This is a genomic window from uncultured Shewanella sp., from assembly GCF_947497935.1.
In the GTDB taxonomy this organism is placed as follows: Bacteria; Pseudomonadota; Gammaproteobacteria; order Enterobacterales; family Shewanellaceae; genus Shewanella.
Window position 1 is genome coordinate 1 of sequence record NZ_CANMIO010000023.1, and the last position, 57,577, is coordinate 57,577.

Consider the following 57,577-nt stretch of genomic DNA (forward strand, 5'->3'; position numbering starts at 1 on the left):
AGGTTCAAGCTGTTGAAACTCCAATCGCAGAGGCTCAGGTTGTGGAAGCTCAGGCGAGCGTTAACGCAGATCCTGAGTCTTGTGAGACTCTTTCTGCTGAGGATGCTAAGAAGGCGCGCATTGCCAAAGCCGTTGCTAAAGCTAAGGCCAAAAAAGCCTCTTTACCTGTAGAGACTCAAGCTACAGAGGTTCAAGCTGTTGAAACTCCAATCGCAGAGGCTCAGGTTGTGGAAGCTCAGGCGAGCGTTAACGCAGATCCTGAGACTTGTGAGACTCTTTCTGCTGAAGATGCTAAGAAGGCGCGCATTGCCAAAGCCGTTGCTAAAGCTAAGGCCAAAAAAGCCTCTTTATCTGTAGAGACTCAAGCTACAGAGGTTCAAGCTGTTAAAACTCCAATTGCAGAGACTCTGGTTTTGGAGGCTCAGGCGAGCGTTGACGCAGATCCTGAGTCTTGTGAGACTCTTTCTGCTGAGGATGCTAAGAAGGCACGTATTGCTGCGGCAGTTGCCAAAGCTAAAGCGAAAAAGATGCAACAAAAATTGCAGGAGAAGGAATAAACCATGGCGTTTAAGTTAGCCTCGTCACCTCATTTAAAGGTGCATCTACAAACCCAAAGTGTGATGCGCCGGGTTATTTTATGTGCTCTGCCAGGCATTGCAGCTCAGTGTTATTTCTTCGGTTTTGGCGTACTGATACAAGTTATGTTGGCTATTGTCGTCGCATTAGCCGCAGAAGCTGCTGTTCTCGCCCTAAGAAAACGCGCGGTACTTCCTACTATAAGCGATAACAGCGCGCTATTAACGGCAATATTAATAGGCGTTGCCATACCACCTATCGCTCCTTGGTGGTTAGTGGTGATTGGTACCTTGTTTGCCATTGTGCTTGTTAAGCAGTTATACGGTGGCCTAGGGCAGAATATCTTCAATCCCGCAATGGCCGCTTACGTCATGTTGCTTATCTCGTTCCCTGTGCAGATGACTAGCTGGTCAATTCCAACGGCGATTGCTCAAAACCCGATGGATCTTGGCTTAACCCTACAGGCAATATTTGGATCAATGAGCGCCGAGCAATTGCATCTTTATAAACTCGGATTTGATGGCGTGGCGATGGCGACTCCGCTCGATACCGTTAAGACAGATCTATCTTTAGGCTTAACCACCTCTGAGAGCTTAAGTAAAGCCATTTTCAGTGATGGTTATGGCGTTGGTTGGTTCTGGGTCAACATGGCTTACCTTGCAGGCGGCCTTATTATGCTGAAGCTAAAAGTGATCCGCTGGCACATTAGTTTTGCCATTCTTGGTTCACTCTTTGTCTGTAGTAGTTTCGGTTATTTGTTAAGTCCTGATACTCATGTCGGTCCCCTGTTACAGCTGTTTTCAGGCGCCACCATGATTGCGGCATTTTTTATCGCTACCGATCCAGTCACAGCAGCAACCAGTGTTAAAGGACGCCTGTTGTTTGGTACGCTAATTGGTGTGCTGGTCTATGTTATTCGTACCTATGGCGGCTATCCAGACGCTTTCGCTTTTGCCGTTTTACTGGCCAATCTTTGTGCGCCATTTATTGATTATTACGTCAAGCCGCGTACTTATGGACACCGCACGGGCAACTGAGCATAAAGAGAATTTATTTTGAAAAAATCAATGTTAAAAAATGGTTTGCTTCTAGGTTTATTTGCACTCTTGTGTACAGGCCTAGTTGCTGCGGTAAACCTATTTACTTACGATAAAATCAAGCAACAAGAAAAAGTCGAACTTGCACGCGTGCTTCATCAGATCATTCCCGATGAAATCCACGATAATGAACTAACGGCCCACTGTATTTTACTTAGCTCTGCAGAGTTTCTGGGCACAGATAATGCGCTGCCAGCCTATATCGCGACCCAAAACGATAAGGGTGTCGCAATTGCCATTGAAGCGATTGCGCCTGATGGCTATAACGGCAATATTCGTATTATTGTCGGCATAAGCGATAAAGGGGAAGTGTTAGGCGTACGTACACTGTCGCATCAAGAAACACCTGGACTCGGTGATAAGATAGAACTTAGAAAATCAGATTGGGTGCGCTCATTTGATGGACTGTTTTTATTATCAGATAAAGATAAACGCTGGAATGTAAAGAAGGATGGCGGTGAAATCGACCAGTTTACAGGCGCAACCATCACGCCACGTGCATACGTAAAAGCCGTAAAAAAGGCCGTCAGCTATTTTAAGGCTAACAAGGCACAGCTGTTATCGACACCTGCCAATTGCGAGGTTGGAAAATGAGTGATTATAAAGAGCTAACCAAACAAGGGCTTTGGAAGAACAATCCAGGCCTAGTGCAGCTTTTGGGGCTGTGCCCTCTTCTAGCGGTTACCGCAACCTTAACCAATGCCTTAGGCTTAGGCCTTGCAACCATGTTGGTATTGATCGGCTCAAACATCTTGGTCTCTCTGGTACGAGATTTTGTGCCAAAGGAGATCCGTATCCCTGTGTTTGTGATGATCATTGCAGCACTAGTAACAACCGTACAATTATTAATTAATGCCTACGCTTACGGCTTGTACTTATCGCTTGGGATCTTCTTGCCGCTTATCGTCACTAACTGCGTCATTATTGGCCGCGCCGAGGCTTTTGCATCGCGTAATAATGTTGCCAAATCAGCTTATGACGGACTAATGATGGGATTAGGTTTTACCTTAGTCCTGTGTATTTTAGGTGCAGCGCGTGAAATATTAGGCCAAGGCACACTGTTTTACGGTGCAGACCAATTGTTAGGTGAATGGGCTAAGTCATTAACGATTCATATTTGGCAGGTCGAAACGAGCTTCCTGCTAGCCATGTTACCGCCAGGGGCATTTATCGGCATGGGCTTACTTATCGCATTAAAAAACGTCATCGATCAATATCTTGCAACTAAACAGCCTAAAGTCGAGCAAGAAGCGCCTACTCGAGCGCGTATTACTAAGGTCAATTAGGCCGCAGTCAATAATAAAAATACACGATACGGATATAGATAATGAATACAGAAAAACGCCGCCAGATCCTTGAAAGACTTAGAGAGAATAATCCTCACCCTGAAACTGAGCTTAATTTCTCAAGCCCTTTTGAGCTGCTGGTTGCCGTTACATTATCAGCTCAGGCTACGGACGTTAGTGTCAATAAAGCTACCGATAAGCTATTTCCGGTAGCCAATACAGCGCAGGCTATTGCAGCACTTGGCGTTGAAGGCCTTAAGCAATATATTAAAACTATCGGCCTTTACAACAATAAAGCCATTAATGTGGTAAAAGCTTGTGAAATCTTAGTCGAAAAGTACAACGGTGAGGTACCAGAAGATCGTGAGGCACTCGAAGCCCTTCCTGGTGTAGGTAGAAAGACCGCAAATGTGGTACTGAATACCGCTTTTGGTTGGCCAACCATCGCCGTTGATACCCATATAGACAGGGTCTCTAACCGCACTAAGTTCGCTATGGGTAAGAATGTCGTTGAAGTGGAAAATAAGCTGCTAAAAGTCGTTCCTGCCGAGTTTAAGGTCGATGTACACCACTGGCTTATACTACACGGTCGTTATACTTGTATCGCTCGTAAACCGCGCTGTGGAAGCTGTATTATAGAAGACCTATGTGAATTTAAAGATAAGGTCTACCCAGAAGATTAACTAGATATAAAGCTCCCTTCACAATACAAAAAAGCCGCTATTCGCGGCTTTTTTGATATCTCTATGTTCTATTAAGTTAAAGCAATCTATCGCATCGCCAAAACTAAATAGTAATTAGTACATACAGATAAAGAAAACAGTTAAAAACGCAGCAATAATCGCTGTAAGAGCTAGTGACATCTTTAGTTCAGTTTGCATGGTGTTCTCCTTAAGTTACTGAGTCAATAATATAAGAAATATGGGACTTTCTCAGACTAATTTAGGCATTTTGTGATCTAAGTACTGACTAAAGAAATTGATCTGGCTCAATTTTTACAAAGAGTATCTATCATCATTATTTTAGATATACTTCTGCACATCTATTACCCTATCACTTGGATATATATCATGGCACAACTACTACACACCATGCTCCGCGTTGGCAACCTTGAACGCAGTATCGAGTTTTACACAAACGTTTTAGGTATGAAACTGCTAAGACAGAGTGAAAACAACGAATATAAATACACCTTGGCTTTTGTCGGCTATGACGAAGAGTCTACGGGTAGTGCAGTTATAGAACTGACCTACAACTGGGGCACCGAGTCTTATGATCACGGTAATGCCTTTGGTCATATCGCTATCGGCGAAGAAGATATCTATGCCCGCTGTGAAGCAATTAAAGCGGCCGGTGGTAAGGTTATCCGTCCAGCTGGACCCGTTGCCGGCGGCACAACTGAAATCGCATTTGTTGAAGATCCTGACGGCTACAAAATTGAATTTATTCAGATGAGTTCAGCAGAGAGTGGATTGGGTTAATCACTTAATTAAAGCAATAAAAAAGCGCCCTAGGGCGCTTTTTTTAAATCAAAATCGATTAGATTTTGAAACTAGCTTGAAGGTAGAAATAACGTCCAAGCGTGTCATAAGTGTACGGATCGGTGTTAGCGTCGTTATTACCTGAGTAATATGGAGGCTCTTTATCAAATAGGTTGTTAACACCTAATGACAATTGAAGCCCATTATTGAAGTAATATGAGCCAGAAATATCGTGGTAAACAACACTTCCAACTGTTGGAGCTAAACAGCTTGAATCCGCCGCTTGACAGTCATAGCTATCCATACCTGAGATATAACGAGCCTGATAGTTAGCAGACCAATCTGCACCTTGTACGCCTAAGTCAAAGTTACTCTTAACCTTGGCAAAGCTACCCATACCCGATGTGATATAGCCTGCATAATCAATAGATTGACCAGAGATTTCAGACACATTCTCAAGCAGAATAGTCGTATCTAGACCGGTTCTCCAATCTAAGCCCAACACTTCAAATGTATAAGCTAGGTTCACGTCAATACCTGAAGTATCTTCTGCACCGATGTTTTGTAGCTGATTGTTAAATTTAATTTTACCGCTCAATGGATCATACGTAATATTCGCCGATTGACAAAGAGCTGTGTCTGTATTGATTTGCTCACCAGAACTATTCATACACTGCTCTGCGATATAGTTTGAATCAACTAACGCGATTGAGTTAGTGATTGAAATATCGTAGTAATCAGCAGTAACAGAGAATCCATCTAAGTAACTAGGAGAATATACAAAACCTACAGTGAAGGTTTCAGCTTCTTCTGGAGTAAGGTTTTCGTTACCACCACGAGTCACTTCTGCTTGGTAGCTCTTCTCACCAGTTACAGGGTGAGTGATCTTATCAAATGAAGTAGCGCTTCCTGAATACAATTCATCAACAGATGGTGCTCTAAAGGCTGTAGACGCAACACTTCGTAGCATCAAGTCATCTGTCATTTTCCAAGTTAAACCAAGCTTCCATGTACTGTCACTACCAAATGTACTGTAATCGAAGTAACGTACTGCCGCACTTAAGTCAACTTGCTGAGCAAGAGGAAGATCTGCTAGCAATGGAATCGCTAATTCTAAGTAAGCTTCATTTACATCGTACTCACCTTCAGTTGGGTCAACTTTAGGATCGTTCGCTAGGCCTTGTGCTGTTAGTGAATCAGGAATAAACCAAGCTTTTTCTTTGCGGTGTTCGATACCTGAAGCGAAACCTAAGTAACCAGCAGGTAACTCCATCACTTCACCAGAAAGGTTACCCGATAGAATTAGCATTTCACTACCACCAGTGTTCTGCTCGGTGTAAGTGTAGCCATCCATATTGTCACTTGCCCAAGATGCTTGATCTAATGGGTTGAAGTTACCTTCTGAGATATCTTCATTTAGTGATCCCATGTTAACCAAGTTTGCAAGACGGTCTACTGAATCATTACGGCCGTAGTTCACAGATGTGTCCCATGTCCAACCGTTATCAAGCATACCTTCTAGACCAACAACTACACGCGCTGTATCGACAACTTGGCTGAATTCACGTGGGCCAACTTCCGTCAAACGACGCTTATAAGCCAACGTTTCTCCATCTTCGATACCATACTGCTTATTTAACGCACCATTATCCCACTCAGAGTCATAGGCAAATTCAGTGTAAATAGGTTGAGGAGCCATCTGCTGTTCTGACCAACGCTTTGAATACATTGTTTCAGTAAACAAAGTTGTATCATCGGTTAAATCAAAGTTGGCTAATGCAGTGAAGTTTAAACGCTCCATAGGCGTGTATAAGAAGCTATCCGCCGAATAGTTATATGCATCTGCTACTGGGTCATATTTATCCCAACTGCCATCTGGGCTACCTTGGTAATCACCATCTGGTCCGTAAAGGTGACCGTTCTCAGAGTAAGAGCTACCCGCACAAACCAACTCGCCGCCACTTTCTGTTAAAGGACATTCAGAAAAACCACGGTCGGCTTGACTTGCTGAGCCACGCTTCATGTATTGAATACCCATGACAACGTTACCGCCATCAAAGTTGCCACCAGTGGTTAAATCAAAGCTAGTCTCTTCTGCATCACCGTGACCTGAAATACCGCTTTGAACATTTAGCTCCAAGCCTTCAAAATCGTCTTTAAGAATGATGTTAACTACACCAGCAACAGCATCTGAACCGTACACAGATGATGCACCATCTTTTAGTACTTCAACACGCTTAATCATTGATACTGGGATGGTATTTAAATCTACTGTAGAAGCAGCGCCAGTCCCCGAGTTAACCATACGACGGTTGTTAACTAGTACAAGTGTTCTTTGTGAGCCTAAACCACGTAAGTTAATTGACGCTCCACCTTGTGAGCCGTTGTTAACGCCTGGGTTGGTCATTGCACCGCCTGTAGCGGTCATTTTCTGTAGCACTTCATCAATAGAAGTTGCGCCAGAAGCTTTAATTGCGCTAGCGTCGATTACAGTCACTGGTGAAGCAGTTTCCATATCTGTACGCTGAATGCGGGAGCCAGTAACAGCAATGCGCTCTACATCAGCACCAGCTTCTTCTGCGAAAGCTGTATTTGACACGGTGAAGGCTGTCGTAGAAACCGAAGCGATTAAACCGAACTTAATCGCTGAGGCCAATTTAGATGGTCTGTTCATTATGTAGTACTCCCTAACCTTTTATTTTTATATACACGCCATTTGTTATTTTTGGCGTTGGTATGGATACTGCAATTTCACGTTTATGCCGTCAATCGAGCAATTAATTAACCATTGACGTTTTTTTGTTAAAAAAAATAACGAAAAAAGTAACGTTATTTTTTCAAGCACCCGTCTTGCAATGTGATACACATCACAATGAAGTTGAATTCACTACAAAAAGGTCGGTATACAGTTAAATACCCCGAAAACAACGCAACCTTTCATTAACCTAGCAAAAACAAGTAAATGTGACACGAGTCACACTTTTCTATGGGTTACTTTAGTAAGTGCTGGTGTTTTAGTGTGATTTCTTAGATGTTGCTCATGTTTTTTAATACTAATCTAAGCTAGTGATCAGCTGTTGTTCAGCATTGAAATATTGTTCCCGACCTGACATGTGAACAAATGTAACAATCAAATCCAACTACCATCACAAGGCGGCACAATCCGATCACACTTTAAACACTCACATTTCTAGCCTCTAATTAACAAAAAAAGTAGACAAGAGAATTGAAAACCTTGGTTTATAGCTATTCAATTGAGTACGTAAATCGCCTTCACTGTTACAGTCACTATCTCTGCACAATATGTTTAAAGCATAATTTGAGCGGTATATTGGTTAGGTTGGGCGTTATGTATTGATACCACTGTATGTAGCTAGAGACAGTAAACCACGACGTAGGTAAAGATTAGGGATATGCCATCGGAATACACAATAAAAGATTTTTTTCACGTAAATCTCCCTCCTCTTAACGAGCGAGGTGAATAAGTTAAGTAGGCACTAGAAAAAAGTGCTAAACGCAAAGCTTATGAAAGTGAGTGTGAATCTAAGTTAACGTATTGAAGGCTTGAAACTTTGAAGAGGTTGGCGTGTAATTGAAATATTGAGGAGCCATGACACTTGCTCCTCATAGAGGTAATAGATAGAAGCTACTGCTTAGGCTTAATACACGTTAAATAACAGATCAAACCACAGTTTTAAGCATCAGGCATAATGATATTAAAGTGGTTATAGGCTCTAGGAGTTGCAATACGCCCTCTTGGCGTTCTTTGTATAAAGCCTTGCTGAATTAAATAAGGCTCCAATACATCTTCAATCGTTTCTCTTTCTTCACCAATTGCTGCCGCAAGATTATCTAAACCTACAGGTCCACCCATAAACTTATCAATAATCGCAAGTAATAGCTTTCTATCCATATAGTCGAAGCCTTCGGCGTCAACATCTAACATGTCTAACGCTTGTTCAGCGACAACTTTAGTGACATCTCCACTATGTTTCACTTCGGCAAAGTCACGCACGCGTCTGAGTAATCGGTTTGCAATACGTGGTGTACCACGAGAGCGACGGGCGATCTCAACTGCGCCTTCGTCATCAATTTCAAGATCCATTACTTTAGCTGAGCGAGTCACAATGCTTGATAAGTCTTTAACATTGTAGAACTCCAGTCTCAGTGGAATACCGAAACGTGCTCTTAGAGGCGAAGTTAATGCTCCCGCACGGGTTGTTGCACCGACGAGCGTGAATGGTGGTAGATCTAGCTTAATTGAACGAGCCGCAGGACCTTCGCCTATCATAATATCCAGCTGATAATCTTCCATTGCTGGATATAAGATCTCTTCAACCACAGGGCTTAAACGGTGGATTTCATCGATAAAAAGCACATCGTTAGGTTCAAGGTTCGTCAGCAACGCGGCCAAGTCACCAGCCTTTTCCAGAACTGGACCCGATGTTGACTTAATATTCACACCCATTTCATTGGCAACGATCATCGCCAATGTGGTCTTACCTAGACCGGGTGGGCCATAAATCAGCATATGATCCAGTGCTTCACCGCGTTTTTGCGCAGCTTCAATAAAAATCTTTAACTGCGCACGCGTGTCATCTTGGCCAGTGTACTCATCCAGCAATTTAGGCCGCATAGCGCGGTCAACGGCTTCAATTTCATCGCGCTCGATTATGTTAGGCTGTATGAGTCGGTCAGCTTCAATCATCAATTTTCCTTAAAGCATCGATTTCAGTGCTGATTTAATCAGAACTTCAGAGCTCATGCCATCTGTATATACCGCAGAAACCGCTTTGCTTGCCTGTGCAGGCTTGTAGCCAAGAGAGAGCAGCGCGGCAACCGCATCTTCTTCAGCGGTATTAACCGCCTCTGGAACTTTATAGTTAGACTGCAACATAAACTCGCGTTCAGAGCCGACAGAGGCTTCCATCAAACTCTTAAGCTTATCGCGCATTTCAACTAATAAACGTTCAGCAGTTTTCTTACCCACACCAGGTAATTTCACCAAGGTCGCGATATCGTCACGCTCGACACAAGCCACAAATTCACCGGCGGTCATGCCTGATAAAATCGTTAATCCCAGCTTAGGCCCAACACCATTGGCCTTAATAAGCAGCCTAAATAAACTTCTTTCTTGCTTTGAAACGAATCCATATAGCAACTGTGCATCTTCTCTCACGACAAAATGCGTATAAATTACGGCTTCTTGACCAAGATCCGGTAACTCATAAAAGCTGGTGAGTGGCATTTGAATCTCATAGCCGACTCCAGAAACATCGACCAGAACTTCCGGTGCCTGTTTCTCAATAAGTAAACCGCGAATACGACCTATCATTTATATCGTCCATATGTTCTTACATTTGCTCTGCCGCCCAAAGCAACTAAGCTCTGGCAAGTGTGATAATGACACACAGCCACACCTAGCGCATCTGCAGCATCAGCTTGCGGCGCGCTTGGGAGTTTTAGTAGTTGTTGGATCATGTGTTGTACTTGTGCTTTCTGTGCGCGACCGGTGCCAACCACCGCACTTTTTATTTGCGTCGCACTGTACTCTGCAACAGGTAAATTAGCCGCTGTTGCTGCGACAATCGCTGCTCCGCGCGCTTGTCCAAGTTTCAACGCCGAATCGGCATTTTTCGCCATAAACACGCGTTCAATAGCAAACTCGTCGGGTTGATATTGCCTAATAATCTCTGACAATCCATCAAAAATTTGTTTTAATCGAATAGGAAGTTCATCAGAACTTGTTCGAATACAGCCACTTCCAACATAAACCTGTTGTCGGCCAACGCAGTTAATTACGCCGTAACCTGTGATCCGAGAACCAGGATCAACTCCCAAAATGATTGCCATATAAGCTTTATTCCAGACCTTCCATCACTTCGTCAGAAATCTCTGCATTATGGTAGACCTCTTGTACGTCGTCATGATCTTCTAAGTTATCAATTAAACGAAGGAATTTAGGTGCAGTATCGGCATCCAAGTCGGCTTTAGTCGATGGCACCATGGTCACTTCAGCATTGACAGACTCAAGCCCAGCATTATCTAATGCATCCTTCACACTACCGAAATCTTCTGGCGATGTTAGCACATCGATAGAGCCATCTTCGTTGGTCACCACATCTTCAGCCCCTGCTTCTAGCGCGGCATCCATAACAGTATCCTCATCGATACCTTCGTAGGAAATAATGCCTTTTTTATCAAAAAGGTATGCAACCGAACCATCGGTACCTAAGTTACCGCCTGATTTGCTAAATGCATTGCGTACGCCTGATACCGTACGATTTTTATTGTCAGTCATGGTTTCAACAAGCACTGCCGTGCCGCCTGGGCCATAACCTTCATAGATAATGGTCTCTAGCACTTGACCATCAAGCTCGCCAGCACCACGTTTAATTGCACGTTCGACCGTATCTCGGGTCATATTGTTAGACAGAGACTTATCGATGGCAGCACGTAAACGTGGGTTCGAGTCTGGATCTGAACCGCCTTCGCGGGCAGCCACTGTAAGTTCTCGAATAAACTTAGTAAAAAGTTTGCCACGCTTCGCGTCTTGAGCCGCTTTACGATGCTTAATGTTGGCCCATTTACTGTGTCCTGCCATGTTAATCTCCTCAATACCGACTTATACCCAAACGACCTAAAAAGTCCTAAACATTATTAATTTTCAAGTCTCTTGGGTATATTTTTCCGAAAAAAAAGCCGAGTCTTAACTCGGCTCTTTATGGGGTTTATTATTCTGCGTCTTTAGCGTCAGTTTCTTTGCTTTCCGCTTCGACAACACTGACACCCAATTCAGCTAACTGCACTGGATTGGCAAATCCTGGTGCATTCGTCAACGGACAAGCCGCTGTCGTAGTCTTAGGGAATGCCATCACGTCACGAATTGAGCTAGCACCAGTCATCAACATAATGATACGGTCTAAACCGAAAGCCAAACCTGCATGCGGTGGTGTGCCGTAGCGCAATGCTTCAAGTAGGAAGCCAAATTTCTCGCTCGCTTCTTCATCGTTAATACCTAGAATTCTAAATACTGCAGACTGCATCTTGCTATCATGAATACGCACTGAACCGCCGCCTAATTCACAGCCGTTCAACACCATATCGTATGCATCAGAGATAGCGGCAATTGGGTTCGCTTCTAACTCTTCAGGCGTCATGTTGCTTGGCGCTGTGAATGGGTGGTGCATTGCATGCAAACCGCCATCAGAAGTGCGTTCAAACATTGGGAAGTCAACAACCCAAAGTGGCTTCCACTCGCCTTGTAGCAAGTCAAAGTCTTCACCCGCTTTAAGACGAAGCGCACCCATTGCTTCAGCAACGACGTTAGCTTTATCGGCGCCGAATAGGATTAGATCGCCAGTTTGTGCGCCAGTACGCTCAAGTAGCGCCTTAACCACATCTTCGCTTAAGAACTTAAGTACTGGAGACTGAATGCCTTCCATACCTAAGGCTAGGTCATTAACCTTCATCCAAGCTAGGCCTTTAGCACCGTAAATAGTCACATACTTTGCGTATTCATCTAACTGCTTACGAGATAGCTTCGCGCCACCTGGAATGCTTAGTACAGCAACGCGACCTTCAGGATCGTTTGCAGGGCCATTAAATACTGCGAACTCCACGTCTTTGACGATGTCTGCAACATCAATCAATTCGAGCGGGTTACGTAAATCAGGCTTATCAGAACCGAAACGACGCATCGCTTCTTCGAATGTCATCTTAGGGAACTCGCCCAAATCAACATTCAACAGCTCTTTAAATAGACCGCGTACCATCTCTTCAGTCTTATCCATCACCTGCGTAGAGGTCATGAATGAAGTTTCGATATCGATTTGAGTAAATTCAGGCTGACGGTCAGCACGTAAGTCTTCATCACGGAAGCACTTAACGATTTGGTAGTAACGGTCAAAACCAGACATCATCAACAACTGCTTAAACAATTGTGGTGATTGTGGCAATGCGAAGAACTGACCTTTATAAGTACGGCTTGGTACTAGGTAGTCACGTGCGCCTTCTGGTGTTGCTTTAGTCAGGATAGGGGTTTCAATATCTAAGAAACCGTTACCATCGAGGAAACGTCTTACCGCGCTGGTAACCTTTGAACGGAACACGATACGATCAGCCATCTCTGGACGACGTAGGTCTAAGTAACGGTACTTTAAACGCTGCTCTTCAGTGTTATGCTGATTCTTGTCCATGTTGATTGGTAATGGCGCTGAGCTGTTTAAAATCGTTAGCTCTAGACCCAAAATTTCAACCTCACCAGTACGCATATCAGCGTTTACCTGGCTATCGGGTCTTGCTCTTACAAGGCCTTTAATCTGAACACAAAATTCGCTGCGTAGTGTGCTTGCAACATCAAAAACTTCAGGAAGGTCTGGATCATAAACAACCTGAACGATACCTTCTCTATCACGAAGATCGAGAAAAACTACGCCGCCCAAATCTCGGCTGCGATTAACCCAACCCACTAGGGTCACTTCTTGACCTACGTGAGACTTATTGACGTCTCCACAATAATGACTGCGCATTTAACTCTTTCCTTTATTCCGCAAAGCGATGCTTGAGGATCTGGTTCAAAACAAGACAAAAGCGGCATTATAGAGAAATATTGCCGTTTTCCAAATAACTTCTCGACTAGTCGGCTAACTATCAATCAATTTAGATTAAAAATTAATGAGATTGGCTTATCTTAGCAAAACTAGGTACTTCTATATGCCCTTCCGCCCGCATTTTTGGCACGATACATCTGTTTATCTGCTGTTTTCAATAGTGCATCGATACAATCACCGTCTTTAGGGTAAATTGCGATGCCTATACTGGCAGGTGCTGACAATGCTTGTTGATTAATAACAAAAGGCTTGGAGAGACTAGCTAATAAATTTTCAGTCACATCATTAACCGATTTAAGATCTTTTATATCATTTAAAATAATCACAAACTCATCACCACCTAAACGGCCAACCGTATCTGAGCGGCGGATGCCATTAGTCAGTACTTCGCTTACATGTACAAGCAATTTATCACCGACCTGGTGCCCATATCTATCATTAACCAATTTAAAACCGTCTAAGTCAATAAAGACCACTGCAAACTGCGCCGTGTCACGAACGTGGGACAAGATAGCTTGCTCTAGCCGGTCTTCGATTAGCGCACGGTTCGGCAATTGCGTTAAGCTGTCGTGTTTAGCGAAGTGTGCCATTTTATTTTCGGCCTCAATACGACGAGCCACCTCTTTACGTAAACGCCTATTGGCTAATAAGGCAATAATGGCCACAATGAATAGAGTCGAAAACAGCAGAATACTGATCTTTATCTTATTTTCATATTCCTCACGACCGAACTCGATTGTTTCTGACGCCCACTTTTGATGGATCTGCTGTTGACGAGTAGCATCAATATTTGCCAGAACAGCGTTAATTAAGGGTAACAGGGCCTCCTTACTATGGTGTACCCCAAAGTGACTACGCTGCTCAGCAAAGTCAACTAACATAGACATTTTCAGATTAGAGAACTGCCCGCCACGAATATCATTGTTTAAATTGACAACCTTATCGATAAAGACATCTGCTTGACCTTGATTTACAGCCCGTAAACCGGCACCACTATCAGGCACTAATATCAATTTTAGGCTTGGGTACTTTCGCATCAAGTCCCCTACAATATGGTAGCCTTCGATTACGGCAATTCGCTGACCACTAAGATCATCTAAACTGTATGAATTTACGCTATTTAATGATGTTACTAGCCCCCAAGGAGAGGGCCAATAGGAATCGGAGAAACTCAACTGGTACTCACGCTCAGGCGTTTTAGCCACACTACCGGCGATGGCCACATCACCATTAATTAACGCATCGAGTAGGTTACTCCATTCATCGAACACTTGCGTTTCAATCTCTAGCCCAAGTTCATTAGCTATGATATTGACTATTTCACTATTAATCCCCGCGTACTGACCCGCCTCTTGATACTCCATGGGACGCCAATTGCGAAGATAACCGACTTTGACAGTGCCTATCTCATCGATAATTCGCTGCTGAACAGGTGTTAAATTAATTAAACGCTGCTGACTCTTATAAATTCTATCTTCAGGGTTTAGCATCCACTTTCGCTCAATTTGAGCCAATTCTGTCTGAGAGATAAGCGTGAAACCTGCCGCAATTCTCTGAGCAAACCCTTGCTGGCTAGCTCGATTAAGCGCGTATAAGTCGGTTTTAAACTCAAGTTCCATATATTGATGAAATTGTTCCCAGTTATGATTTAACAGTAAATAATGCTGAGTCCAGGCCGCAGCAGCGACAAACGCATTAATCTCCCCCGTCTTTGATGCCTCAATCATGCTATCTACAGAATGGTAATAACGAATTTCCGACTCAGGCAGTGAATCTAGAAGTTCTGATAGATAGGGCGAGGTTGGAGAAACCGCAACAATTTTGCCTTTTAGCTCATCTAAGCTTTGCAGCGGTTGTTCAAATGAGAATAAACGACTGCTCACCCGATAGATGGTATGAGCACGATTTAAGCCTGTCTGCATAGACGCACTCTCTGGGTAGCCTAGGTGCACATCGGCGATCCCTCGTTTAACATTGTCTATGCTCTGTTTCATGCTACCAGCAACAAAACGGATCGGTAGCCCCGTTTTCTCAGACCATAACTTCCAAATATCGATTAACAAACCATGGGGAAAACCGTCGGTACCAATATTTGCAAATGGCTCGACACCCGTTTGCATCGCAATCACGATATCGTTTTGATATCTTAGGTTCCCTAACCACTTATATCTATGCTCTTCGAGAACGTCAGGATTAATTGACTCAAATCCTGATGTAATATTTGATGTTAATGCTAATTTTTCTTTTTTTAACGCGGGATAGAGAGAAAATGACGTGATGAGCTTACGGTTCTCAAGGGGGTATTTAACCGATATAGTGTTGTTAATTTGGCTTTCTCTTAAAAAACCTTCTAGCCCCACAAATACAAGAACCTCCTCATCAATAACAGCCTTCAGCAATTCAGTACGATTATCAAAATAGATAAATGTCAGTTTTGGCTCCAGAGCCTTTAAAATTTCAATCTGAGCAGCACCTTTTACTACACCGATTTTGTAGGGAATGATGTCTGAAAAACTTTGCGGAATAGTAAGCTGGTAATTGAGATAAAGGTAACTGTTTACACTTGCTATTTTGGGTGAAAAAACATACATCTCGTCTCTTGCATTTGTTTTAGCCATGCCGATGTGAACATCAGCCTTTCCTTGCTCTAAGTCTCGCAAAGAAGTAACCCAATCCGCAGGTTTAAAAATCACTTGAGTTTTAGTCTGCTTCGACCATTCCAACCAAATATCAACTAAGAGTCCACTGGGTCGATTATTTTCATCCACAAATTGGAACGGGTAAGTATCATTACTCATTGCTATTATGAGCGGCGACTTCTCGATATCCACTTTAGACAGAGCTGGGAATGTGACAAACATTGTTGCTATTGTGAGCAACAAACAAGTGATAGTTTTCAATTACATTTCTCACAAAGTTAAAAAATTGAGAGTATTTTGTTTTATTACTGCTATTAGACAAAATTTTATGAGGAAATTCCAGTGCTAGTCTTGCCGCTTATAGACATGTTTAGCTAGAATGAAGTGTTGAACTCCCACAATTTGATCACATGAACTCTTCTCAAGACAATCTCTTTGCCAAGCAATACGAACATGTCAGCGATTTTCAATTCGATGACAAGGTAGCAGGTGTATTTAACGATATGATCAGGCGCTCTGTTCCTGGTTATGGTCAAATCATCAATACAATAGGTGATTTAGCACAAAAGTATGCTACCCCTAACAGTAAAATTTATGATTTGGGTTGCTCATTAGGCGCTGCCACACTAAGTATTCGCCGCCGCGTCGAAGGCCGAAATTGCCAAATCATCGCTATAGACAATAGCGAATCTATGATTGAGCGTTGTAATGAGAACTTATCAGCTTATGTGAGTGAGACGCCTGTCGAACTAGTCTGTGGTGATATTCGCGATATCAAGATAGAGAATGCCTCTCTAGTTGTACTTAACTTCACGATGCAGTTTCTCGCTCCTAGCGATCGTGAAAACCTGCTCAAAAATATTTACCAAGGTCTTTTGCCTGGTGGTTTACTCGTGCTCTCTGAAAAACTTTACTTTAAAGAAGAGAAAATACAGTCAACATTAGATGATTTACACCTCGATTTCAAAAGAGCAAATGGTTACAGTGAGTTAGAGATCAGTCAAAAACGTAGTTCGTTAGAGAATGTAATGAAGCCAGATACGCTCATCGAACACGAAAATAGGATCAGAGCACAGGGATTTAGCCAGTTCAGCGTTTGGTTCCAATGTTTTAATTTTGCATCAATGGTGGCAATTAAGTGATTAGCTTTAGCTCATTTTACAAACAGATTTCAGACTCTAGCCTACAACACTGGCTAGAGACGCTTCCATCAATTCTTGGTCAGTGGCAGCGTGAACACAAGCATGGCTCACTACCAAAGTGGGAGAAAGTGCTCAATAAACTGCATTATCCTGACGCTGATATCATCGATTTTAAAACCAGTGTCAAAATTGGTTCAGGTGAACAATTAAGTGATGGCGAAAGAGAGAAGCTTGAAAATCTTTTAGGAATTTTTAAACCTTGGCGTAAAGGCCCTTACTCCCTACATGGTATAGAGATTGATACCGAATGGCGCTCAGACTGGAAATGGGAACGTGTCGTACCTCATATCTCCCCGCTGACCAATCGCACCGTATTAGATGTCGGTTGCGGTAGTGGTTATCATATGTGGCGCATGTTAGGTGAAGGCGCCAAGCATGTTGTTGGTATCGATCCATCACCTTTGTTTATGTGCCAGTTTGAAGCCGTTAAGCGTTTAGCGGGTAATGAGCATCCTGTTCATTTCTTACCGCTTGGCATCGAAGAGTTACCGCCGTTAGATGCCTTTGATACTGTTTTTTCAATGGGGGTGTTATATCACCGCCGCTCACCTATCGATCATATTTATCAGCTAAGAGATCAGCTTCGTACTGGCGGTGAACTGGTACTAGAAACACTGGTGATCGATGGAGATGAAAATACCGTCCTCGTTCCAAAAGACAGATATGGCAAGATGAATAATGTTTGGTTTTTGCCTTCTGTTGATGCGCTAATACTGTGGTTAAAGAAGTGTGATTTCACCGACATACGCTGTGTCGATGTGGATGTGACTTCACTTGCCGAGCAAAGAAGTACTCAATGGATGCCTAATGAGTCATTAGTAGACTATTTAGACCCTAATGATGTTAGCCTAACGGTTGAAGGTTATCCGGCGCCGAAAAGGGCGACTATCATTGCCACCAAAAATCAGCCAAATAAAGATTTGATCTAGCCAAAATAGTAAATGGGAAGCACTATGTTCAAGCAGATAATTTGTATCGCCGCAATTACAACCCTTATGTCAGGTTGCGCAACGACTAAAGAAAGCAACGCACCTATCCCTGTTGATGCTGCAGCGCTAGAAGCCAGTCTAACGAAACAAGAAGCAAATATTCTTGATGCTATGGATACTTGCAATCAAGCACAGTCGGCAGGCTTTGCCTCCCTAACAACACAAATTGCAGAACTCAATGCCAACGTTGCTAAACTTAACGTCAAGGAAGAAGCTGCAATTGTTCCTGTTGTCGCTCCAGTACAGTGCCCTCCCTCGCCGATTGGTGACAAATTTATGCTAGGCGCTATTGAAAACGTTTACGTTGAAGAGGTAAAGGCTAGCTTCCAAACTCGAATTGACACAGGAGCTGAGTCTTCATCTCTTGATGCACATAACATCATCCTTTTTGAAAGAGATGGCAATCAGTGGGTTAGATTCGATGTCTTTACTCAAGGTGACAAACAGCCAGCTAAGACATTTGAGTCAAAAGTTGAACGTTTTGTCAGGATCAAGCAAGACTCAGATGAGAAAAGCGACCGCAGACCCGTTATCCATGCCCATTTAGAGATAGGCAAGTATAAGGCCGAGACGGATCTAAATTTAAGCGATCGCAGTCATTTGGAGTATCCATTGTTACTTGGACGTAAGTTTATGCAGGACATCGCAGTTGTCGATGTTGGACAAACCTACATCCATGGTAAGAAACAAGACGTTAAGCCGTCTAAGACGAAAAAATAGGATAATTGTAAATGCATTCTAGAAAACCCTTTTATATTTTAGTCGCATTGCTGTTTATTAGCGGTATAGCCGCTAGTGTTTACCGTGGAATTGAACACAGTGTGCCTTTCCTACCCGGTAAACAAGTACAGAGTTGGGCCGTCGATGCTAAAATCAGCTTCCAAGGTACTGGCGAGCCAGCAGAAGTTTCTTTTTCATTACCGGAAGATCCGGCCTATGAAATTTTGGTTGAAAACGCCACTTCACCAGGTTACGGCTTAACCATCACCAATAATGCAACCGATCGTCGAGCAATTTGGTCAATACGAAGTGCAACGGGTAAGCAAGATCTCTACTATAAAGTGACCTTAATCCCAACCGGACAAAATAAGCTTTTAGCAGATGAAGTGCCTGCGGAACCTACCCCTTATACTTGGCCAGCAACAGAAGAAGCGGCGGCACAACAAACGATTGAAGAAGTTTGGTCACGAAGTGCAACCAACCTTTCTTTTGCGCAGCAGCTCAATAAACTGTTAAACGCTAATGATCGTAGCCAAAATATTGAACTGCTATTAACCAGTAACTCTCCGAGTAAACTCTTCATTAGAATGCTACATAGCAAAGGGATCCCGGCTAAAGAAGTCAGTGGTCTTTACCTCGAAGATCAACGTCGTAGACAGCAATTATCTAACTTTGTCGAAGTCTACCATGATGACCAATGGTACCTATTCAATGCTGAAGATGGCAGTCAAGGACGCCCTGATAATCTACTATTATGGGATCGCACAGGCACCTCGGTACTGGACGTTATCGGCGGAGTAAACTCACAAGTTAATTTCTCTATGCTGCAAGATACGCGTTCGGCACTTGCCACCGCTATCGATGTCATGAAGAATGACAATGCACTGGATTTTTCTTTATATCAATTACCGCTAGAAGAACAGAGCCTATTTAAGGGGATCTTACTTATCCCTATCGGTGTACTAATGGTGGTTTTTCTTCGCGTAATTATCGGTATCAAAACCTCTGGTACCTTTATGCCAGTGTTGATTGCTTTGGCATTCATTCAAACTACCTTGATAACTGGTTTAGTTGGCTTCTTGCTAATCGTAGCCTTTGGTTTGATGATCCGTTCTTACTTATCGGAACTAAACCTATTACTCATATCGAGGATCTCTGCTGTCATCATTGTGGTGATCGGCATTATCGGCCTCTTTACCCTGCTCTCTTATAAGTTTGGCTTAAGTGAAGGCTTAACCATCACCTTCTTCCCGATGATTATCTTGGCATGGACCATCGAAAGAATGTCTATTCTGTGGGAAGAGGAAGGTCCGAAAGAGGTTATGGTACAAGGTGGTGGTAGTCTGTTTGTTGCAACACTTGCCTACCTTGCGATGAGCGCAACTTGGGTACAGCACTGGGTATTTAACTTCTTAGGTATTCACTTGGTCATCTTGGCGCTAGTGTTACTTATGGGTCAATATACAGGATATCGTCTGCTTGAGCTTAAGCGCTTCAAGCCGCTAGCTGGAGATAAATAATGTTCCTAGCTAATCCTTCAGACTTAAGACGCAACGGCGTGCTTTGTATGAACAAGCGTAATATCGACTATATCGGCCGATATAACCCGCGTAAATACTATAAGCGAGTAGATGATAAGTTAACCACTAAGCAATTAGCGCTAGCGAATAATATCGCGGTCCCCGATCTAATTGGGACGGTCTCGGAGCAACATGACATTGCTCATATTCCAGCTATGGTTAATGAGACCGACGGCTTTGTCATCAAGCCAGCTAAAGGCTCCGGTGGTAAAGGAATTTTAGTTGTTACTAAGGTCGAACATGGACGTTACTATAAGCCTAACGGCCAAGAAGTAACTCCGTCAGAAGTCGATCGTCATGTTTCGAACATCTTAAGCGGTTTATTCTCACTCGGTGGTAAACCAGATGTCGCCATCGTTGAAGGTCTAATCCAGTTCGATCCTGTGTTCGATGGATATTCTTATGAGGGCGTACCCGATATTCGCCTGATTATCTTTAAGGGCTTCCCGATTATGGGCATGCTGCGATTATCGACTGCGGCATCTGACGGTAAGGCAAACCTACACCAAGGCGCGGTAGGTGTTGGTGTCGATATCGCAACGGGTAGAGGGCTGCATGCGGTGCAATTCGATCAACCGATCGATTTGCATCCAGATACACAAAAAAAACTGATCTCAATTGCCGTGCCTCAATGGGATACCTTGCTACATACAGCATCGAAAGCCTACGAGATGTCAGAGCTCGGTTATCTAGGTACCGATATGGTTCTAGATAAGAATAAAGGTCCACTCCTACTTGAGCTTAATGCCCGTCCCGGTCTGGCTATTCAGATAGCCAACGGTCGTGGTATTTTGCCCAATCTTCGTCATGTTGAAAAAATGGGCAACCACAACATGACTGTTGAAGAACGTGTGGCGTATGCAAAAATACACTTCAGTGCCAACAGCTAAACAATTTACTTGGCTATTAAGCCCATTATTGCTTTTTGTTTGTTGGTTTAACACGGCAGCTTATGCTGCCGTGTCTCCTATTCCACTTCTTGTGGAACAATGTTTATCTTACCGTTTTCCCAATAATTCATTTAATCATGCAAGCGACAGTCATACTCTTGCCGTTAAGCTTGAACGCGATTTAATCGGTTTTTTTAACATCAACGACAGAGTTAAGTACTATCGTCAATTTCCTCTTTCCTATGCAGATCGAGAACGTCTGCTACAATGCCAGCTATATTTAGCAGATGAGTTAGCCTTATTCTTTAAGTCAACTCAATTTCAGTTAATACGATTTAAACTGGCTGAAAGTGACAACCCAGCCGTACAAGCGTTGTCGATGCGTATTAACCGAATAGCGAATAATACTGAAACACCCAAATACAAGGCGCAATTACATACCGCTCAAGCAGCATTTAAACAAGGTATAAGCAGCCAATCTCTTAGCCTTAATTTCGCAAACAATAGCTGTGAGCGTCCCCAAAACAAGGGAGCGTCAAAGGAGAGCGACTTTAATGGATCATTGGCCAGTTATCTTATCAGGCAACCCGATCAACAATGTCGCAAAGAAGTGTGGCAAGCCTATCAAGCTCGTGCATCGATTAAGAATAAAAGTTCGCTAAGTTTAATTAAGGATTTGCGCCAGCAACAGGCAAATCGTCATGGCTTTACCGATTTTGCTAGTGAGCAACTTGACCAGCAATGGCTATCGAGTCCTCAATCTGTTGCACAATTTTTGCAAGTACAAACCCAACAAATAGGTATTGCGCCCTGGGATCTAGGCTTTGTCCTGTCTAAAGCGAATCCAACCTCAGTTGAGCCAGTTTTAGCAGAGCAATGGCTAATGCAGATAGCCGCTAAACTTGAAACTTTTGGCATTAGATTATCCCCCATTAATGAAACAGTGTATCGCGTCTACTTAGATGGGCGTTTATTGGGTGATATCTATCTCTCCCAAGCTAAAACAATAGGTGTAAAGCCGATTCGTCAGCTGATTGTTGGCCAACAATTTGGTCAAGTTGAGTTAACGCTTAAACCTGAGTTAAATAGCTACCAACAACAAACTGCTGTTATCGATTCTATGGCAAAAATCATGACACAATTTGCCTCTGGTCACCCATTTTATTTGTATAACACCATCGGCGAAACTCAAGATACCGCCCAAATAGACGCGCTTTGGTTACAGCAATACCTTAAAAAGCAACTGATGCCAAAGTTAAAACCAGATAGTAGAGAAGCCATTGTTTTGCAATATGCTAAACAACTACAAGTGTTCAGAGCCAAGGTCGCCCTTAATACCTATTTAGCCCCCGACAGTTTATTGAAATTCGATTTAAACAGTGCCTTTAAGCAAGCATTTGCGGCCAATTGGGATAATATCAAAGATGCGCCCTACACCTTCAGTGCCATCGTCTATGAAGGGCCACTCTATTATCAAAAAATATGGCAGCAAGCTCTCGCAAACTATATTTACCAATCGACAGAAGACTGTCAGAATCAAAAACTTGTTTTCGATTATTTAGTCGTTAATGAATCATCTAATAGCATTGCAGATATACTGCTGCAGTTGCTCGATGAACCATTAGCCATTGACTCACTCATCAAAAGGACTCAACATGCCTTCAATCATCAAGATCAGCACCCTCGCCGCTGCACTCTTTTGCGCAAATAGCTTTGCCGCAGACCTTGCTGTCACAGAGTCAACCAAGAGTCAGGTTTATCAAGGGATCAAAAACAATCTCGAAGATCACCTATTTGAGCTGCCACCTCGTGTACAAGGCCATTACGGCATTCGCCAATATCGTATGACTGGCGATTCAAAATATGCCAATGCCGCACTCGTTGATCTCTACGCTGTTACCGAGGCACAAGCCTTCTATGCCTGTAATTTAGATAAGCAAGGCTTCATTACAGATCAAGCTCAGCAAGCTATATCTGTATTAGGTAAAGGGCCTCGCGCTAAGGCCCGCAAGAAGGCACTTCAGCCCTTCCCTGAGTTCATCTTCTATACCGATGTGTTACTACGTTACTCAAGCCGTATCGATGAATTTGGGTTTACAGGCCCTTGCCATGACAAGCTGACTGCGGCATTAAAAAAAGCCGATCTAAAAACAGGTTTAACCGATAAAGCCATGATTGAAACTTGGGCTGCTCAGTTAGTCAACTATGTTTACTGGGCAAAACAGATTGGCGTAGGTGATTATCTAGCGGATTATAAGCAAGCCTTTATTGAGGTTTATCCAGATAACAAAGACGCCAAACTCAATAAGAAACAGTATCGAAATAAGCTATACGGCATGACCCATTTTATTTTTGCTGCTAGCGAATATTATCAGCACAATGTCGATGCCAAAGAGTTTGCCTGGATCCTAGACCATTTTGAGCACAACATTGATCGTATCTTAGAAGACGCTACTGACGATATTATTGCCGAAGTGGGTATTAGCTTCCTGCTTGCGGGTAAAACGGATCACCCTGTGGTCAAAAAAACCCAGCAGCATATAATTAATGCCTTCGACACTAAAGAGCAGATCATTCCTTCCCCCCGTGGCAATCCCGATCTGACTCTTGGCGAACACCGTAATGTGTTAGCCATGATGTTACTAGACTGGCCAGAAAAGTTGCACAGGGGACCTTATCTGTCTGAGCTAAAGGCAACGAAAAAGTATTTACCGAAACAGGTAACGCCGCTAAATCATTAGCCAATATCCAAGAGGTCTACAGTCTAGGCCTCTTGGTTTTCTATAGATTAAATAATTAGATGGTTAACTAGCTAATAGTGAATGACAAAGACCCCAACGATCAATCTTTTAATACCTTCAGTTAAATAAGACATTAAATCTTAATCGACTCATCAGCACATCCGAACAAGCACCGAACAAAATCAATAAATTAAGCAACTTACTCACTCAATGTTATTACTGATGGATGGTTATCACTGGATTGCTCATGGAATATATCATCAAGATAAACAGCCAGCTCATCTTGTTTTAGCTCCGGAGGGATCACAACCTCATAGATCCGAGCGCGCATACCACTAGAGGAAACATTAAAGAGCAACCATTCATCACCTTTACGCTCAACAGACATCAACTTTCCAAAAACATCAAATCTTATTTTCATCCGTAACTCCCCAACTAGCTAAGTGCACCTTGCTAACCTCAATTCACTCTGCTTACTCTGCTATCATTGATGCAACTTCTATGCATTTAGCCACCCTTGACAGCTTTATTCATATAAGTTATTTATATGAGCTATTCAAACTTTTAGTTCACATTAGTCACTTTTAAGAACGAGCTAAAAAGTCGCCTGAATATCAGCTCTTTTAATGCCAGCTGAGTATTAAATTAAGCCTCTATTGATGCCCGTCACTTTTAAAAGCTAATGGTTCGAAACAGTGACTCGATTTCGTCCGTTATGCTTAGATTCATATAAGGCCTTATCGGCACGCATAATCAAAGCATCGAGAGCAATATCATCCCTATTCAACTTGGCCACGCCTAGACTAATTGTCATCGAGTGCTGTTCAAGCACTGAAAACACCATGGCTTCAACTGTTTTCCTTAAATCTTCTGCCATCAAAACCGCACTCTCTAGCGAAGTGTAAGGTAAAAGAATAACAAACTCCTCTCCACCATATCGCACCCCTAGATCTGACGAGCGTATATTGTCTCTAACATAACGCCCTAAGATCCGTAAAACCTCATCACCCGAAGCGTGGCCATAGTTGTCATTAATGCGTTTAAAATGATCAATATCAAACATGATAATACTCAGATCATGTTTGTAACGTTGGCATGCGGATATATGCAGCTTTGCCTGCTCAAGCATATAACGACGATTTTTTAGACCCGTTAGAGTATCTGTTGTCGCATCGTGTAGTGCATCATCGAGCTTAGTTTGTGTCTTCTGATTATCATCAACGAGGGCATCCCTTGACTGAATGACTCTCTCTGCCATTAGGTTAAAAGCTGATGCTAGCTCACCTATCTCATCTTCTGTTGATATTTGAACGGGGTTAAAGTCTTTATTGAACTGGTACTCTCTTGCTGACTTAGTTAATTTAGAAAGGGGACGTAACATGCTTTTATTTACATACCAAAGGATAATAATAAGCGAGGAAAAAAAAAGTACTGACTCTAACATGAATATATAATGAATAGCCTCTTGCCTATTTGAGTATGTTTTTCTTCGCGCTTTCAGAAGACTTTCCTCTTCAACCTGAAAGTCGCTCATCTCAATTCGGATCCTATCCATGATATTCTTGCCATAGTCACTGGAAACCAACTGTATCGATTTATCTATTTCACCTGCCTTATAAAGTTCGATAGTAGTATTCAACTCCATGATCTTTTCGTTGATCAGCTTCATAATTCTTAATAAGCGTTGCTGCTGATTTTGATTCCCCCGAGTCAGATCCGTGAGTGTGCGTAAGTCATTCTCACTCTTTTCTACACCAGAAAAAAATGGCTCAAGATATTTCTCATCGCCTGTTAACAGGTAGCCTCTTTGGCCCGTTTCGGCATCACGTATCTGGCCTAATAATTCTTCACCATGCCTAATCACTATATGTGTATGCAGGACTAATCTATAATCTTGCTCTGAAATCTTTTCCATTTCTGTCATTAGAGAGAAATTTAACACACCAATGATCATAAGGCTGGCAAACAATAGGTATACTTTAGTCTTGATTTTGACAACCATGAATCACCATTTATTCATCGCAAATATTTCAACTTTAAAATTGCTAATATCGATATATTCCTTATCTGTACAGAATTAATTGAATGGGAAATGAACTCTACGGTTCAAAGAATAATAGCCAATTTATGATAGAAGATAATTAGCTATTGCTGCTGTTAAGAATAAAACTGACAAGGGAATTAACATTAGATAGCAAAAAACGCTCTAGTAGAGCGCTTTTACTATAAGAATAAGTCCAAGTTTTATACTCTAATATCAATCAAGGTCCCAATTGTATCAGATGAGACTTGTATAGCCTCTGCAGAGGCTTGCCCATGAAAGCCAGCTTGCGTTGCATCGACTAACGCTTCTGTCGTACTCCCACTGGAAACCGTTGTTGTGCCTGATACTGATTGACTCGCACCAGCGACATCGATTGTCGACTGGGTTAAATCTGACTGAGCAGACTGAAAGCCATTTTGCCCAGAAATAACACTCGGTGGTATCTGCATAATCCCTCACACAAAAATAGGAACTTAATTGGTCAATTATTATCTAATTTTTGTGCGAAGTACAGCCACAAGCCCAGAGATAGCATTATCCATATCACAGCACTGTTTCAAAGGGCTAAACTGTGAGAAATAGTGCTAGAATTAGCTAATATCCCAGTATAATGATAGGGTTGTTAATTAAAGGTTGAAGCCCGAACACTGGTGAGCTTAGGAGAATAATCTGAATGAACAAAGCAAAAATACTGGTCGTGGATGATGATCCTATTTGTTCGAGTCTTTTATTGTCAGTTCTTGGCGATGACTACCAAGTTACCACAGTGAACTCAGGGGCCGACGTTATTGAAATTGCTAGTATCCAACAACCCAATGTTATCTTTTTAGATATCATGATGCCGGGTAAAAATGGTTACCAAGTACTTAAAGATCTTAAGCAAGCCCCTCAAACAACTCGACTCCCAGTCATCATTGTCAGTGCACTTGCAGAAGAGTCCGATGAAAACCTTGGATTACGATTAGGTGCCGATGGTTACCTTGCAAAGCCTATTAGCCCAACTGAAGTGTTTGGGATACTAAAAAAGTATCTCTAATACGATATTAACATTCATCACACTAAACAGGCTTTAACACGCTTGAGAATGAGCCTAGATGCTTTCGCGTCATTCTAAAACTGCACCTTTTCTTGCTAACGGTCAACGACCATTACCAATCAACCACCTGTTTTTAATAAGATTATAGGTCACAGCTTTAGTGATAAATGCCACTGACAAAGCATCTTTGTTTACACTCTCGACAGCGTATTTTAACGGGTAATAGCTGTATACCCACCAGCGTAAACAGTGCGACTCCAAGTGGATAAGCGACAAGATTTAGAATAAATACAAACGACACATAAACACGCTCGCTATCACAATGTTTACATTTACAGAGAAAGATGAGCTTCTAGCTTTTTATTCAATGATTGCATCCCTGCTCCTTTTTACCTATTCCTATCAAACAAACGGTCTATCATAGCCGCGATTTAAAAATAGTCGCTATTTTTCAACCTAGTAGTCTATTAATTTCTTATCCATTAATTTTCAACACTATAGATCTCAAATATTCATCCAAAGTGTTTCCAACTAAAGAGACTCTTATTAAAAGAGAGCTTATTAAAGTGCCCCTTACCATTGATGCTATTAACAGGCTGATATTATTTACTAACTAAAGGCATACGCAAACACCATAGCCAATCTTTTTATACTGGTGAAAGTAAAAGAGATCAGGCTATAGCGTTTCAACTCAGGAAATAAATCCGAGCAAATAGGCCGCTCATAGTGATATACACCAATTTTATTAACCGGGAAAATTAACGCCTTGATTTGATAGTGCAGACCAAACATATTGATTGGGAATCGCTTATAAGGCAACCATAACGACTTATCAAATAGGATATTACCTTCGCTCACAAGCGTTAAACGCCCCGATAGACTGTGGTAATCAATTTTAATCTGATTACCACCGAGTTCCACAACTCTACTGTGTCTAAACATATCTCAATGCATCCATTCAATTGATTTTTTAACTAACTAAACTAAAGCTCGCAAAAAGTTGAGATTAGCCCATGACTAGCAGTTAAGCCAAAAACCTTTAATCCCAACACCTTACCATCCCGATTCCCAGTCTTTCCAAACAGGGTTTAATCCTCGCTCAAGCATTGCTTTGGCAACCACTTGCGGCGTGCGCTCATCGCTGATCTCAAACTGATCTAGCTCAGTGTTGGGTTCGACATAGCCACCGGGCTGCGTCGAGCTTCCGGCACTAACATGAGTCACCCCAAGTCCAAATAGATTGTCCCGTAGCTTAGGCGTTTCCCTTGTAGATAGGCTAATCTCTAGCTGTTGATTAAACAACCTAAATGCACAAATCATCTGTACTAGACCTTTATCGGTCAGCTCAACCTTTGGTGTTACCCCGCCAGTACAAGGTCTCAGTCTTGGCAAGGAGATACTATAACGACTGCGCCAATAAGTTTTCTCCATGTAGTCTAAGTGATGCCCCATTAAAAGCGCATCTAACCGCCAATCATCTAAGCCGAGTAATACCCCTAAACCTATTTTATCGACACCTGCTCTCGCCACTCTATCGGGTGACTCGAGACGGTAGGCAAAGTCTTTCTTCTTTCCACGAGTATGGTGGTCACTATAAGTCACTGGATTATAGGTTTCTTGGTAAAGCATCACCGCATCGAGCCCTTCTGCAACCAACTCTGTATAGTCTGACGCTTCTAACGGCTGTACTTCCATAGCCACATGGCTAAATTGCTTGGTAACCAGTGGCAAGATCTGCTTGAAGTAAGGAACGCCTACTTTAGACTCATGCTCGCCCGATACCAGCAAGATTGAGTCGTAGCCCATGGCCTTTATCAATCCCATCTCGTTTTTAATTTCGCTTTCGGTCAAAGTCTTACGTTTGATTTTATTGCTCATAGTAAAGCCGCAATAATCACACTCATTAGCACAGAGATTTGAAAGGTATAAAGGAATATACATGCCGATACTCGCGCCAAATCGCTGCCGAGTTAACGCGACGGCCTGCTGGGCCATCTGTTCAAGATAGGGTTCAGCTGCCGGCGACAAGAGCGCGAGTAAACTGTCTACATCCCCCGAAGGCCTCTGCAGTGCATGTTCAACATCTGCCGCTGTGCTTGAGTACAATCTCAGTTTAAGTTCTGAGCGAGACAGCTTTTTAAACACATCGACAAAGCTCATAAACACTCCTTAAAGGCTACGCAGACACTAATCATTTAAGAAACCCGTTAACGGACTGGTATTGTGCGCTTGATGACTTACCGCGCCTAAACCGGCAATATAAGCTTGTCGTCCCGTATTGACCGCTTGTGCAAAACAGCGCCCCATAGCCACGGGATCGCTGCTACTGGCGATAGCAGTATTAACCAGCACAGCATCGGCGCCGAGCTCCATCGCATGAGTAGCCTGAGACGGCGCACCAATCCCCGCATCAACAATCACGGGGACTTTGGCCTGCTCAATAATGATCTTTAAGAAAGGTTCGCTTGCCAGCCCCTGATTTGAACCGATAGGACTGCCAAGCGGCATAACCGCCGCGCAGCCGACTTCCTCAAGACGTCGACACAAAACAGGGTCGGCGTGCACATAGGGTAAAACCACATATCCCTGTTCGCATAATATCCGCGCCGCCTCTAAGGTTTCGATGGGATCAGGCATCAGGTATTTAGGATCCGGATGGATCTCCAACTTCACCCAGTTCGTCCCCAGCATTTCCCGCGCAAGATGAGCAGCAAACAGCGCTTCTTTAACATTCCGCGCCCCCGCAGTATTAGGCAATAGCTTTACCCCGCTAGCGAGCAATGGCTTAAGAATATTGTCACTGCCATGATTAAGATCCAGTCTTTTAACGGCCAAAGTCACTAGCTCAGACTCAGAAGCCACTACCGCATCCAACATGGTTTCTGCCGTTGCGAATTTTCCAGTGCCAGTAAATAATCTCGATTCAAATTGATGATCGGCAATCGTTAACATATTAGCCTCCAGCTACCACAGAAAAAATTTCAAGCTTATCGCCTGCCTGACAACATTCTGTAAGCCAGCGACTACGAGGCAAGACTTCACCATTTATCGCAGCAGCAATCCCGAGAATATCGACGCCCCTCACCTCTGCATACATTTCAATCACGCTTTGCACTGTCGAATTGTTCGCAACTTGTTTGAGCTCATCATTGATATTGATAACAATGCTGTCATCACCTTTATACATATTCTTTCTCCGTAGACATAAACTTACCGCAGTCTAATTCTAGTCCTGATTCATCTTGCTCTCTTCTGCAGATCACACACTCGGGGCTGCGCGGTAAACGGGCTTCGCGCCAGCTAAAGCATTTGCCATCGAATCGAAACAGTTTACCGACGGTTTGCCTATCTCCGAGCAAATGCTGCAGTGCCATTAATGCCTGCATCGACGCTAACGCTGCGACCATGGGTCCCAAAATACCGACCGTTTGACAAGTTTGACTCACCGACATATCCGCTGGATATAAACAGTGATAACAACCTGATTGTGGATTATGAGCTTGATTAATATTGAGCAGCTGCCCTTGAAAATGTGCTACCGATGCCGACACTAGAGGAGTTAGACTCTGGATGGCAAACCGATTTACCCGCTGCCGAGTGTCGAAGTTATCAGTGCAGTCGAGTAAAAGATCATATTGACCATCGACGGTTAACACCTGATTAATATTGCCTTGTGTTAAATGTTCACTCACCGCTAGAAGCTTAGTTTGAGTGTACGCACGACTGAGTTTGTCCTTGGCCACCAGCGCTTTATTCTTACCGATATCGGCATCATCAAATAATAATTGCCTCGGTAAATTTGAAAGCTCGACCTTATCTCCATCAACAAGAGTGATATGACCCACACCCGCGGCGGCGAGCTGTTGGGAAACTAAATTGCCCAAACCACCCACACCAATAATAACAACATGAGATTTGGCAAATGCGATTTGACCCGCCTCGCCAACTTCAGGCAATAACACCTGACGCGAGTATCGTAAAAAATCACTATCAGTGAGTGACATACTATTTCTCATCAGCCCATGCCCGTTCGAGAGCGATAAACGCAGTAGTGGGATCATCGGACTGAGTTAAGGCCCGCACCACTGCAATGTCATCCACACCTGTCGCTTTAACGCTTTTAAGCCGCGCAGCATCTATGCCGCCAATAGCGACAATTGGCAGCTCGCCTTTCATCAAGGACACGTAACGGCTCAGTTTTTCCAGCCCCTGTGGCAGAGATGGCATCTGCTTGGTAGTGGTAGGAAATATATGCCCGAATGCGATATATGAAGGCTGGTGTTGCTTTGCCAATAGTATTTCGAAATAGCTATGACTCGATAACCCAAGTGCAATGCCGTCCTCACGTAACTGCTTCAAATTGCTGTCTATCAAGTCTTCCTGACCAAGGTGAACGCCGTAAGCTTGGTGCTTAATAGCAAGCTGCCAGTGATCGTTAATAAACACTCGCGCCCGATAGTCGCGACCAAGAGCAATCGCTTTGATGATTTGTGCTTCAAGAGTCGGCGAATTTGCATCCTTTACTCTTAGTTGAATTGTCTTAGCGCCAGCTATTAACAAGGTTTCTAACAGTTCAACATCTGCGACAACGGGATATAACCCCAATGGGCCATCAATCTGCTTAAATTCACCTTGCTGATTATTTATCAATTCGCTAGCAGCAAATGATATAGGTTCAATGTCACATGCTGTGATTTGTTTAATATAGGGAAATCGCTGTAAGTCTGCTGGCCAAGCGGTTCTTGCCAAACACCCAGGTCCACTGCCCGGTTGATAGCTGGCAATCAATCCCGCATTGACATAAGCCTTAGCCACTACAACCGCATCATTAAGCACGAAGCCATGTGCCATGACTGACGCTATTGCTGATGATAATGTGCAGCCTGTTCCATGATTGTTGTGGTTATCGACACGCTGACTCGATAACCAAAAACTCTGCCACTGATGCTTATCGGAGATCCCATCAACATTGGTACACACCAGCAAATCATTAGCTTGATGTTGACACCAAGCGGGCCCAAGATCGCCACCTTTAGCTAGCACCGAAGTGTTTAACTCTGTCGATAGCTGTTTAGCCGCAGCGATACATGCATGAACACTCTCTAATTCAGTTGCAGCCAGAATGGCTAACTCACTCACATTAGGCGTGATTAACGTCAACAAACCTTTAAGTGGTGTAAAGTCTAAGCCCCCACCATTTGCTAGCGCATCGCCGCAAGTTGCTACCATCACAGGATCTAAAATCACTGGCACGTTAATGCCTGATTGGCGCCAACTAGTTTGTTGCTCAGCTAACCATTTTGCTAATAGGTCAATTTGAGCCTGCTCAGCCAGCAAGCCAATTTTAATGGCTGCTGGCGGTAGATCGCTAACTAATGTGTCTAGTTGAGACTTAAGCATTTGGTTTGATACCGACTCAACCAAAGCCACAGTGACAGAACTCTGAGCAGTCACGGCGGTGATAACGCTGCAGGCATGGCAATCTAAATCTGACATGCTGGCCAGATCCGCTTGAATACCCGCCCCACCACCACTATCAGAGCCCGCTATCGTCCACACAACAGGACGACTCACAGGCAAGGTATGTGCGTTTGCCATGATTAATCCTCTAGCGCAACATCAGGCTGTTTATGACTCGCTTCATGATAAAGCTCAGCGCCTTTGGCTTTAAACTCGGCCGACATCTGCGCCATACCTAACTCTCTTTGCGAAGCGAGTGTTGCAGTTTCAGAGTCACTACCTGTGTATGAGTCATACTCTGCAGCAGATTTGATATCTATCGCTTTAGTCTCTGCCTCACGCTCTTGCGCTGCTGCATAATCACGGACTTCTTGAGTGATCTTCATCGAGCAAAACTTAGGGCCACACATAGAGCAAAAATGTGCGATTTTTGCAGACTCTTGTGGAAGTGATTCATCGTGGTAAGCACGCGCCGTTTCAGGATCTAAACCTAGGTTGTATTGGTCTTCCCAGCGAAACTCGAAACGGGCTTTTGATAATGCGTTGTCACGAATTTGCGCGCTTGGATGCCCTTTAGCCACATCACCTGCGTGAGCTGCAATCTTATAAGCGATCAGTCCTTGCTTAACATCTTCCTTGTTAGGCAGGCCTAAATGCTCTTTGGGGGTGACATAACACAGCATTGCACAGCCATACCAAGCAATCATTGCAGCGCCAATGCCAGAGGTAAAGTGATCATAACCTGGAGCAATATCGGTAGTTTGTGGGCCTAAGGTATAAAACGGCGCTTCATCACATGCTTCAAGCTGCTTATCCATGTTCTCTTTAATCAAGTTCATGGGAATATGGCCTGGACCTTCGATGATTGTTTGCACGTCATATTCCCAAGCAACCTTAACGAGCTCACCTAAAGTTTCTAGCTCAGAGAACTGAGCCTCATCGTTGGCATCGGCAATCGAGCCAGGGCGCATGCCATCGCCTAATGAAAGTGACACATCATAGGCGGCGCAGATCTCACAAATATCTCTGAAATGCTCATACAAGAAATTCTCTTTATGGTGCGATAGGCACCATTTGGCCATGATAGAGCCACCACGAGAAACAATACCCGTAAGACGTTTAGCGGTCATGGGCACGTAACGTAGCAATACACCCGCATGAATAGTGAAGTAATCAACCCCCTGCTCGGCTTGTTCGATTAAGGTATCGCGGAACGTTTCCCAGTTAAGATCTTCGGCAACGCCATTAACCTTCTCTAATGCTTGATAGATAGGTACGGTACCTATTGGCACGGGTGAGTTACGAATAATCCATTCACGAGTCTCGTGAATATAGCGCCCTGTCGACAGGTCCATGACAGTGTCGGCGCCCCAACGGGTCGACCAAACCAGCTTTTCAACTTCTTCCTCAATGGATGAGGTCACCGCCGAATTACCGATATTGGCGTTGACTTTAACCAAGAAGTTGCGGCCAATTATCATTGGCTCGGCTTCTGGATGGTTGATGTTTAGAGGAATAATCGCACGGCCGCGCGCAATTTCTTGTCTTACAAATTCAGCCGTAATGGGCTCGCCAATCACGGCGCCAAAGCTCTCACCTTTATCCTTTTGGGTCAAAATAGGGTCGGTTACCTCAGACTTCGCCATATTTTCACGTATCGCAATGTACTCCATCTCAGGGGTGATAATGCCTTGGCGGGCATAATGCAATTGCGTGACACGTTTGCCTTCTTTTGCACGGCGCGGAGGTAACAAGGACTCGAAACGTAAATGATCTAAGCCGTCATCGGCGAGACGCTGCTGGGTAAAACCTGAGCTTGCACCTTGTAGCTGCTCGGTATCATCTCGTTCTTCAATCCAGTTTTCACGGAATTTTTCAAGGCCTTTACGTACATCAATATTGGCATCGGGATCTGAATAGGCCCCAGCGCAGTCATACACTTTTAGCGGCGGGTTGGCTTCAAACACTGGATTGGCTTCATCACCGCCAACTAAGGTATCGGTCTGGTGGATCTGACGCATGCCGACTTTAAGATCTGGACGGCTACCTTCAAGGTAAACTTTCTCGGAATTTGGGTGCTGCAGTGGTTTTAGGTTATCAATAAACTGTTGTGCTTGAGCACGGGTTTCGCGACGATTTGACATTAGCAAACTCACTTTTTATTAGAAATGAAGTTGCTTGCCAGGAGAAAATGAGAATGTGAAAAGTTGAACATCTAACTAACAGTAAATTCTAGTTACACGTAACCACCGAAAAACTGCTTTTAGCGCTTATTTAAAAGCCTTTTATACAGTTATTTCGCTTGTTTCCTTCGCAGGTTCTAGCCTGATCAGGTTCAACGGATCCCGAATTAACGGTCTCAGCCATATGGCACTCCGACAAGATGAGCTGGCAGTATAGACCTATCTACAGGTGAGATACAAGGGCTTAAAAAGTTATTAGACCAGAAGTCTACAACCATTATTTATAGTCATAATCAATTGAAATATAATGACTTAAAATAATTTACATGCCTAACACATCTATTAATATGAATTCTAATTAGTCAAATTTCCTCGATAAATACACCATTTTAGTATTCTAAGCTCAAGCCTTAACGGCTTATCATTCGCTGCTCTAACCGTTTATCGATGGCCTCATTAATTGCTTTTTTGGTTTTATCTTCTCCGCAGTTAAACCAATATCCCGGGTTTTCTGCATAAGGATTAATTTGATTGCCATTTTTTACGATTCGGTAGCAATCATTGCCCTGTTTTAAAACTCTATTGGGATCTAGCCTATGCTGAGTGGTGATAATTTTACTGTACTCATCCTCCTCTACAAATATCAGTTCCTGCATAGTGCCATCCATCTCACTTAACGAACGTTTTTGGGTGTATTGCTCCGCTGTATTAAGGATCTGCTCATCGAGGTGAGTCTCTCTCTGCCTTGCTAAATATGACTGAGTGAACATTTGCACACTGGATTGAGCTAGCTGATTATTTATTGCTGAATCTAATCGCTCGTGGCCTGATTCAGCGGACATCTGAGGCTTTGAACTCACAATGATTGCTGGCTTTAACGGCTTCATTTGCTCATTTAATGCACTGCCGGCCTTGCTGTTAATTATGTTTGTCACTTTCGGCTCAAAGTGGTCTGCTTGTGGCTGATTTAAAGTCGACTTTTGCGCTAAATTTTCTGCTAAGGCAGCTGATACTGAACTGGAGTCTAGATCCAATAGCAATGCTAATTCAGGTTCTTTGTTAGGCGCTTGATAAAGATAGGATTGAATTTTAGTAACCGAAGCTTGCTGTACTATAGGAACTGAACGCGTCCAAAGGAGGTTGAGTATAATAATTGCGAGTATATGCAGTAATAACACACTCAAGGCAGAGATGAAGCCTTTGAAGTATCTTTTGTATCTTTTGTCACTTTCCTCCCGAAATAAGCTGCAGCTAAACCGGTAGTCACTCTTCGCGTAAATCCCTCCGTACTGAGTATTAGGCTCCACAGCTTGCTCAGTAATGGGAATTTGGTTTGTACTTGCAGCCTGAGCAACATAGAGGCTCTGAATTGTGGGGCTAATTATTGGGATTTTCATGTTAGCCTTGAGCTCTGCAGATATTTGCGCAGAAAAACAGAAATCAACTTCCTCTAGTCTCGCAGATTTATCCTCCTGCTCTACTGATAATCTCAATTGCTCATTCCTTTTAAGCACGCTTTACACGAGTCCTTGTCCATTAAATCGTGATAGTCACTAGGTGTTCGATAACGCTGCTGATACTATTAATCTTGCATTAATACCTTAACTTAGAACAACAAGCTCTTACCTTAGTTCAACAATATTTCTACAAAGCCTTCGTTGTGACATACATGGCACTCAAAAGCTAAGTGAGAAGTTAAGCTTACACGTGTAAGCCTAAAGTCTAGCTTTTCCAACTAAAACTGTTACACTGCCCTTAAATGTGGTCAAACCAGAAGTCATTTATACGATGGTAATAGAACAATCAACAGTGTCAGACAAGCAAGGAACGCCCAGCACCGGTAAGCATATAACCGTTGCAACTTACTGTGATAAAGAAGAAATGGCTAATAGTATTAGTCATGGACTCGGTGTCGTTATTGGTATTGTTGGGCTTATCCTTTGCTTGCTAAAGGGTTATGACCACTTAAGTTTTATTCAGTTAACAGGCGTTGTGGTTTACTGTGCCAGCATTATTTTACTTTTCTTATGCTCAACGCTTTATCACAGTGCGACTTCCCCGCTTTTAAAACATAAGCTTAAAATCGCCGATCACTGTGCTATTTACTTGTTGATAGCTGGCACCTATACGCCGCTAATGCTGATCACCTTAACCAGTAGCGATGCCGATTGGGTATTAATGGCAATCTGGTCACTCGCAATAGGCGGAATTTTATTTAAAACCCTGTTTATTGGCCGCTTTAAAGCATTTAGCCTAGTGCTATATCTGCTGATGGGTTGGCTATGTGTGACAGTGATGAAAGAGCTTATCGCCAATATGTCAGATCTTGGCTTTAACCTGCTTCTCGCTGGCGGATTGTTTTACAGCTTAGGGGTTATATTTTATGTCGCTAAACGCATCCCTTTTAATCACGCAATTTGGCATTTATTTGTATTAGGCGGCGCAATTTGCCACTTCCTTTGTATCTACCTAACGGTGATTTAAATAATCAGTGAGCAAAGATGTTATTTCGTCATTGACTGCAATACCATAATGTAAAAAGGCACTCAATGTGCCTTGTTCGTTTTACTCTTTATAACTTACTCTTTAAGTCCACTCACAGGCAGAATGCTCGAAATGCTTCGCTGAGTCGCTCGGCCTCATCTAGCATACTCGCTTGTTTAAACAGCTCAATGATACACTCGATGGTGCACAGTCCCCCCTCTATTTGATTACGCCGCAAGCTAAACTGCGACTCAGGGTTATTCTTTAAAGAAAAGGTCTTAGCCGCTTTCAAGTAAGGGCTTTGGCGAAGCATCTTGCGCGCTTCTTGCCAGGTCGCATCTAAGATCACTAAGGTGGTCGGCAGTGACTGCAAATCAGGGTCTCTATGAATTTGTTGCACTGTTTGGCTCAAACTCTCTTCAGAACTCACCTCATTATTATCAGTGTCATCTTCTGGAAATAACAGTGCAGTCCCAGGCTCTTCTAGCTTGGCTAACAACTCAGGTGAAGGTGCGACACGTGACCACATCACTCGCTGGCAATAGTTGGGAAACAATTTAAGGGCAAGATTGCCGGTATTAGTCGGACGGCTAGCTTCACGTTCATGGGTTAATAAAATGACTTGCACAGGACTGACTCAAAATTGAATAACCGCAAGAGTATATACCGAAACACGTTATAGAAGCTGATTTCACAGACTTAAAGCAAAAAAGCGTCCCTCTTTTTAAAGGGACGCTTTTTTTGATTCTTTATCGACATCAATCACTGACAAGCTTTATAACGATGGCGCGATGCCAATAACCTAAAGCGAATAATTAGCAGTCTATTTGTACTTTTTTACTTTCTTTAAGGCAATCTGCTGCTTTAGCATAGAAAGGTGATCAGTAAACACCACACCATTGAGGTGATCCATTTCATGCTGCAAAACGATAGCTAAGAATTCATCGGTATCGATTTCGAAGGCTTTACCGTCACGATCTAAAGCACTTACTTTAACGCCTTCATGGCGATTAACCTTTGCGCGATAACCAGGAATCGATAAACACCCCTCTTCGCCTTGGTATTCACCACGAGACTCAACTATCTCAGGGTTAATCAATACCATTGGCTGATCACGCTCCTCAGAGAGATCGATGACTAAGATAGCATGCAAGCTACCAACTTGAGTTGCAGCCAAACCGATACCATCTTCGGTGTCATACATAGTCTCAATCAAATCATCGATAAAGCCTTGTACAGACTCAATATCTGTTACCGGAACCGCTTTACGCTTAAGGCGCTCATCGGGGATCGTTAAAATGTCTAACACTGCCATATTATTATCACACTAGAAGTAAACTAAAAAATTCGCGCTATTATGACCGAATCAAGCACAAAGGCAACTCCAGTAGGGATTTAAGTCAATTTCCTACCTCTATTAATCGTACTGAAAATGACACACCTCGGGCACCAACCCAAGCCTCACCCACTTATTGCTTCCTTTCGTCTGAACCAACGAGCTTCTATTTTGCACAATAATCTCCACTTTTTTGCAACATGTGGTAGCATAATTCAAAATGTATAAAATATACGGATAATAATATGACTCAAGCAGGACGCACTGCGTTGCCCCCTACATTCTTTGTGGCCAATACCATGGAGATCTTTGAACGCCTTGCCTGGTATGGCTTTTTTGCCCTTTCTTCGCTGTACATGACCTCACCACAAAATCAAGGTGGTCTAGGGTTCTCTGAACAAGAACGTGGTTTACTCCAAGGTATGATCCCCTTCTTTCTCTATCTATTCCCTGTTCTCACTGGCGCCCTTGCCGACCGCTATGGCTACCGAAAGATGTTCCTTGTCGCCTATGCAATCATGTGTCCAAGTTATTACTTACTAGGCCAAGTCGATACTTTTATGGGCTTCTTTGTCGCCTTTATGGGCGTCGCGGTGGGTGCCGCCTGCTTTAAACCTGTAGTCACTGGCACAGTGGCAAGAACCACTGATGAAACTAACCGCGGATTAGGCTTCGGGATCTTCTATATGATGGTCAATATCGGCGGCTTTTTGGGCCCATTTATCGCAGGCTACGTTAGGGCGATTAGTTGGGACTGGGTATTTATCATGTCTGCCTTCTGGATTGCGGTTAACTTCATCCCGGCTTATTTCTTCTATAAAGAGCCAACGGATCAGAATCAGCAGAAAGGAAAGCCCCTTAAGGCGGTATTCCAGGATATCCAACAAGTATTAGGTAACGCGCGCTTTGCTATTTTGTTCTTCGGTACCTTAATCATTTTAATGTCATACGGCGCTAAATGGATCACTGGTGAAACCACATTAATCATGTACGCAGTTTGGTTCACAGCTCATATCATCTGGGACAAGTTAGCCTCATCTAACAAGCGAGCACCTTGGTATGCACAAAAAATTAGTCTAGGTAATAAGCCTTTCGTCATTTATCTGCTGATCCTCTCTGGTATGTGGATGGTCTATCAGCAGATCTTTATTACCTTACCTATTTATATACGTGATTTTGTCGATACCTCTGATCTGGTCTTGATGCTAGCGGGTTACCCTGACTTACAGCAGTTCTTTGCTCCTGTCGATTTAAGCCTTTTGCAATCAGAAATGACCCGTTTAAGCCATGAAGTTACTGCTGGCACACTCAATGTAAAACAGGCTTACTTTGAACTGGTGCATACTAAGGTGATGGTTCCAACTGCAGAAATAAGCCAAGCTTTTGCCGCTATTGCACAAACACCAGCGACTGCAGCCCAGTACGCACAAACATGGGCTAGCGAATATCGCCAAGTTAATCCAGAGTACCTTATCGGACTTAACTTCCTATCGATTGTGGTAATGCAGTTGATGATCAGTCGCTTCGTAGAGCGTTTCCAAGCTCTGCCTGTGCTTGTGGGCGGTACCATTATTCTCGCCATAGGTACTGCCATTGGCGGCATTGCTCATGGCGCCATCATGGGAGGGGCCATGGTGCTGACCTCTATTTTGGTATTCTCAATCGGCGAAATGGTTGCCTCACCTAAGAGCCAAGAATATGTAGCGAGTTTCGCGCCTAATGACAAAAAAGCCATGTTTATGGGCTACTACTTTGTTTCTTCGGCGATAGGTTTCTTGCTCGCGGGTCCACTGTCTGGTTATCTATATGCTGAAGTCGCCAAAGGCGCCAATCGTCCAGATATGATGTGGTACATCATTGGTGGTTTTGGCTTATTAACTGCGTTTGGTCTGGTTATGTTCCACAAGTTTGGTACCACACCTCAAGCGGATAGCGACACCGATGCAACACTTGCTCAAGCAAGCTAACTTGAGGAGCTAAACTGGCTTTAAAAAAAATAGGTCCAACCTTGAGATAAAAAGCCCGTGCAAGCGAACTTTCACGGGCTTTTCTTTAAATATCGGAGTGACTAATCCGGAGCACTTTTAGCTGATTAATTAAAAACGAATCACTGCGAATCCACTTCAAATTAGCACTGCAACTTAGATTATTAGCATTGAGCTTGGAATAAACCGCAAAAGTTAAAATTGCGAACGAACTGCAAATACCCACTGGGTATCTTCGCCTTCAAAACGCTCTAGTTTTTCCCAATCATATTGATAACGCACTACCCAAGACCACTGTGGATTGATTTGATAACCAAGCGCTAACCAGCTTTTCGCCTCATAACGCTCTACACCATCGATCCCCATATTGCCCTGAGCATAAAACTCACTATACCAATGCTCTGTCAAAGGCTTAAGCACTGTCATATTCACATTAGCGGCGGTACTGTCTGTATAAGCTTTAACTGCCAAGTGATTAACTGCAATTTCAGTAAAAACCTGAGTGGAAAACCAACCTTGATGCTCAGTCATTAGACCCAGTTGAAATTGATAGTAACTCGCTTTACCATGTGGCGAACCGGTCTTGGCATGTTGCACTGAAGCTCTCACATTGACCTGTTCAGCAGAGTAGAGATAGCCTAAATTCCACTTATCACCACCTAAATTGGTATTGGCCGAAAATTTTTGATGGCTAGTAGCAAAACTCCCGCCCAATTTAAAGACATCACCATCGAAGCCCGCATAAAGAGAGTTGTTTAGGTTTAACGGATCGGCAATATGCCTAAAATCATTAGCATAACTAGGAACTAAGACCGCGGAGAAAAATAATAGGGAGCCAACGAGTGGAGTTAACGCCTTTACTGACATTATATATACCGTCAAAAAAGCGCTATTATTACTTTAGTGTCAAGCCTCAGCAAGGTCTTTTACTTTATATTACAAGCAGGTAACACGCTGCAAAATAAAGGAACAACTAACCAACGCATGTATCAAAAACTCCCTAAACATGAATACAATAAATCCAAATAGTTGATATTATCCAGGTTAAAATCTACCGTAATAAAGGAAATAAATATCATGCAAACGAGTAGTAAACCTTCACCTATGGAGAAAATATGGCACATTGTAGCTATGATCCCCGAAGGTAAAGTCTATTCTTACGGTAAAGTTGCAGACTTAGCAGGCCTACCCGGTCAAGCGCGTTTTGTCTCTAAAGCATTACGTTCAGCTCCTGCAGAGATGTTGCTTCCTTGGCATAGAGTCATTAATAGTCAGGGAAAGATTTCCTTTGCAGAACATACGCCGCCATTCATAGAACAGATGCAAAGTTTACGAGCGGAAGGAATTATAGTGAACCGTGGTAGAGTTAAGTTGTCTGAATATGAGTGGCAGCCCGATATCGCAACATTAGTGCTTGCAATGCCGTATTAGTGTCCTCATTAAGGAGGTAGATTTGTCTAAACAGCTATCTGGAATATTGGCCATTAGCCTGATATTAGTCAGCCATTTAACGCTTGCCAATACCAAGGTGCTAACACCTCACACGGCCGAATATCAAGTCAATTACGGCAGTATAGAATTGGGACGTGCCCGTTATATCCTCAATGCTCCCGATGGTAATTTCTTTCAGTATCGATTCGATAGCGATATTGGACTGTTAATGCTGTCTGATAAACGTAACATCCGTAGCGAATTTACAGTAGAGAATAGTAACCAACTCATCCCTATGCGTTACTCCGTTGAGCGAACAGGTACAGGCCCTAGCTTTAGAGAGCAAGCCGCCTTTGCCAAAGGACAGAATGTGGTGCACAGCCAATATAAAGATGAGCGCGCGAAATTTCCCTACGACAGTAAACTGTTTGATCCGCTGATGGTGCAACTGCAATTTAGACTCGATATGGAAGCCCATAAAGATGAGCTACATTACACTATGGTAAAAGAGGGAGAAGTCGATGACTACGCCTTTAAAATCGTGGGAAAAGAGCGAGTAAACATAGAGAGTGGTAGCTATCAAACCGTCAAATTTGAAGTTGTCCGCAAGAGTACCAAGCGCCAAACCTTCTTTTGGATGGCACCGGATCTGAGTTACCTTCCAATACGTTTAACTCATTTTGAGAAAGGCAGTAAGCAGCTTGATATTAAGCTACTCAATTATCATTTTGAGCCGAGTAATAAAGAGATACAAGCAACGACTGAGCAGGCATTAGTCGATGGCAAGGCAAACAAAGAAGAAGGCTGATCTCATTAACCATAAAAATGGTACTAAAAAGCTCGCAAGCTTAAAACTTGCGAGCTTATACATGTATTCAGTCAGTATTTAGCTCTGTGATGAACTCACCAACTCACCCTTTTTAAACAACTTCCACTCACCTGGTGTAAGCACATTCCACTGTTCGTTGTTGGTTAACGGCCGTGTGGCAATCACTGTCACTACATCATTCGGTGTCGTCTCTTTATCAAAATCGATCACCACATCGGTATCAATCAATTTAGCCTTGCCAAAAGGGGCACGACGAGTGATGTAACAAAGGTTATTACTGCAATAACTCATTAAATGCTCACCATCACATAAGATCATATTAAAGACACCTAATGCGCGAATTTCATCTGCGAGGGTCGATATATATTGGTAAACTGCTAACCTATCATCGGGAGCTTTATCACCAAATTTCTCCACCACTTGATCCATGATCCAGCAAAAAGCCATCTCACTGTCAGTATCCCCTACAGCGGTAAATCGCCTTGAGACAAACTTGTCTTCGTAATCACTCAACTGTCCGTTGTGGGCATAGGTCCAATACTGACCCCAAAGCTCTCTTGTAAATGGATGAGTATTCTCGAGAGAAACACAACCACGGTTAGCTTGGCGAATATGGCTGACTACCACTTCACTCTTTATGGGATAAGATTTAATTAACTGGGCAATATGAGATTCGCTGCTAGGGCGCGCATCCTTAAAGGTGCGATTTCCCTTTCCTTCGTAAAAAGTAATCCCCCAACCATCGACATGAGGACCGGTGACTCCGCCTCTTTGTGCTAACCCTGTAAAACTAAATACTATATCAGTCGGTACATTGGCGCTCATGGCCAGCAACTCGCACATTAATCTCAATCCCGTTCAATCTGCTACATCGTTAATAACGTCATTCTAACCACTTGATAGCCATTGTGGAATGCTTGACTGCATACAAAAAAATTTAAACATTTGTTTGAAAACTACTTGTATTAAAATTAACGAACGTATAAATTTTATGAAACACAGGTCTGACCACACGCTATAATTGTGAGATAGAACTCAAAATAAGTGCCTTTAGGTTAACTATAGGTCACACATAAAAGGAGAATTACAGTGACTACCCTACTTTGGATCTTGGCGTTGATTTTTACAATAGGCGCCTTCGCTTATTTAAGAGTCTCGCTTCTAACCGCCACCTTAGGCACCGCGATTGTTTTGGCAATCGGCACCGGCGCCGCGAGCTTAAGCCCATTATTCTGGGTAATATTTCTTGCCGTTGCCCTGCCTCTTAATATCAGCTCATTTAGACAGAATGTCATCACTCGTCCACTCCTTAAGATGTACCGTGGCATTATGCCAGAGATGTCTTCAACCGAAAAAGAAGCCATCGAAGCAGGTACCACATGGTGGGAAGCCGATCTATTTGCAGGAAAGCCAGACTGGAGCAAACTTCATAACTATCCAAAAGCCAGTCTAAGTGCTGAAGAGCAAGCTTTCCTCGACGGTCCCGTTGAAGAAGTGTGCCGTATGCTAAATCAACATCAAGTCTCTCATGAATTAGGCGATTTACCTGAAGAGATCTGGCAATACCTTAAAGATCATGGCTTTTTTGCGATGATCATCAAAAAGAAATATGGTGGCTTAGAATATTCTGCCTATGCACAATCACGCGTATTACAAAAACTTGCAGGCCTAAGCAGTGAGCTTGCATCGACCGTTGGCGTACCTAACTCTTTAGGCCCTGGTGAATTACTACAGCACTACGGCACTCAAGCTCAGCAAGATCATTACCTACCGCGCCTTGCTCAGGGGCTTGAAGTCCCGTGTTTTGCTTTAACCAGCCCAGAAGCTGGTAGCGACGCAGGCGCCATTCCTGATTTCGGTATCGTGTGTAAAGGCGAATGGGAAGGCGAAGAAGTTCTAGGTATGAAACTAACTTGGAACAAGCGTTACATTACCTTAGCACCTGTGGCTACGGTGCTGGGTCTTGCATTTAAGCTTCGCGATCCCGACCAATTACTCGGCAATCAAGAAGATTTAGGCATTACCTGTGCCCTGATTCCTACCGACATCGAAGGTGTTGAAACGGGCCGCCGCCACTTCCCCCTAAACTGTATGTTCCAAAATGGTCCTACACGAGGTAATGAAGTGTTTGTACCACTTAGCTTCATTATTGGTGGCGCTGAGATGGCAGGACAAGGCTGGAGAATGCTGGTTGAATGCCTGTCTGTTGGACGTGGTATCACACTGCCGTCAAACTCCGCCGGCGGTATAAAGACTGCAGCCGTTGCAACGGGTGCATACGCCCGCATTCGTCGCCAGTTCAAGCTACCTATCGGCAAGCTAGAAGGCATTGAAGAGCCAATGGCCCGCATTGGCGGTAACGCTTACCTGATGGATGCGGTAACGACACTGACCACAACCGGTATTGACCTTGGTGAAAAGCCATCGGTTATCTCTGCTATTGTGAAATATCATCTCACTGACAGAATGCAAAGATGTGTCATTGACGCTATGGACATTCACGGCGGTAAAGGGGTGTGTTTAGGCCCAAATAACTACCTAGGACGAGGTTATCAGGCTGCGCCTATCGCGATTACCGTAGAAGGCGCCAACATTCTTACCCGCTCGATGATCATCTATGGCCAGGGTGCTATTCGCTGCCATCCGTATGTATTAGCCGAAATGGAGTCGGCCTTCGATCCTGATGCAAACAAAGGGCTACGAGACTTTGATGCAGCCATCTTTGGCCATATTGGATTTACCACCAGCAACTTAGTTCGTAGCTTATGGATGGGTCTAACCTCTAGTCGCTTCTCGAACGCGCCATACTCTGATAAGACAAAGCGTTATTATCAACAGATGAACCGCTTTAGTGCCAACTTAGCCTTACTATCTGACTTAGCGATGGCGACACTTGGTGGCAATCTTAAACGTAAAGAGCGGATCTCGGCGCGCCTTGGCGACCTACTCAGTCAGCTTTATTTAGCATCGGCAACCCTTAAGCGCTACGAAGATGAAGGTCGCCTCACCGAAGATCTACCGTTAGTACAGTGGGCCGTCGAAGATTCATTGTATAAGCTACAGTCTTCGTTAGATGAGTTGCTAGACAACTTCCCAATGGGACTAGGTATTGTTCTTCGCGGCGTTATTTTTCCGTTTGGTCGCCCACTTAAGCGCCCAAGTGACGTGCTCGACCATAAGGTAGCTAAAATTATGCAAACTCCTTGTGCAAGTCGCGACCGTCTTGGTAAAGGACAGTTCTGGACACCCAGTGAGCATAACGCTGTGGGTATTCAAGAGCAGACCTTCAAGGATATCTTGGCATCTGAACCTATCTACGACAAAGTCTGTAAGGCTGCAGGTAAACGCCTCCCCTTTATGTGGTTAGATAAAATAGCTGCAGAAGGTAAAGCGCTTGGCGTGCTAAGTGAAGAAGAAGTCGCGCTACTCGAGCGCGCCGAGATAGGGCGTATGAAGTCAATCAACGTCGATGACTTTGACCCTGAAGAGTTAAAAGCTCGCACACTTGAGTACACTAAAGAGGTGCAAGCGGCATAAGGTTAACCTAGCTCCCCCAGTAAATAAAAAGGCCTAAGTTTAATACTTAGGCCTTTTTATTTGATGTGTCTTGTCCTGAAATGTCATTAAAGCCATCTAGTGGCATCAGCACTCACCGAAAACATCTTGCCACACGCTCTAATTGGAGTGACAAAATCACTTCACTATAGCGAGAGATCTTTAGCGCAATAAACCCTACTGGCATCATGTATTGCATAGCATGTCAGGTTATCTTTTAAGATTGTATAAGGCAAAGATATCCCCCCTTGGCCATCTAGCTTGATGACCTTAGAGTCTTTGTCTATGCGCTCTGATACCGTACCGCCATTTTCGAGCTGCCAATCGGCTGAATATTCATTCACATTGGCGCAGACGGTGATTTCACATGATTCTGTCCGCTGCTGTTCATCGACAACGATTAAACACTGCGCTGTCATCTGTCCACATCCAGCCCAGGCAATCGTACTCAGTAAACCCCCACTAAACACCAAAACAGCAAGTACATAATATGAGCGCATAACACGTTGAAATTTATAACTGTTAATTAGCAAAATCTGAATATCCTTCCGCGGCAATAAACTCAACCCCCAGTAAGTCAGCCTTAGCCAGTTTCTCAACAACAGATTGATGAAAAAACACGTGTTTATACCAAGCGGGATCGAAAAAAATTAAACGTTTTTCTAGAGCAATGGCCGCTAATGTTGCGTTATCGATACACATATGGCGAATGCCACGGATAACTTCATCTCCATCATCATCTTGCCTATAAAGCTTTAAATCACTATTTTGCCTATCTATCACCTTTAGCCGCGCCGCGACTTGCAGCATAACAAAATCATGGTTCCCTCGATGGTGAAGCTCAATATCGACCCAGTTAGTGCCAAAAATCTGCAGTAGATCTAACTCTTTAAAAATCGCCTTCCCAACGAAAATGCCGGCATTTCAAATGCGTCTGGGACGCTATGCTGTTCATCCGTTTCATAATTGATAACTAAGGGGACAGGCGCACTTGGATAGCTAAAAGCATCAAGGGGGATCGAATCAATAAATTCATCAGGGAAGCTATGAACAGGAATACTCATGCTCTCCCTAATAAAAAAATACTCACTCATATTCAACTCATTACTTAGATGTTGTTTCGTTTGGCTTAGCTTTGATAAAACTATTTTTTAAGCTGATGTTTTGACGATGATTTTAGTTATTCTGATGAAAGTTACTTTGATGCGCTACGCAAGCTAAGAAAAAACACGATTAACTTGCATTCAAGTGACAGGGCCCAACATTCGGACTCGTTTACGGATGAGGTTTCAGATTAGCGGCAATGGCAGCCAAGTTTTCAGTATATATTGTTTAAGGTATGAATAGAGTGCAAATGACACAGCGTAATAATGTGTGGTAGCGGTATTGATAATTCTCGCCAACCCCATAGATAAAGAGAGCAAAAGCTGTGACCCTTGCCCTCTTTCTATTAAATACCAATTACCTATTTAAAGTGAATGGTATTACTGCACCAATGAATAGAAGATTGCCGATATTGATACCAATCCAATAATCACCACAAAAACATTACTGATGGTACCTGAGTATTGCTTCATCGCTGGCACTTTCATGATGGCGTACATAGGCATGATAAACAGCAATAGAGCGATGATTGGACCACCTAGGCTTTCAATCATACCCAAAATATTCGGATTAATTGTAGCTACGGCCCAAGTGGTCAATAGCATAAAACCAGCGGTAACACGGTTCAAAATAACAGGGTTAACCTCTTTTCCCTTGCCGCGTGCAGCCTTGATGATTAAACCATTAAAGCCTTCACTCGCCCCAATATAGTGGCCAAAGAATGACTTAGTGATAGCGATGATCGCCACAATAGGCGCAACATAGGCAATAATGGGTGTGTCAAAATGGTTTGCCAGATAAGTTAATATCGACACATTTTGCGCTTTCGCCTCTGCCAAATTGGCAGGCGATAGGCTGAACACACAACTAAACACGAAAAACATCACAGTCACCACCATAAGAGTATGGCTGCAAGCTAAGATCCGTGAACACTGTTTCTCAGCATTTTCGCCGTGAAACTTTCTACGATCGACTGCAAAGGAGGAAATTACCGGAGAGTGGTTAAATGAAAATACCATCACTGGCAATATTAACCACAAGGCCATTAAGATAGTGCTGATCCCACCTTCTGCTGGCATCACATTGCTAAATATTGACGTGTTCCAGTAAGGAATTAGGTAAACAGAAAGCAGCAATAAAACAGCAACGAATGGGAAAACCAGCACACTCATCGCTTTGATGATTAACTGCTCACCTAAGCGCACGACTGCGATCAAGCCAATGATCAAGATTAAGGCTAATGTGGCGCGGTTAGGCGGAGTTATACTTAGCTGATGCTGCATGAAGCTTTCGACAGTATTGGTAAGTGCAACGCTGTAAACAAGCAAAATCGGATAGATGGCAAAGAAATACAGTAAGGTAATCACCTTACCCATGCCTACGCCAAAATGCTCCTCTACCACTTCGGTGATCCCAGCTTCTGGATTTGAACCCGATAATACAAAACGAGTCAATCCGCGATGAGCGAAGAAGGTCATTGGCAGTGCCAATAGTGCCATCAGAATAAGAGGGATCAAGCCACCTTGAGCCGCATTAATGGGTAGAAAAAGGGTGCCAGCCCCCACCGCCGTACCATAAAGGCCTAATACCCATAGAGTATCGCTCTTGTTCCAGTTTGATTTTACCTTGACTTGTGTCGAGGTATTTTCAGTTTTGTTGATTACAGAGTCCATTATGGACATCTCCTTAAACGGTTCTTATATGACCTTTTAAGAGTTCTGTTTACATAGCTAAAATCACATCGCCTCATCATATAGCCACACCGTATCGCCATCGAAAATATCGACTCAAGCAAAATAGGCAACATAAGATAGGGAGTTTATCTCCAAAGGATGGATGAAAAACTAGCAGAACCCAGTAAAGGCCGCGCAGTATAGGGAAGTGAACTGTACAGAAATGTGATTTCGGACAAACTTATTTAGGTTTTACAAATAAAGCAACCTGTTCGCTGTTTTATTAACCACGCAAAGCAATTTAACGGCTAGACATGTGCAGACCTTTCGTTCATCGCAGAACTCGCCTCAATAAAAGTCGGTCTAATTGTCGTTAAATCAGATGCTAATATGTAACAACTGTGCAGATACAGATGTTAGATTCGGCAACTTTTAAAGTGAAGGATCATCTGCCTACTGAGATAACTTAGATCGGTAACCATGTTTCATCCATATGGAAAATTGGATTAATTAATTAGTCTAAAAGACCAATATGAATGCTCTAAACGATAAATGAACAAAAGTGAGTTGGAGCCTGCAGCTCGACTAGCCCTTACATCGAAATCAAACTTCGTTTGATAACAAAGCCCCCAAAGACTCGATATATCTTTAAGCTGAGAATGACATTCAACAGAAGTGGTTCCAACGGCCTGCGGCCAGCGCATGTGCAGACACTGCCATGACACGGTGAGTAAAGTGAAGCTTTATGCTACGAACGAGAAGCATGGATGCTGAACTGGCTTTTAGATATGGATATCGTTGCAAGTCCATCTGACCTCCAAGGATGGAGGAAATGCCAAATTCTGTATGGAACAGAATTGGCCCTGTAAGCTCAACGAAAACATCCCTGTTTTCGACGGTCACGGCCGTATCTACACTAAGTTAGAACAGCACAACCTTTGGCAAATAGAGTTATGATTAAAGGTCTAGCTCGTTTTTGGACAGAAATCATTTAATGCTTAGGCTCTAATATTTACTATTCACATTATCATAAGTAATGATTATCTTAAGAAACCGGATTATGCTCACTAAGAGGTGGATCGCAGTTCATTCTCGAAACAAGAAGCTAACCAGCGAGTCTAAGTTAGGTGTTCTAAATGAACCGCCCTCGGAAACAAGCTCCTACGTTGGCCTACCTCCTAAGCCCATATAGTCGTGGGCGGAGTCGCATGCAGGGTGACTTGAGGCTAGACACTTCCGGCTACCTGATTAACTCTCTTTTAATGATGGAATAGCTAGGGTCTCAGTGTACTCTTGAGTTGCAACAGCTAGCTCCACACCAGATCTAGAGATAACTAGTATTGTGTCGAATACCTCAAACACTGATTGCCCCAGGCATTTTTCATGGAACTTAGCTAACCAGACTTCTATATCTAGCTGTGGAATATCCCAATTGTCATCGATTAGTAGCCAATTCCTATCGTGGCGCATGACCGCCCCCCCTTAGTACAGGACTTAACTTTACACATAGTAAAGCGACTCATTACTTGTGCCTAAATACGCTCAGGTTCATCTCCCATCCATGGTAGTCCTGATCGATTAGCTTTCTTTCTTTAGTAGCTTGCTCTTTTCTTGTTTTTCACCGAGTCGTTTCGAACACCGTTTTCGCCTCCAAACGCTCAATACTTCTTATTTGTAACAGTGCATCCACATCACGATGAGCAATTATTGAGTTCCGATCTTTATTAAGTATCTTCGCAGCCTTCTTTTGTGCCTTACGCATCTTCCTCAATGCTACACCACTATATCCGTCAACACTGGCGAATAGAGAACTGCCAGCATTATTTTCTTGATGTAGTCTTCAATGAAGATAAGTCTCGTATAGTTATGGAGGATGCTGTCGAACACATGGCACTGTTCCGTCGTTTTGTTCTGAACATACTAAAACAAAGCCAATGCGGCGCACCGAGTCAACAAAACAAGCTCAAGAAGGCGGGCTGGAATGATGAATATCGTGCTCAGCTGTTCTTTAGTTGAAAATCATTCAAAGTAGGCTCTTGCCCTGCTTCAGAGACAACCTGTTCAAGACTTTAACCTAAATCATAATAAATATATTCAACATTAGAAAAGTGCTCATTGTCGAAACTCTCATCACCAAGTAACGACTAAACCTATTGTTATGGGAAATCATTTCATAAATTTTTTCCAAATTTGAAATGCTGTCTATACTTTAATGTCCATCATGAATAGTTATAAATGAAAGCTTTAAACATCAAACAGTTGGAAGTTAACGATGTTGTATACATAAATTTATTTATATTTAAGGAAGAACATAATGACAATTAATTCAATATTGAATCCTATAGGCATGATAATACCTTTAGTGATTTTTACCAACGGTCTGGCGCAAGCTAATGCCAATTATCCACCACATTCTGGGGAATCTCCAGTAAGTTACGAGCATATTGCTGAACCAAACGGGGAATATATTGTAACAGATAGAAGGTCAGGGGTTTTAGATCGCTATATGTTTCGTGATAGCCGGCAGTTTGAAATTTCTGTCTCAATTCCAGTACACCGGTATATTGGTGATGTTTCCACCGCGTTGGTGAATGGTGTTGTTTCAGAAACTGCTAAAATTTATATACCTTCATATGATGTAGACTCAGAAGCTAATCCTGTCGCTGATTGTGATGGAGATGGTATTATCGATGACTCCTTACAAGCTGAAAGAGACGATGTTTATTTTAATGGTGAGAAAATAGGCGAACTAAAAGGATCAAATGAACTCTGGAAATTCAATGATGCTTTCGATGTTCCCATTGATAAAGTTAATTTCCCTTCTGCTCCTGGACAAGTAGCCATAAATACAATTCAAATTGCAATTGATGTGAACAATATTGATGTTCCATTATCTGGTGGCGGTGTCGGATGTAAAGTCTGGGCAACCTCTATTGATTGGGTTGGTCTTAAATTTGAAACCGCTAAGCCTATTTATTTATTGCCAGGGCTATCAGGAAATCCTGATGCTCTTGAAAATTCTGGTTATGTCAATAATATACAGTCATCGTTGGGTCTACATTCCAAGGTATTAAACCAAAGCTAAGCTTCTCTTATATTGACCTGTAATCCAAATGAATTGGAATCATTAAAAACATATGCAGATGAATTTATTCAACAAATCAGTGATGAAGGCAAAACAATAGGAACAGCGCAAGGACATATGGTTGGGCATTCAGCCGGTGGACTGATTGGGCGGATGCTTTTAAAGAAGTTATCTGAAAAAGATCATACTGTCCAAGTTAGTACAATGGATGGCTCACCAGTCTACGAGAATATGGATTTAAAAAGTCTACTAACTCATGCGTCTCCACATAAAGGAACCCTAGTTGCGGATTACTTCCCCTATCTTTTTCCTTCGACCAATTTTTCTAGTGATATTTGTGATCTAAAAGTATCTACATGGAAAGTATCTAACCAAAGAGTGACAAACCTCAACGGGGCAAAATTAGCAAGCATTGGAGCTGATGCTGATATGGATCAGTCCGGGGATTTGAATGCATCTGAAATTGCAGGTAATCAGATAGAATGGAGCTACTTAGCGAATACCTTACATAAGTTGCTATATGATTATGATGAGCTCAAAATTACTTACGACATTGAACCAGGTCAAGGTGGAGGTATAGTTACTCATAAAGTTCATTACTTTGGTACCGGCCCTAACCCAAATGACTCAATGGTTACTCTAGAGAGCTCTCATGGTGCACCGGGGATAACAAGTTCAGTCTCGATGACCGGAGTGAATGGGAAAAATCATGGAACAGTAATTGATACACATTCACAAAATGAAGGGATTTCACAAGGAACTACAGTCCTAGGATGGGGAGACTTAAAATGAGAAAATTTACATATTTATGCTTCTTGGTTATCACAATACATACAAACATGAGCCAAGCCGTACCACTTCTTCCCATGACACAGGTGTATCAACTAGAAAATGGAGACACTTTAAATGAACAATTCTTAGTGTCTAGTACTAGTTTCACAGTATTTGTAACTGGTGCCAATAGTGAGGATGTTGTTCTTACACTGCCTAATGGAACGTCAATTAATGAAACCAACTCTAGCTCTTACAACATATCATGGATAACGGAGAGCAATGTAACGAATGATAACACTTTGATAACTATCAAGTCAGATACTGCTGTTACCGGTACCTATTTCATAGCAGTTCAAGCACGCACAGATGAATTATCTGGTGTATCAGTGCTGGAAAGCCCGGGTCTGAAGTACAGAGCAATAGTTGGCGAGCCGTCAAAGGGAATAGCCCCAAATACGATGGTGCCTTTTTCTGTTGTACTTTATCACGAAGGGGCTCCAGCTATAGGAGCAACTATAACTGTTGACCTTATTGACTCAACTGGGGGAGTTGTTGGGCATTTAATCTTAAAAGATGATGGTCAATCACCTGACGTTTCCCTTGGTGACGGTGTATATAGTGTACTAACAAGTTTTAATTCGGCCGATACTTATCAAGCTAAAATAACTGCAAACTGGAATAATAAACAAGGTAAAGTCTCAGAATCAATTTTTGTATCCCCAACATATATTTCAATCTCTGGTCAATATAGTGTCAGCACGGTTGATTTGGATAATGATGGCTTGTTCAATAGTGTTCTATTAACATTCGAAGAGTTGGCCCCTAGGATTCCAGGTGAATACTCAATAACCGCCGAAATAAAAGATGCTTCAGGTAACAGTGTTATAGAAACGTCCCTAATTGAACAGGCCGAGTCACCATTAGCCGTAACTATAGGTGTGGATGAGCTTAAGAAGCTACAAGCCCAGCCGTGGCAGGTCACAACAATGTATATATGGAAAGGTGCCAGAACTTTAGGCCTTTGGAGTGACTTAGGCGTATTGACAGTAGATCCTAGCAAGTTTGAACGTGAACCTTTAATTGTAGATGGTATCTCAAATGATTATGGGGTAGACAATGATGGCGATGGCTTTTATGAAAGGTTAGTAGTTGACGTTTCAATTGATACCGAGGTAGCTGGATTCTATGGGGCCTCCGCAGACCTTCGTTCGCCAACTAAAGCTATTATAGGTGAAGCTGGGCATAGCAAAATATATCTAAGTGCTGGAGTTAACTCAGTTTCATTTGCCTTCTTGGGGGCTAGTATAGGCGGAAATGGTGAAGATGGCCCTTACTCATTAACAAATTTCTTAATTTACCCGAACTTCAATTCAACAGAGGATCTCACTGAATTAGTTGCCATGGTGGGAGAGACCAATGCTTATGCATGTTCCCAAATTGTTGGGTGTGGCATTGGAGTGGAAGCAGAGATAATCCGAATTGCTAATACTCTATGTTCGAAGCTGAAACGGCGCTTATTGAATAAACTAAATAGAATAAAGTCCTTTGAGAATAAAAACCCAGACAAGGCTGAGACGCAGTTGTACAAACTGTATAGTCAAGCCCTGGATTGGGAGGCTGATGGCACTTGCTTGGAGCCAGAAAATTCCCCAGTCGATTGGTAAAAAATTAAAACAGGGGGAAAGCCCTAATGCCGATTATTTAGTGGATTCATCGATCGGTTGACTGTTCTTCTGAATCATTCAAAATCCGAGTTCTGTAACCAGTTCTCGGATTTTTTATGCTCGTTTCACAAGCTTTAGATGTCATCTAATCAATTTAAACCCCACCAAGTCGAGTCGACTCTAGAATCAATAGCTTGGCCATTTATAATGACAAGTCTATGGCGTATATAGTTAATATGCTTGATATTGTTGAGCGAGAAGGCAAGTCATTTGTCGCACCAAGCGTGGTGAAACGGCATTGAAAGCACTATTCAATTGCACTCAAGCCCATTGGTATAGAGAGGTTATACACCCTGCGTGAAATCGGAACATTTAACATATACTAAGCAATCAATGGAGTCAGGTCTTGCTTTTGCCTTATTCATTACCCCAGATAGGGCAAATATCGATTAACAAGATATGATTGGATCTTTTCTCTAACAAGAAAAGGGGCTGAAGCGTTTTAGTCGGTCCCCCTTAATAGAAATGAGAAAATCGCATTATCATTAAATTGAACCATTGCTATACTTCCTACACCATTGACAAGGATCGTTAATGGATAGCATGGCGCACTTAGAGCTAAGCCTAATTTTAGCTGCCATCGGGATTTTATGTATCGTTGGCTCAGTGATGTATTACTTATTATTTGGTGACTGAGTAACGTGACTATTAGAGCTTACTCTTCCAGCTATAATACGTTGTCGCTGAAATACCATATTCTCGGCGAACTTCCTTGATCAGACGACCATCTTCTACTTCTTTCAGGATCTTAATTATCTGAGTTTCGGTATAGTGTTGTGGCACACTGAATTTGGCCAACTAAACAGAAGATTTTGCATAAAATAATATATGGCAGCACCAGTATCACTCGATGCAGTCAAGCTCTGGCCATAACTCACTTTGGGGCAATAACGTCTTAGACTGATCACTCTAAGACGTTCCCTTACATATGACTTATACGAAAACAAGCATCCTAAAAGAGCTTAGCTAATCACGCCATTGTTTCATCACCAATGACTCTCGGCTCGTCATTAGATTCATTAGTTAATCCCAACTTAGCTGCATCGGCAGGAATTAAGCTGATAAGTTCAACCCCTATAGGGATCTCAAGTTCACCTTCACCACTAATCAACCGCACCTTCCCCTCTTGCAGATAAATAAGCGGGATGGCAGCTTCGGCATACTGCTCCATAAACATAGCGTAATTGAAACTTTCTGTTAGGCGTGTACTTTTAATTGTTGCACCTTTCGCCATTAAACTCGCAAGCTTAGAATAAGAGACACCATCACCAAATAGACTTAATCGCTCCAAGTAAGACTCAGATAATTGATGTCTTGCACTGGCTGTTTCACCATTATTGAGTCCAAATACCTTTTTATTACCAAATACATCTTGAAAATAGAAAGTGACAAGCGGATTGAGCTGCCTGTATGGCGACATTACCAGTACTCGGCCAATACCTGCCATATTCATATGATTTTCGGCATGTTCTGATGCAGGATTACCAAAATAAACGGGTACGTTATCCATACGGGCTAAGCGCACATTATCCCAGTTATTATCGGCAAGCAGCACTGTGACACCCTTTGCCTGCAGGGTTTTAGCCAGTGCCCGTGGAAACTTGGATGCGCCGAAAATGAGTAAGCCTTGAGAGGAGTCAGCGGTAACGCCAAGCATTTTTGCCCATCGCCCTGCCGTTAAACTTTGAATAACCACTGTGCCGATAATTATTAAAAACACCAGAGGCACAATGAGCTCAGCACCTTCAATTCCGATGGCTTCAAGCTTAATAGCAAATAATGAAGATACCGCAGCGGCAACAATACCCCGTGGTGCTACCCAACTTAAAAACCACTTATCCCCCTTTGAGAGCGAGGTACCGACACCACAACACCAAATACTTAAAGGACGTGCAATTAACATCACCACCGCGAGTAGCGCTAAGCCTTCCCAGCCTAGGTTTAGCAGTGCATCGGCATTGAGTCTTGCTGCAAGTAATATAAATAGCGCAGAAATAAGTAATACGGTCAGGGTCTCTTTAAACTCGAGAATATCAGCGATATCGACGCCCTTCATATTCGCGAGCCATATACCCATTACCGTCACAGAAAGCAGACCTGCTTCTTCCTGTAACAGGTTTGAACCAACGAAAACCGCTAACATTAAGGTCAGAACCGCGGTATTACGTAAGTAATGTGGCAGTAAGTTATTACGCAGAATTAACCCAACTAAATAACCGCTAACAGCACCAAAGCCCAGACCTATCGCCAACATGGCACTCAGGGCATGCAGAACATGTGTAGTGGGATCGGCCGCAACAGCAATATATTCAAACACCAACACAGCAAGCAACGCACCGATGGGGTCAATAACGATACCTTCCCAGCGCAAAATACTGGCAAGCTCTGTTTTTGGCCTCACACTTCGAAGCATGGGTACAATAACAGTCGGGCCCGTAACCACCACTAAGGCACCAAATAAAAGCGCCATGGACCATTTAAAATCGAGTAAATAGAAGGTGCCCATTGCAATACAAGCCCAGGTGATCACTGTGCCTAAGGTAACAAGTCGCGTCACCATAACACCATGCTCTTTAATCTCTTTGAAATTAAGGGTTAATGCGCCCTCAAATAGGATAATTGCAACACCAAGGGAGATGATCGGAAACAACAAATCACCAAAAATGACATCAGGCTGTAAAAAGCCAAGACCGGGCCCAAGCAAGAGGCCGCATAACAATAGAGGTAAAATAGCAGGCAGTCTTAATTTCCACCCTATCCACTGACAAAACAACGATAACACACCTAGCAAAGCAAGCATCGCAGTGATCTGCTCCAGCATAGCCTATTTCCTTATCTGAACGTTTCTCTTGAAACGCTGTTTGTTAAAACATGCCGTTGAGTGTAAAAACTATAGTCAAACCTGAGTAAAATACGATAACGCTAAGAAAAGTAAATCAATATTATCGTTAAATATTCTGGATGGGTAAGAATGCAGCAAGATGAGGTGCTAGGTGCTAGGTGCTAGGTGCTAGGTGCTAGGTGCTAGGTGCTAGGTGCTAGGTGCTAGGTGCTAGGTGCT

General features: G+C 43.0%; 50 protein-coding genes, 4 pseudogenes and 1 riboswitch. Of the genes and pseudogenes, 24 read left to right on the top strand and 30 right to left on the bottom strand.

Translation table 11 applies throughout. The features are described from left to right. From Q1A86_RS18760 to gloA, 6 genes and pseudogenes are all read left to right on the top strand, one after another. A pseudogene (locus Q1A86_RS18760) lies at positions 1–557 on the top strand (electron transport complex subunit RsxC); the annotation flags it as partial. 3 nt (positions 558–560) lie between these two features. Then, positions 561–1,613 (top strand): electron transport complex subunit RsxD, encoded by a 1,053-nt coding sequence (gene rsxD, locus Q1A86_RS18765; RefSeq protein WP_299810153.1) that lies wholly within the window; start codon positions 561–563, stop codon positions 1,611–1,613. 18 nt (positions 1,614–1,631) lie between these two features. After that, positions 1,632–2,267, top strand: coding sequence for an electron transport complex subunit RsxG (gene rsxG, locus Q1A86_RS18770; RefSeq protein ID WP_299810158.1), 636 nt, complete (start codon positions 1,632–1,634; stop codon positions 2,265–2,267). Beyond that, positions 2,264–2,959 (top strand): electron transport complex subunit E, encoded by a 696-nt coding sequence (locus Q1A86_RS18775; RefSeq protein WP_299810161.1) that lies wholly within the window; start codon positions 2,264–2,266, stop codon positions 2,957–2,959. The genes rsxG and Q1A86_RS18775 overlap by 4 nt, the downstream gene beginning before the upstream one ends. Before the next feature lie 41 nt (positions 2,960–3,000). Beyond that, the gene (gene nth / locus Q1A86_RS18780) at positions 3,001–3,642 is read left to right on the top strand and encodes an endonuclease III (protein ID WP_299810164.1); all 642 of its coding nucleotides are present in this window, start codon (positions 3,001–3,003) and stop codon (positions 3,640–3,642) included. A 387-nt stretch (positions 3,643–4,029) separates the two neighbouring features. Then, positions 4,030–4,440 (top strand): lactoylglutathione lyase, encoded by a 411-nt coding sequence (gene gloA / locus Q1A86_RS18785; protein WP_299810166.1) that lies wholly within the window; start codon positions 4,030–4,032, stop codon positions 4,438–4,440. Between the two features lie 58 nt (positions 4,441–4,498). On the opposite strand, the gene Q1A86_RS18790 is transcribed toward gloA, so the two are convergent. The 7 genes from Q1A86_RS18790 to Q1A86_RS18820 all read right to left on the bottom strand — a co-directional run bounded on the left by Q1A86_RS18790 (position 4,499) and on the right by Q1A86_RS18820 (position 15,952). After that, positions 4,499–7,114, bottom strand: a complete 2,616-nt coding sequence (locus Q1A86_RS18790; RefSeq protein WP_299810169.1) for a TonB-dependent receptor — start codon at positions 7,112–7,114, stop codon at positions 4,499–4,501. Between the two features lie 1,020 nt (positions 7,115–8,134). Continuing rightward, positions 8,135–9,148, bottom strand: coding sequence for a Holliday junction branch migration DNA helicase RuvB (gene ruvB / locus Q1A86_RS18795; protein WP_299810172.1), 1,014 nt, complete (start codon positions 9,146–9,148; stop codon positions 8,135–8,137). A 9-nt stretch (positions 9,149–9,157) separates the two neighbouring features. Then, positions 9,158–9,775, bottom strand: a complete 618-nt coding sequence (ruvA, locus tag Q1A86_RS18800; RefSeq protein WP_299810175.1) for a Holliday junction branch migration protein RuvA — start codon at positions 9,773–9,775, stop codon at positions 9,158–9,160. Continuing rightward, positions 9,772–10,293: a crossover junction endodeoxyribonuclease RuvC gene (gene ruvC / locus Q1A86_RS18805; protein ID WP_299810180.1), complete on the bottom strand. Its 522-nt coding sequence runs from the start codon at positions 10,291–10,293 to the stop codon at positions 9,772–9,774. The genes ruvA and ruvC overlap by 4 nt, the downstream gene beginning before the upstream one ends. 7 nt (positions 10,294–10,300) lie before the next feature. Then, positions 10,301–11,044 (bottom strand): YebC/PmpR family DNA-binding transcriptional regulator, encoded by a 744-nt coding sequence (locus tag Q1A86_RS18810; protein WP_299810183.1) that lies wholly within the window; start codon positions 11,042–11,044, stop codon positions 10,301–10,303. A gap of 130 nt (positions 11,045–11,174) precedes the next feature. Next, on the bottom strand, positions 11,175–12,971 hold the full coding sequence (gene aspS / locus Q1A86_RS18815; protein ID WP_299810186.1) for an aspartate--tRNA ligase: 1,797 nt from the start codon (positions 12,969–12,971) through the stop codon (positions 11,175–11,177). 170 nt (positions 12,972–13,141) lie between these two features. Further along, on the bottom strand, positions 13,142–15,952 hold the full coding sequence (locus Q1A86_RS18820) for a transporter substrate-binding domain-containing protein (RefSeq protein WP_299810190.1): 2,811 nt from the start codon (positions 15,950–15,952) through the stop codon (positions 13,142–13,144). A gap of 149 nt (positions 15,953–16,101) precedes the next feature. On the opposite strand from Q1A86_RS18820, the gene cmoA reads away from it, so the two are divergent. Genes cmoA through Q1A86_RS18855 form a run of 7 tightly spaced genes read left to right on the top strand, consistent with a single transcriptional unit; the run spans position 16,102 to position 23,813 of the window. Then, on the top strand, positions 16,102–16,833 hold the full coding sequence (cmoA, locus tag Q1A86_RS18825) for a carboxy-S-adenosyl-L-methionine synthase CmoA (protein WP_299810193.1): 732 nt from the start codon (positions 16,102–16,104) through the stop codon (positions 16,831–16,833). Next, complete coding sequence (gene cmoB, locus Q1A86_RS18830) at positions 16,830–17,822, top strand: tRNA 5-methoxyuridine(34)/uridine 5-oxyacetic acid(34) synthase CmoB (protein ID WP_299810196.1); 993 nt, start codon at positions 16,830–16,832, stop codon at positions 17,820–17,822. The genes cmoA and cmoB overlap by 4 nt, the downstream gene beginning before the upstream one ends. A 24-nt stretch (positions 17,823–17,846) precedes the next feature. After that, complete coding sequence (locus Q1A86_RS18835) at positions 17,847–18,602, top strand: ATP-dependent zinc protease (protein WP_299810199.1); 756 nt, start codon at positions 17,847–17,849, stop codon at positions 18,600–18,602. An 11-nt stretch (positions 18,603–18,613) separates the two neighbouring features. After that, on the top strand, positions 18,614–20,122 hold the full coding sequence (locus Q1A86_RS18840) for a UUP1 family membrane protein (protein WP_299810202.1): 1,509 nt from the start codon (positions 18,614–18,616) through the stop codon (positions 20,120–20,122). After that, positions 20,122–21,072, top strand: a complete 951-nt coding sequence (locus Q1A86_RS18845; protein ID WP_299810205.1) for an alpha-L-glutamate ligase-like protein — start codon at positions 20,122–20,124, stop codon at positions 21,070–21,072. Before Q1A86_RS18840 ends, Q1A86_RS18845 begins: the two co-directional genes overlap by 1 nt. Then, positions 21,041–22,783: a M3 family metallopeptidase gene (locus Q1A86_RS18850; protein ID WP_299810207.1), complete on the top strand. Its 1,743-nt coding sequence runs from the start codon at positions 21,041–21,043 to the stop codon at positions 22,781–22,783. The genes Q1A86_RS18845 and Q1A86_RS18850 overlap by 32 nt, the downstream gene beginning before the upstream one ends. Then, entirely contained in the window at positions 22,728–23,813 is a 1,086-nt protein-coding gene (locus Q1A86_RS18855) for a DUF3541 domain-containing protein (RefSeq protein ID WP_299810209.1), read from the top strand. The genes Q1A86_RS18850 and Q1A86_RS18855 overlap by 56 nt, the downstream gene beginning before the upstream one ends. A gap of 199 nt (positions 23,814–24,012) precedes the next feature. Here the strand turns inward: Q1A86_RS18855 and Q1A86_RS18860 are convergent, their stop codons facing one another. From Q1A86_RS18860 to Q1A86_RS18870, 3 genes are all read right to left on the bottom strand, one after another. Beyond that, positions 24,013–24,234 carry a hypothetical protein gene (locus Q1A86_RS18860; protein WP_299810211.1) on the bottom strand — a complete coding sequence of 74 codons (222 nt, stop codon included), beginning with the start codon at positions 24,232–24,234 and terminating at the stop codon, positions 24,013–24,015. 258 nt (positions 24,235–24,492) lie between these two features. Next, the gene (locus tag Q1A86_RS18865) at positions 24,493–25,815 is read right to left on the bottom strand and encodes a diguanylate cyclase (RefSeq protein WP_299810213.1); all 1,323 of its coding nucleotides are present in this window, start codon (positions 25,813–25,815) and stop codon (positions 24,493–24,495) included. Between the two features lie 242 nt (positions 25,816–26,057). After that, positions 26,058–26,306, bottom strand: a complete 249-nt coding sequence (locus Q1A86_RS18870; RefSeq protein ID WP_299810216.1) for a chemotaxis protein — start codon at positions 26,304–26,306, stop codon at positions 26,058–26,060. Between the two features lie 224 nt (positions 26,307–26,530). On the opposite strand from Q1A86_RS18870, the gene Q1A86_RS18875 reads away from it, so the two are divergent. Next, positions 26,531–26,893, top strand: coding sequence for a two-component system response regulator (locus Q1A86_RS18875; RefSeq protein ID WP_299810219.1), 363 nt, complete (start codon positions 26,531–26,533; stop codon positions 26,891–26,893). Positions 26,894–27,502: 609 nt separating this feature from the next. On the opposite strand, the gene Q1A86_RS18880 is transcribed toward Q1A86_RS18875, so the two are convergent. From Q1A86_RS18880 to Q1A86_RS18915, 8 genes are all read right to left on the bottom strand, one after another. Then, on the bottom strand, positions 27,503–27,835 hold the full coding sequence (locus tag Q1A86_RS18880) for a hypothetical protein (RefSeq protein WP_299810222.1): 333 nt from the start codon (positions 27,833–27,835) through the stop codon (positions 27,503–27,505). A 111-nt stretch (positions 27,836–27,946) separates the two neighbouring features. Then, positions 27,947–29,053: a 2-iminoacetate synthase ThiH gene (gene thiH / locus Q1A86_RS18885; protein ID WP_299810225.1), complete on the bottom strand. Its 1,107-nt coding sequence runs from the start codon at positions 29,051–29,053 to the stop codon at positions 27,947–27,949. A 27-nt stretch (positions 29,054–29,080) separates the two neighbouring features. Next, on the bottom strand, positions 29,081–29,845 hold the full coding sequence (locus Q1A86_RS18890) for a thiazole synthase (RefSeq protein WP_299810228.1): 765 nt from the start codon (positions 29,843–29,845) through the stop codon (positions 29,081–29,083). A gap of 1 nt (position 29,846) precedes the next feature. Beyond that, entirely contained in the window at positions 29,847–30,080 is a 234-nt protein-coding gene (gene thiS, locus Q1A86_RS18895) for a sulfur carrier protein ThiS (protein WP_299810231.1), read from the bottom strand. Next, a complete protein-coding gene (locus Q1A86_RS18900; RefSeq protein WP_299810234.1) occupies positions 30,073–30,897 on the bottom strand; it encodes a HesA/MoeB/ThiF family protein in 825 nt (274 codons plus the stop codon). Before Q1A86_RS18900 ends, thiS begins: the two co-directional genes overlap by 8 nt. Position 30,898: 1 nt before the next feature. Next, positions 30,899–32,491, bottom strand: coding sequence for a thiamine phosphate synthase (gene thiE, locus Q1A86_RS18905; protein WP_299810237.1), 1,593 nt, complete (start codon positions 32,489–32,491; stop codon positions 30,899–30,901). A gap of 2 nt (positions 32,492–32,493) precedes the next feature. Beyond that, positions 32,494–34,497 carry a phosphomethylpyrimidine synthase ThiC gene (gene thiC / locus Q1A86_RS18910; protein ID WP_299810240.1) on the bottom strand — a complete coding sequence of 668 codons (2,004 nt, stop codon included), beginning with the start codon at positions 34,495–34,497 and terminating at the stop codon, positions 32,494–32,496. Positions 34,498–34,642: 145 nt separating this feature from the next. Further along, positions 34,643–34,741, bottom strand: a riboswitch (TPP riboswitch). Positions 34,742–34,946: 205 nt separating this feature from the next. Then, positions 34,947–36,029, bottom strand: coding sequence for a hypothetical protein (locus Q1A86_RS18915; protein WP_299810243.1), 1,083 nt, complete (start codon positions 36,027–36,029; stop codon positions 34,947–34,949). A 295-nt stretch (positions 36,030–36,324) separates the two neighbouring features. Here Q1A86_RS18915 and Q1A86_RS18920 point away from each other — a divergent pair, with 295 nt between their 5' ends. Next, on the top strand, positions 36,325–37,020 hold the full coding sequence (locus Q1A86_RS18920) for a hemolysin III family protein (RefSeq protein WP_299810246.1): 696 nt from the start codon (positions 36,325–36,327) through the stop codon (positions 37,018–37,020). A gap of 112 nt (positions 37,021–37,132) precedes the next feature. Here Q1A86_RS18920 and Q1A86_RS18925 read toward each other — a convergent pair whose 3' ends face one another. Together Q1A86_RS18925 and def are read right to left on the bottom strand one after the other, a co-directional pair. Next, the gene (locus Q1A86_RS18925) at positions 37,133–37,648 is read right to left on the bottom strand and encodes a tRNA-uridine aminocarboxypropyltransferase (protein WP_299810249.1); all 516 of its coding nucleotides are present in this window, start codon (positions 37,646–37,648) and stop codon (positions 37,133–37,135) included. A gap of 195 nt (positions 37,649–37,843) precedes the next feature. Continuing rightward, the gene (gene def / locus Q1A86_RS18930; protein WP_299810252.1) at positions 37,844–38,335 is read right to left on the bottom strand and encodes a peptide deformylase; all 492 of its coding nucleotides are present in this window, start codon (positions 38,333–38,335) and stop codon (positions 37,844–37,846) included. A gap of 266 nt (positions 38,336–38,601) precedes the next feature. Between def and Q1A86_RS18935 the strand changes: the two genes are divergently transcribed. Continuing rightward, positions 38,602–40,323 (top strand): MFS transporter, encoded by a 1,722-nt coding sequence (locus Q1A86_RS18935; RefSeq protein ID WP_299810255.1) that lies wholly within the window; start codon positions 38,602–38,604, stop codon positions 40,321–40,323. Positions 40,324–40,536: 213 nt separating this feature from the next. On the opposite strand, the gene Q1A86_RS18940 is transcribed toward Q1A86_RS18935, so the two are convergent. Then, complete coding sequence (locus tag Q1A86_RS18940; RefSeq protein ID WP_299810258.1) at positions 40,537–41,208, bottom strand: hypothetical protein; 672 nt, start codon at positions 41,206–41,208, stop codon at positions 40,537–40,539. A gap of 210 nt (positions 41,209–41,418) precedes the next feature. Here Q1A86_RS18940 and Q1A86_RS18945 point away from each other — a divergent pair, with 210 nt between their 5' ends. Then, on the top strand, positions 41,419–41,772 hold the full coding sequence (locus Q1A86_RS18945) for an MGMT family protein (RefSeq protein WP_299810261.1): 354 nt from the start codon (positions 41,419–41,421) through the stop codon (positions 41,770–41,772). A 43-nt stretch (positions 41,773–41,815) separates the two neighbouring features. After that, positions 41,816–42,580: a DUF3108 domain-containing protein gene (locus Q1A86_RS18950; RefSeq protein ID WP_299810300.1), complete on the top strand. Its 765-nt coding sequence runs from the start codon at positions 41,816–41,818 to the stop codon at positions 42,578–42,580. Positions 42,581–42,658: 78 nt separating this feature from the next. Here the strand turns inward: Q1A86_RS18950 and Q1A86_RS18955 are convergent, their stop codons facing one another. Further along, entirely contained in the window at positions 42,659–43,444 is a 786-nt protein-coding gene (locus Q1A86_RS18955; RefSeq protein ID WP_299810264.1) for a class II glutamine amidotransferase, read from the bottom strand. Between the two features lie 246 nt (positions 43,445–43,690). Between Q1A86_RS18955 and fadE the strand changes: the two genes are divergently transcribed. Next, the gene (gene fadE / locus Q1A86_RS18960; RefSeq protein WP_299810267.1) at positions 43,691–46,138 is read left to right on the top strand and encodes an acyl-CoA dehydrogenase FadE; all 2,448 of its coding nucleotides are present in this window, start codon (positions 43,691–43,693) and stop codon (positions 46,136–46,138) included. 164 nt (positions 46,139–46,302) lie between these two features. Here the strand turns inward: fadE and Q1A86_RS18965 are convergent, their stop codons facing one another. The 6 genes from Q1A86_RS18965 to Q1A86_RS18990 all read right to left on the bottom strand — a co-directional run bounded on the left by Q1A86_RS18965 (position 46,303) and on the right by Q1A86_RS18990 (position 50,403). Continuing rightward, on the bottom strand, positions 46,303–46,575 hold the full coding sequence (locus tag Q1A86_RS18965) for a hypothetical protein (protein WP_299810270.1): 273 nt from the start codon (positions 46,573–46,575) through the stop codon (positions 46,303–46,305). Positions 46,576–46,678: 103 nt separating this feature from the next. Beyond that, complete coding sequence (locus Q1A86_RS18970; RefSeq protein WP_299810273.1) at positions 46,679–46,966, bottom strand: hypothetical protein; 288 nt, start codon at positions 46,964–46,966, stop codon at positions 46,679–46,681. Between the two features lie 71 nt (positions 46,967–47,037). After that, positions 47,038–47,250, bottom strand: coding sequence for a hypothetical protein (locus tag Q1A86_RS18975; RefSeq protein ID WP_299810276.1), 213 nt, complete (start codon positions 47,248–47,250; stop codon positions 47,038–47,040). A gap of 390 nt (positions 47,251–47,640) precedes the next feature. Further along, positions 47,641–48,933, bottom strand: a complete 1,293-nt coding sequence (locus Q1A86_RS18980) for a serine/threonine transporter (protein ID WP_299810279.1) — start codon at positions 48,931–48,933, stop codon at positions 47,641–47,643. A 666-nt stretch (positions 48,934–49,599) separates the two neighbouring features. Beyond that, complete coding sequence (locus Q1A86_RS18985; protein ID WP_299810282.1) at positions 49,600–49,743, bottom strand: hypothetical protein; 144 nt, start codon at positions 49,741–49,743, stop codon at positions 49,600–49,602. A 438-nt stretch (positions 49,744–50,181) separates the two neighbouring features. Then, on the bottom strand, positions 50,182–50,403 hold the full coding sequence (locus Q1A86_RS18990) for a hypothetical protein (protein WP_299810285.1): 222 nt from the start codon (positions 50,401–50,403) through the stop codon (positions 50,182–50,184). A 300-nt stretch (positions 50,404–50,703) separates the two neighbouring features. On the opposite strand from Q1A86_RS18990, the pseudogene Q1A86_RS18995 reads away from it, so the two are divergent. From Q1A86_RS18995 to Q1A86_RS19015, 5 genes and pseudogenes are all read left to right on the top strand, one after another. Then, positions 50,704–50,949, top strand: a pseudogene (locus Q1A86_RS18995) (transposase); the annotation flags it as partial. A gap of 298 nt (positions 50,950–51,247) precedes the next feature. Continuing rightward, positions 51,248–52,018, top strand: coding sequence for a hypothetical protein (locus tag Q1A86_RS19000; protein ID WP_299810288.1), 771 nt, complete (start codon positions 51,248–51,250; stop codon positions 52,016–52,018). Between the two features lie 33 nt (positions 52,019–52,051). Next, positions 52,052–52,810 (top strand): hypothetical protein, encoded by a 759-nt coding sequence (locus Q1A86_RS19005; protein ID WP_299810291.1) that lies wholly within the window; start codon positions 52,052–52,054, stop codon positions 52,808–52,810. Further along, positions 52,807–54,456: a choice-of-anchor X domain-containing protein gene (locus Q1A86_RS19010; RefSeq protein WP_299810294.1), complete on the top strand. Its 1,650-nt coding sequence runs from the start codon at positions 52,807–52,809 to the stop codon at positions 54,454–54,456. Before Q1A86_RS19005 ends, Q1A86_RS19010 begins: the two co-directional genes overlap by 4 nt. 116 nt (positions 54,457–54,572) lie before the next feature. After that, a pseudogene (locus tag Q1A86_RS19015) lies at positions 54,573–54,814 on the top strand (IS4 family transposase); the annotation flags it as partial. A gap of 356 nt (positions 54,815–55,170) precedes the next feature. Here Q1A86_RS19015 and Q1A86_RS19020 read toward each other — a convergent pair. Further along, a pseudogene (locus Q1A86_RS19020) lies at positions 55,171–55,299 on the bottom strand (transposase); the annotation flags it as partial. Positions 55,300–55,486: 187 nt separating this feature from the next. Next, on the bottom strand, positions 55,487–57,337 hold the full coding sequence (locus tag Q1A86_RS19025; protein ID WP_299810297.1) for a sodium:proton antiporter: 1,851 nt from the start codon (positions 57,335–57,337) through the stop codon (positions 55,487–55,489). Between the last annotated feature and the right edge of the window lie 240 nt (positions 57,338–57,577).

Bases quoted from the DNA above. Each gene is read 5' to 3' on its own strand.
- thiH (WP_299810225.1), bottom strand. From the start codon at position 29,053: ATGAGCTTTGTCGATGTGTTTAAAAAGCTGTCTCGCTCAGAACTTAAA.
- aspS (WP_299810186.1), bottom strand. From the start codon at position 12,971: ATGCGCAGTCATTATTGTGGAGACGTCAATAAGTCTCACGTAGGTCAA.
- Q1A86_RS19000 (WP_299810288.1), top strand. From the start codon at position 51,248: ATGACAATTAATTCAATATTGAATCCTATAGGCATGATAATACCTTTA.
- Q1A86_RS18860 (WP_299810211.1), bottom strand. From the start codon at position 24,234: ATGAAAATAAGATTTGATGTTTTTGGAAAGTTGATGTCTGTTGAGCGT.
- Q1A86_RS18935 (WP_299810255.1), top strand. From the start codon at position 38,602: ATGACTCAAGCAGGACGCACTGCGTTGCCCCCTACATTCTTTGTGGCC.
- thiS (WP_299810231.1), bottom strand. From the start codon at position 30,080: ATGTATAAAGGTGATGACAGCATTGTTATCAATATCAATGATGAGCTC.
- Q1A86_RS18970 (WP_299810273.1), bottom strand. From the start codon at position 46,966: ATGCTGCAAGTCGCGGCGCGGCTAAAGGTGATAGATAGGCAAAATAGT.
- Q1A86_RS18835 (WP_299810199.1), top strand. From the start codon at position 17,847: ATGTTCAAGCAGATAATTTGTATCGCCGCAATTACAACCCTTATGTCA.
- cmoA (WP_299810193.1), top strand. From the start codon at position 16,102: ATGAACTCTTCTCAAGACAATCTCTTTGCCAAGCAATACGAACATGTC.
- ruvC (WP_299810180.1), bottom strand. From the start codon at position 10,293: ATGGCAATCATTTTGGGAGTTGATCCTGGTTCTCGGATCACAGGTTAC.
- Q1A86_RS18850 (WP_299810207.1), top strand. From the start codon at position 21,041: ATGCAAAAATACACTTCAGTGCCAACAGCTAAACAATTTACTTGGCTA.
- Q1A86_RS18890 (WP_299810228.1), bottom strand. From the start codon at position 29,845: ATGTTAACGATTGCCGATCATCAATTTGAATCGAGATTATTTACTGGC.
- Q1A86_RS18870 (WP_299810216.1), bottom strand. From the start codon at position 26,306: ATGCAGATACCACCGAGTGTTATTTCTGGGCAAAATGGCTTTCAGTCT.
- Q1A86_RS18775 (WP_299810161.1), top strand. From the start codon at position 2,264: ATGAGTGATTATAAAGAGCTAACCAAACAAGGGCTTTGGAAGAACAAT.
- thiE (WP_299810237.1), bottom strand. From the start codon at position 32,491: ATGGCAAACGCACATACCTTGCCTGTGAGTCGTCCTGTTGTGTGGACG.
- def (WP_299810252.1), bottom strand. From the start codon at position 38,335: ATGGCAGTGTTAGACATTTTAACGATCCCCGATGAGCGCCTTAAGCGT.
- ruvB (WP_299810172.1), bottom strand. From the start codon at position 9,148: ATGATTGAAGCTGACCGACTCATACAGCCTAACATAATCGAGCGCGAT.
- Q1A86_RS18810 (WP_299810183.1), bottom strand. From the start codon at position 11,044: ATGGCAGGACACAGTAAATGGGCCAACATTAAGCATCGTAAAGCGGCT.
- Q1A86_RS18955 (WP_299810264.1), bottom strand. From the start codon at position 43,444: ATGTGCGAGTTGCTGGCCATGAGCGCCAATGTACCGACTGATATAGTA.
- Q1A86_RS18940 (WP_299810258.1), bottom strand. From the start codon at position 41,208: ATGTCAGTAAAGGCGTTAACTCCACTCGTTGGCTCCCTATTATTTTTC.
- nth (WP_299810164.1), top strand. From the start codon at position 3,001: ATGAATACAGAAAAACGCCGCCAGATCCTTGAAAGACTTAGAGAGAAT.
- Q1A86_RS19025 (WP_299810297.1), bottom strand. From the start codon at position 57,337: ATGCTGGAGCAGATCACTGCGATGCTTGCTTTGCTAGGTGTGTTATCG.
- Q1A86_RS18865 (WP_299810213.1), bottom strand. From the start codon at position 25,815: ATGGTTGTCAAAATCAAGACTAAAGTATACCTATTGTTTGCCAGCCTT.
- Q1A86_RS18790 (WP_299810169.1), bottom strand. From the start codon at position 7,114: ATGAACAGACCATCTAAATTGGCCTCAGCGATTAAGTTCGGTTTAATC.
- Q1A86_RS18985 (WP_299810282.1), bottom strand. From the start codon at position 49,743: ATGGACTTGCAACGATATCCATATCTAAAAGCCAGTTCAGCATCCATG.
- Q1A86_RS18845 (WP_299810205.1), top strand. From the start codon at position 20,122: ATGTTCCTAGCTAATCCTTCAGACTTAAGACGCAACGGCGTGCTTTGT.
- thiC (WP_299810240.1), bottom strand. From the start codon at position 34,497: ATGTCAAATCGTCGCGAAACCCGTGCTCAAGCACAACAGTTTATTGAT.
- Q1A86_RS18920 (WP_299810246.1), top strand. From the start codon at position 36,325: ATGGTAATAGAACAATCAACAGTGTCAGACAAGCAAGGAACGCCCAGC.
- Q1A86_RS19010 (WP_299810294.1), top strand. From the start codon at position 52,807: ATGAGAAAATTTACATATTTATGCTTCTTGGTTATCACAATACATACA.
- Q1A86_RS18975 (WP_299810276.1), bottom strand. From the start codon at position 47,250: ATGAGTGAGTATTTTTTTATTAGGGAGAGCATGAGTATTCCTGTTCAT.
- Q1A86_RS18840 (WP_299810202.1), top strand. From the start codon at position 18,614: ATGCATTCTAGAAAACCCTTTTATATTTTAGTCGCATTGCTGTTTATT.
- Q1A86_RS18990 (WP_299810285.1), bottom strand. From the start codon at position 50,403: ATGCGCCACGATAGGAATTGGCTACTAATCGATGACAATTGGGATATT.
- gloA (WP_299810166.1), top strand. From the start codon at position 4,030: ATGGCACAACTACTACACACCATGCTCCGCGTTGGCAACCTTGAACGC.
- Q1A86_RS18980 (WP_299810279.1), bottom strand. From the start codon at position 48,933: ATGGACTCTGTAATCAACAAAACTGAAAATACCTCGACACAAGTCAAG.
- Q1A86_RS18880 (WP_299810222.1), bottom strand. From the start codon at position 27,835: ATGTTTAGACACAGTAGAGTTGTGGAACTCGGTGGTAATCAGATTAAA.
- rsxD (WP_299810153.1), top strand. From the start codon at position 561: ATGGCGTTTAAGTTAGCCTCGTCACCTCATTTAAAGGTGCATCTACAA.
- ruvA (WP_299810175.1), bottom strand. From the start codon at position 9,775: ATGATAGGTCGTATTCGCGGTTTACTTATTGAGAAACAGGCACCGGAA.
- Q1A86_RS18965 (WP_299810270.1), bottom strand. From the start codon at position 46,575: ATGACAGCGCAGTGTTTAATCGTTGTCGATGAACAGCAGCGGACAGAA.
- Q1A86_RS18855 (WP_299810209.1), top strand. From the start codon at position 22,728: ATGCCTTCAATCATCAAGATCAGCACCCTCGCCGCTGCACTCTTTTGC.
- Q1A86_RS18900 (WP_299810234.1), bottom strand. From the start codon at position 30,897: ATGTCACTCACTGATAGTGATTTTTTACGATACTCGCGTCAGGTGTTA.
- Q1A86_RS18875 (WP_299810219.1), top strand. From the start codon at position 26,531: ATGAACAAAGCAAAAATACTGGTCGTGGATGATGATCCTATTTGTTCG.
- Q1A86_RS18945 (WP_299810261.1), top strand. From the start codon at position 41,419: ATGCAAACGAGTAGTAAACCTTCACCTATGGAGAAAATATGGCACATT.